Origin of the sequence: Xanthomonas sp. LF02-5 (assembly GCF_034105325.1) — a bacterium.
In the GTDB taxonomy this organism is placed as follows: domain Bacteria; phylum Pseudomonadota; class Gammaproteobacteria; order Xanthomonadales; family Xanthomonadaceae; genus Xanthomonas_A; species Xanthomonas_A sontii.
In genome coordinates this window covers 230687-287733 of sequence record NZ_JAXGGF010000005.1, presented here as the reverse complement: position 1 = coordinate 287733, position 57047 = coordinate 230687, and the positions used below count along the sequence as shown (strand labels likewise).

General features: G+C 68.8%; 46 protein-coding genes (2 of these 46 running past the window's edge). 27 read left to right on the top strand and 19 right to left on the bottom strand.

The window, feature by feature from the left end; all coding sequences use genetic code 11:
• Positions 1 to 362 carry the final stretch of a phospholipase C, phosphocholine-specific gene (locus SLW52_RS14955; RefSeq protein WP_267122122.1) on the top strand. Its footprint begins 1687 nt before the window's first position, so only the last 362 of its 2049 coding nucleotides appear in the window; its start codon lies beyond the left edge, outside the window; the stop codon is at positions 360 to 362.
• Positions 363 to 763: 401 nt separating this feature from the next.
• Here SLW52_RS14955 and SLW52_RS14950 read toward each other — a convergent pair whose 3' ends face one another.
• Positions 764 to 3073, bottom strand: coding sequence for a TonB-dependent receptor (locus SLW52_RS14950; RefSeq protein ID WP_295976365.1), 2310 nt, complete (start codon positions 3071 to 3073; stop codon positions 764 to 766).
• Between the two features lie 275 nt (positions 3074 to 3348).
• Between SLW52_RS14950 and rimK the strand changes: the two genes are divergently transcribed.
• The 4 genes from rimK (at position 3349) to SLW52_RS14930 (ending at position 6970) form a co-directional block, all read left to right on the top strand.
• A complete protein-coding gene (rimK, locus tag SLW52_RS14945) occupies positions 3349 to 4242 on the top strand; it encodes a 30S ribosomal protein S6--L-glutamate ligase (RefSeq protein WP_267116427.1) in 894 nt (297 codons plus the stop codon).
• A gap of 262 nt (positions 4243 to 4504) precedes the next feature.
• Positions 4505 to 4951, top strand: coding sequence for a hypothetical protein (locus SLW52_RS14940; RefSeq protein WP_267098124.1), 447 nt, complete (start codon positions 4505 to 4507; stop codon positions 4949 to 4951).
• A 14-nt stretch (positions 4952 to 4965) separates the two neighbouring features.
• The gene (locus SLW52_RS14935) at positions 4966 to 5643 is read left to right on the top strand and encodes a response regulator transcription factor (RefSeq protein ID WP_010340533.1); all 678 of its coding nucleotides are present in this window, start codon (positions 4966 to 4968) and stop codon (positions 5641 to 5643) included.
• A complete protein-coding gene (locus SLW52_RS14930) occupies positions 5636 to 6970 on the top strand; it encodes a HAMP domain-containing sensor histidine kinase (protein ID WP_152236199.1) in 1335 nt (444 codons plus the stop codon). The genes SLW52_RS14935 and SLW52_RS14930 overlap by 8 nt, the downstream gene beginning before the upstream one ends.
• 109 nt (positions 6971 to 7079) lie before the next feature.
• On the opposite strand, the gene coaE is transcribed toward SLW52_RS14930, so the two are convergent.
• Genes coaE through SLW52_RS14915 form a run of 3 tightly spaced genes read right to left on the bottom strand, consistent with a single transcriptional unit; the run spans position 7080 to position 9852 of the window.
• Positions 7080 to 7709 (bottom strand): dephospho-CoA kinase, encoded by a 630-nt coding sequence (coaE, locus tag SLW52_RS14925; protein WP_320740571.1) that lies wholly within the window; start codon positions 7707 to 7709, stop codon positions 7080 to 7082.
• Positions 7710 to 7722: 13 nt separating this feature from the next.
• Entirely contained in the window at positions 7723 to 8586 is an 864-nt protein-coding gene (locus SLW52_RS14920; protein WP_017910397.1) for an A24 family peptidase, read from the bottom strand.
• A 6-nt stretch (positions 8587 to 8592) separates the two neighbouring features.
• Complete coding sequence (locus SLW52_RS14915; RefSeq protein WP_320740647.1) at positions 8593 to 9852, bottom strand: type II secretion system F family protein; 1260 nt, start codon at positions 9850 to 9852, stop codon at positions 8593 to 8595.
• A gap of 360 nt (positions 9853 to 10212) precedes the next feature.
• On the opposite strand from SLW52_RS14915, the gene SLW52_RS14910 reads away from it, so the two are divergent.
• From SLW52_RS14910 to pilB, 3 genes are all read left to right on the top strand, one after another.
• Positions 10213 to 10620, top strand: a complete 408-nt coding sequence (locus tag SLW52_RS14910) for a pilin (RefSeq protein ID WP_320740572.1) — start codon at positions 10213 to 10215, stop codon at positions 10618 to 10620.
• A gap of 82 nt (positions 10621 to 10702) precedes the next feature.
• Positions 10703 to 11113 carry a pilin gene (locus SLW52_RS14905; protein ID WP_320740573.1) on the top strand — a complete coding sequence of 137 codons (411 nt, stop codon included), beginning with the start codon at positions 10703 to 10705 and terminating at the stop codon, positions 11111 to 11113.
• 37 nt (positions 11114 to 11150) lie between these two features.
• Complete coding sequence (gene pilB, locus SLW52_RS14900; RefSeq protein ID WP_320740574.1) at positions 11151 to 12884, top strand: type IV-A pilus assembly ATPase PilB; 1734 nt, start codon at positions 11151 to 11153, stop codon at positions 12882 to 12884.
• Between the two features lie 230 nt (positions 12885 to 13114).
• On the opposite strand, the gene SLW52_RS14895 is transcribed toward pilB, so the two are convergent.
• Together SLW52_RS14895 and SLW52_RS14890 are read right to left on the bottom strand one after the other, a co-directional pair.
• A complete protein-coding gene (locus SLW52_RS14895; RefSeq protein ID WP_043095008.1) occupies positions 13115 to 14503 on the bottom strand; it encodes a sigma-54 dependent transcriptional regulator in 1389 nt (462 codons plus the stop codon).
• An 82-nt stretch (positions 14504 to 14585) separates the two neighbouring features.
• Positions 14586 to 16199, bottom strand: a complete 1614-nt coding sequence (locus SLW52_RS14890) for an ATP-binding protein (protein ID WP_295913481.1) — start codon at positions 16197 to 16199, stop codon at positions 14586 to 14588.
• Between the two features lie 391 nt (positions 16200 to 16590).
• On the opposite strand from SLW52_RS14890, the gene sucC reads away from it, so the two are divergent.
• The 4 genes from sucC to SLW52_RS14870 all read left to right on the top strand — a co-directional run bounded on the left by sucC (position 16591) and on the right by SLW52_RS14870 (position 23190).
• Positions 16591 to 17760: an ADP-forming succinate--CoA ligase subunit beta gene (gene sucC / locus SLW52_RS14885; protein WP_010342227.1), complete on the top strand. Its 1170-nt coding sequence runs from the start codon at positions 16591 to 16593 to the stop codon at positions 17758 to 17760.
• Between the two features lie 22 nt (positions 17761 to 17782).
• Positions 17783 to 18658 (top strand): succinate--CoA ligase subunit alpha, encoded by an 876-nt coding sequence (gene sucD / locus SLW52_RS14880; protein ID WP_010342226.1) that lies wholly within the window; start codon positions 17783 to 17785, stop codon positions 18656 to 18658.
• A 378-nt stretch (positions 18659 to 19036) separates the two neighbouring features.
• Positions 19037 to 21094 carry a pyrroloquinoline quinone-dependent dehydrogenase gene (locus SLW52_RS14875; RefSeq protein ID WP_320740575.1) on the top strand — a complete coding sequence of 686 codons (2058 nt, stop codon included), beginning with the start codon at positions 19037 to 19039 and terminating at the stop codon, positions 21092 to 21094.
• Positions 21095 to 21552: 458 nt separating this feature from the next.
• Positions 21553 to 23190 carry an NAD+ synthase gene (locus tag SLW52_RS14870; protein WP_320740576.1) on the top strand — a complete coding sequence of 546 codons (1638 nt, stop codon included), beginning with the start codon at positions 21553 to 21555 and terminating at the stop codon, positions 23188 to 23190.
• Between the two features lie 205 nt (positions 23191 to 23395).
• Here the strand turns inward: SLW52_RS14870 and egtD are convergent, their stop codons facing one another.
• Both egtD and egtB read right to left on the bottom strand, forming a co-directional pair.
• Positions 23396 to 24415, bottom strand: coding sequence for an L-histidine N(alpha)-methyltransferase (egtD, locus tag SLW52_RS14865; RefSeq protein ID WP_295938307.1), 1020 nt, complete (start codon positions 24413 to 24415; stop codon positions 23396 to 23398).
• Entirely contained in the window at positions 24412 to 25701 is a 1290-nt protein-coding gene (gene egtB, locus SLW52_RS14860; protein ID WP_320740577.1) for an ergothioneine biosynthesis protein EgtB, read from the bottom strand. Before egtB ends, egtD begins: the two co-directional genes overlap by 4 nt.
• 70 nt (positions 25702 to 25771) lie before the next feature.
• Here egtB and SLW52_RS14855 point away from each other — a divergent pair, with 70 nt between their 5' ends.
• Complete coding sequence (locus tag SLW52_RS14855; protein WP_320740578.1) at positions 25772 to 26980, top strand: aminotransferase class V-fold PLP-dependent enzyme; 1209 nt, start codon at positions 25772 to 25774, stop codon at positions 26978 to 26980.
• Positions 26981 to 27230: 250 nt separating this feature from the next.
• Here SLW52_RS14855 and SLW52_RS14850 read toward each other — a convergent pair whose 3' ends face one another.
• The 4 genes from SLW52_RS14850 to SLW52_RS14835 form a co-directional block, all read right to left on the bottom strand.
• Positions 27231 to 28697, bottom strand: coding sequence for a glycine betaine ABC transporter substrate-binding protein (locus SLW52_RS14850; protein WP_295910534.1), 1467 nt, complete (start codon positions 28695 to 28697; stop codon positions 27231 to 27233).
• Between the two features lie 32 nt (positions 28698 to 28729).
• Positions 28730 to 29467 (bottom strand): ATP-binding cassette domain-containing protein, encoded by a 738-nt coding sequence (locus SLW52_RS14845; RefSeq protein WP_267083715.1) that lies wholly within the window; start codon positions 29465 to 29467, stop codon positions 28730 to 28732.
• A 52-nt stretch (positions 29468 to 29519) separates the two neighbouring features.
• The gene (locus tag SLW52_RS14840) at positions 29520 to 30470 is read right to left on the bottom strand and encodes a hypothetical protein (RefSeq protein ID WP_295923811.1); all 951 of its coding nucleotides are present in this window, start codon (positions 30468 to 30470) and stop codon (positions 29520 to 29522) included.
• A gap of 335 nt (positions 30471 to 30805) precedes the next feature.
• Positions 30806 to 31681: an outer membrane protein assembly factor BamD gene (locus SLW52_RS14835; protein ID WP_017910377.1), complete on the bottom strand. Its 876-nt coding sequence runs from the start codon at positions 31679 to 31681 to the stop codon at positions 30806 to 30808.
• 116 nt (positions 31682 to 31797) lie between these two features.
• On the opposite strand from SLW52_RS14835, the gene rluD reads away from it, so the two are divergent.
• The 5 genes from rluD (at position 31798) to SLW52_RS14810 (ending at position 35641) form a co-directional block, all read left to right on the top strand.
• A complete protein-coding gene (gene rluD, locus SLW52_RS14830) occupies positions 31798 to 32805 on the top strand; it encodes a 23S rRNA pseudouridine(1911/1915/1917) synthase RluD (protein WP_152239062.1) in 1008 nt (335 codons plus the stop codon).
• Positions 32806 to 32917: 112 nt separating this feature from the next.
• Positions 32918 to 33691: a peptidoglycan editing factor PgeF gene (pgeF, locus tag SLW52_RS14825; RefSeq protein ID WP_267107608.1), complete on the top strand. Its 774-nt coding sequence runs from the start codon at positions 32918 to 32920 to the stop codon at positions 33689 to 33691.
• A complete protein-coding gene (locus SLW52_RS14820; RefSeq protein WP_148828985.1) occupies positions 33676 to 34218 on the top strand; it encodes a DUF4166 domain-containing protein in 543 nt (180 codons plus the stop codon). Before pgeF ends, SLW52_RS14820 begins: the two co-directional genes overlap by 16 nt.
• A gap of 28 nt (positions 34219 to 34246) precedes the next feature.
• Positions 34247 to 34639 (top strand): thiol-disulfide oxidoreductase DCC family protein, encoded by a 393-nt coding sequence (locus SLW52_RS14815; protein ID WP_052250900.1) that lies wholly within the window; start codon positions 34247 to 34249, stop codon positions 34637 to 34639.
• 249 nt (positions 34640 to 34888) lie between these two features.
• On the top strand, positions 34889 to 35641 hold the full coding sequence (locus tag SLW52_RS14810) for a hypothetical protein (protein WP_043091756.1): 753 nt from the start codon (positions 34889 to 34891) through the stop codon (positions 35639 to 35641).
• 36 nt (positions 35642 to 35677) lie between these two features.
• On the opposite strand, the gene SLW52_RS14805 is transcribed toward SLW52_RS14810, so the two are convergent.
• From SLW52_RS14805 to SLW52_RS14785, 5 genes are all read right to left on the bottom strand, one after another.
• On the bottom strand, positions 35678 to 37531 hold the full coding sequence (locus SLW52_RS14805; RefSeq protein WP_150409753.1) for a methyl-accepting chemotaxis protein: 1854 nt from the start codon (positions 37529 to 37531) through the stop codon (positions 35678 to 35680).
• Between the two features lie 460 nt (positions 37532 to 37991).
• The gene (gene otsA, locus SLW52_RS14800) at positions 37992 to 39362 is read right to left on the bottom strand and encodes an alpha,alpha-trehalose-phosphate synthase (UDP-forming) (RefSeq protein WP_017916188.1); all 1371 of its coding nucleotides are present in this window, start codon (positions 39360 to 39362) and stop codon (positions 37992 to 37994) included.
• Positions 39359 to 41140: a glycoside hydrolase family 15 protein gene (locus SLW52_RS14795; RefSeq protein WP_295923798.1), complete on the bottom strand. Its 1782-nt coding sequence runs from the start codon at positions 41138 to 41140 to the stop codon at positions 39359 to 39361. The genes otsA and SLW52_RS14795 overlap by 4 nt, the downstream gene beginning before the upstream one ends.
• A 76-nt stretch (positions 41141 to 41216) precedes the next feature.
• The gene (gene otsB / locus SLW52_RS14790) at positions 41217 to 41969 is read right to left on the bottom strand and encodes a trehalose-phosphatase (RefSeq protein ID WP_320740579.1); all 753 of its coding nucleotides are present in this window, start codon (positions 41967 to 41969) and stop codon (positions 41217 to 41219) included.
• 159 nt (positions 41970 to 42128) lie between these two features.
• Positions 42129 to 44567 carry a TonB-dependent receptor gene (locus tag SLW52_RS14785; RefSeq protein WP_320740580.1) on the bottom strand — a complete coding sequence of 813 codons (2439 nt, stop codon included), beginning with the start codon at positions 44565 to 44567 and terminating at the stop codon, positions 42129 to 42131.
• A 242-nt stretch (positions 44568 to 44809) separates the two neighbouring features.
• Between SLW52_RS14785 and SLW52_RS14780 the strand changes: the two genes are divergently transcribed.
• The 5 genes from SLW52_RS14780 (at position 44810) to SLW52_RS14760 (ending at position 49773) form a co-directional block, all read left to right on the top strand.
• Positions 44810 to 45289 carry a DUF3574 domain-containing protein gene (locus SLW52_RS14780; protein ID WP_152180688.1) on the top strand — a complete coding sequence of 160 codons (480 nt, stop codon included), beginning with the start codon at positions 44810 to 44812 and terminating at the stop codon, positions 45287 to 45289.
• 127 nt (positions 45290 to 45416) lie between these two features.
• On the top strand, positions 45417 to 45836 hold the full coding sequence (locus tag SLW52_RS14775) for a GNAT family N-acetyltransferase (protein ID WP_226980455.1): 420 nt from the start codon (positions 45417 to 45419) through the stop codon (positions 45834 to 45836).
• A gap of 105 nt (positions 45837 to 45941) precedes the next feature.
• Positions 45942 to 47540 (top strand): hypothetical protein, encoded by a 1599-nt coding sequence (locus SLW52_RS14770; protein WP_152237164.1) that lies wholly within the window; start codon positions 45942 to 45944, stop codon positions 47538 to 47540.
• 54 nt (positions 47541 to 47594) lie between these two features.
• Positions 47595 to 48800, top strand: a complete 1206-nt coding sequence (locus SLW52_RS14765; protein ID WP_267092659.1) for a lysozyme inhibitor LprI family protein — start codon at positions 47595 to 47597, stop codon at positions 48798 to 48800.
• Between the two features lie 139 nt (positions 48801 to 48939).
• Positions 48940 to 49773: a DUF3014 domain-containing protein gene (locus SLW52_RS14760; RefSeq protein ID WP_152237163.1), complete on the top strand. Its 834-nt coding sequence runs from the start codon at positions 48940 to 48942 to the stop codon at positions 49771 to 49773.
• 221 nt (positions 49774 to 49994) lie between these two features.
• Here SLW52_RS14760 and SLW52_RS14755 read toward each other — a convergent pair whose 3' ends face one another.
• A complete protein-coding gene (locus tag SLW52_RS14755; RefSeq protein WP_284468476.1) occupies positions 49995 to 50699 on the bottom strand; it encodes a glutathione S-transferase in 705 nt (234 codons plus the stop codon).
• 218 nt (positions 50700 to 50917) lie between these two features.
• Here SLW52_RS14755 and clpB point away from each other — a divergent pair, with 218 nt between their 5' ends.
• From clpB to SLW52_RS14740, 3 genes are all read left to right on the top strand, one after another.
• Positions 50918 to 53503, top strand: coding sequence for an ATP-dependent chaperone ClpB (gene clpB, locus SLW52_RS14750; protein WP_320740581.1), 2586 nt, complete (start codon positions 50918 to 50920; stop codon positions 53501 to 53503).
• Positions 53503 to 54153 carry an HAD-IA family hydrolase gene (locus tag SLW52_RS14745; protein ID WP_320740582.1) on the top strand — a complete coding sequence of 217 codons (651 nt, stop codon included), beginning with the start codon at positions 53503 to 53505 and terminating at the stop codon, positions 54151 to 54153. Before clpB ends, SLW52_RS14745 begins: the two co-directional genes overlap by 1 nt.
• A 130-nt stretch (positions 54154 to 54283) precedes the next feature.
• Positions 54284 to 55570 carry an O-acetylhomoserine aminocarboxypropyltransferase/cysteine synthase family protein gene (locus tag SLW52_RS14740; protein ID WP_017917425.1) on the top strand — a complete coding sequence of 429 codons (1287 nt, stop codon included), beginning with the start codon at positions 54284 to 54286 and terminating at the stop codon, positions 55568 to 55570.
• A gap of 25 nt (positions 55571 to 55595) precedes the next feature.
• Here SLW52_RS14740 and SLW52_RS14735 read toward each other — a convergent pair whose 3' ends face one another.
• The gene (locus SLW52_RS14735) at positions 55596 to 56363 is read right to left on the bottom strand and encodes a helix-turn-helix transcriptional regulator (protein WP_279363143.1); all 768 of its coding nucleotides are present in this window, start codon (positions 56361 to 56363) and stop codon (positions 55596 to 55598) included.
• A gap of 93 nt (positions 56364 to 56456) precedes the next feature.
• Here SLW52_RS14735 and SLW52_RS14730 point away from each other — a divergent pair, with 93 nt between their 5' ends.
• Positions 56457 to 57047: the start of an MFS transporter gene (locus SLW52_RS14730; RefSeq protein WP_320740584.1), read on the top strand. The gene runs 648 nt beyond the window's last position; 591 of the gene's 1239 nt are visible here — the first part of the coding sequence; it begins with the start codon at positions 56457 to 56459; its stop codon lies off the right edge, out of view.

Below are 57047 nucleotides of genomic sequence, written 5' to 3'. Positions count from 1 at the left end.
GCCCCAACGGTTTCCTGCGCGAGTTCCATGGCGACGGGATCGGCGATGCCGGTCTGCAGGCCGAGGCCGACTACGATGCCGCCGCGCAATGCTTGCTGCTGACGCTGGTCAATGCCGGTGAGCAGCCCTGCGCGTTGCGCGTGCGCGACGGGTATCGCGGCGATGGTGGCGAGCAGGCGATCACGCTCGCTGCCGGTGATCGCACCGTCCTGCGTCTGCCGCTGCAGGCACAGCACCACTGGTATGACCTGACCATCGACAGCGCGACTTTGCCGCAGTGGCGGCGGCGCCTGGCCGGACACATCGAGACCGGCCTGCCGAGCATGAGCGATCCGGCGATCGGCCGCGCGGTCGACGCGTAGTGGCTGCACTGGCGCTCTGATGCGTGGCCAGTTTCTGGCTGAGCACGGATGTTGCTGGAGCAGGACCTATAGGTAATGTGGCCGCTGCAGGAGCCGCTGTGATCCGGGTTCGCCAAGCGAGGCCGTCGGCGCTTTGACCTTGCTGCAGTCGGGACTGAAGTCCCTCCCACAAGGATGGGGACGGCCTTCGACGTCGCCGCCAGCAGCTGCGCATGACACCTGGCGATGCGCCGGCGCTGGCGGCAGATTCAGTCGCGATCCTTTCGAGCGCATGCGATTCTGAAACGATGGCCAATGCTGCATGGCCATCCCCGCGCCTGTATGTTCGCCCAAAACGCAAACGCCGCCGCTGCAAGAGCAGCGGCGGCGCGTGATGCCTTCCCTGGCAGTGTCGCGTCGGCTCAGAACTTGCCGCTGAAGGTGACGAAGAACTGGCGCGGCGCACCGGCCATCAGCGTCTGGTTGTAGCCGTTGGGGTCGGAGACGACGTAGCCGTTGGTGCCGACGGTGGCGAAGTAGCGCTTGTCGAACAGGTTGGTGACGTTCGCGCTCAGGCCCAGGTTCTGGAACATGCCGACCTGGCCGAAGTCGTAGCCGGCGCTGAGGTCGAAGCGCCAGTAGCTGGGCACCGACGAGTCGTTGAGGTAGCTGATGTAGCGGCGGCCGGTGTACTTGCCGTCCAGCGATGCGTGCCAGCCGGCGTTTTCGTAGGCCAGGCTGCTGGAGAACATCCACTCGGGGATGCCGACCACGCGCTTGCCGGAGGTCGCCACCACGCCGCCGTTGAGGTAGTCGTCCTGGTAGGTCGAGTCGTCGTAGGACAGCGAGTTCAGCCAGCGCAGCTGTTCGATCGGACGCCAGATCACCGCCAGGTCGGCGCCCTGGCTGCGCACCGAACCGACGTTGTTGAGCGTGGCCGAGCAGGTCTGGATCGCGCTGCACGGCGAGGTCACCAGCAGGCGGTCGTCGAAGATGGTGTGGTATAGCGCCAGCGACGCTTCCACGCCGGCGCTGCGCACGCGGTAACCCAGTTCGTAGGTCTGCGCGGTCTCCGGCTCCAGCGAGCCCTTGATCGCATTGAACGCGGCCTGCGATTCCTGGAACGGGGTGAAGCCGAAGCCGGCCATGTTCTTGTTGTAGGAGGCGTAGACCTCCTGGTGATCGTCGATCTTGTAGTTGATGCCGACCTGCGGCAGCAGGTCCGAATCGGCCTTGATCTCGCCGGCGGCATTGGACGCGGACGGCACCTGCGACTGCGCGGTGGTGTCGACGATCAGCTTCTTGGCGCCGAAGTTCAGGGTCAGGCGCTCGTCCATCAGGCGCAGCGTGTCCTGCGCGTAGACCATGGTCGTGTCGGTATCGTAGTGCTGGGCGAAGCCGCGCGCGAACAGGGTGCCGTTCTTGTTGAAGTAGTACAGATCGGTGAACGGGCCGTCGAGCAGGAAGTAGTTGCGCTCCTGCACGGTCTTGGCGTTCTGGTACCAGCCGCCGATCTCGATCTCGTTGCCGGCCACGGTGAAATTCAGCGAGCCGGTGACGCCATGGCGGTTGAGGCGGTAGTCGGTGGTGCGCATCGACAGCGGCACGCTGGGCGAGGACGCGACGTACGGCGTGGTCCACTGGCCTTCGCCGTTGTTGTCGTGGTAGTAGCCGGTCAGGTTCAGCGTGGCGCTGCCGCCGAGGTTGAACGTGCCGCTGAGCGCGGCCAGGTTGTCGCGGCGCAGGCCGGCGCCGGAGTAGTAGGACGCGTCGGCCTTGTCGTAGTCGGCCGGCAGGCCGTTGAGGCTGGCCGGGTAGCTGCCCTTGCCGTTGAGCGCGTTGGCGATCTGCACCGCGCTGTTCCAGTCCGGCATCAGGTAGTCCCAGTCCCAGCCGAGGACCCGCTGCGAGGTCAGCGACAGGTCCATGATGTCGTATTCCTTGCGGTGCGAGCTGTCCAGGTACAGGCTGACCCGGTTGCCGTCGCCCCACTGGTACAGCGCCTTGGCGTTGGCCTGGTTGTACTCGTTGTTGCCGTAGCCCTTCCACTTGTCCATTTCGCCGTGCACCAGCGAGGTGTACAGCGAGAAGCCGTGGATGTCGCCGGTGTCGCCGCGCAGGTAGGTGCGGCGGGTGCTGTCGGAGCCGAGGGTCTGGCTGAAGCGGAAGCCGGCGTCGGCATCCGGATCGGCGGAGTAGTAGCGCACGGTGCCGCCGAGGTTGCTGCTCGACGGCGTGCCCAGGCCGCCGGCGCCCTGCGCCAGCTCCACCGAGGCCACGTTCTCGGAAATGATCGCGCGGGTCACCTGCAGGCCATCGGTGACGCCGTAGCTCATGTTGCCCAGCGGCACGCCGTCCAGGGTGAAGCCGAGGCGGCTCTGGTCGAACCCGTGCAGGCTGATCGCGGTGGACCATTCGTAGGCGCCGAACGGGTCGGCCGACTGGAACTGCACGCCGGGCAGCTTGTCCAGGACCTTCAGCGCGCTGGTGCCGGGGGCGGCGATTCCGATGTCCTCACGGGTGATGCGCTGCACCTGGCGGGTGGTGCCGCTGGACACGACGGTGATCGCGTCGAGCATGGTGGCATCGTTGCCGCTCGCACTGGCCGCCGCATCGGCGGTTGCGGTGGCGGCGGCCGGCGCGGTCTCGGCCAGCGCGGCGAAGGCCGGCAGGGCGGACACGATGGCGAGCACCAGCGCGTGCGGGCGCAAGGATCTGGAAGTGGGGGTCATCGAAAGTCACCAATCAAGAGGGGGAGACGTTCCGGTCCTGCCGCGCGGGGCGCGGGCAGCCGGCACCGGGCCGGTACGCGGCCCGCCCGCCACGATGCAACGGTTTTGTGAACGTTTCGGGGCGGTCCGATGTCGGCTGTGGGACAGCACGCGGAACGTGGGTGATGGCGATCACCGCCGATCCCGGCCTTGCCGCGCGGGCGGCGGCGACGCGCGGCATCGCGGCGCCGGTGGCGCGACGTATGATGCCGGGCCTGCCACCTCCGCCGCCTTCGATGAAGCTCGCCATCCTGTCCCGCAATACCAAGCTGTACTCGACCCGGCGCCTGGTCGAGGCCGGCCGCGAACGCGGGCACACGGTGCGCGTGCTCGACCCGCTGCGCTGCTACATGCGCATCGCCGCCGGCGCTTTCACCATGCATTACAAGGGCAAGCCGATCACCGGCTACGACGCGGTGATCCCGCGCATCGGCAATTCGGTGACCCGCTACGGCACCGCGGTGCTGCGGCAACTGGAGATGATGGGCGTCTGCACGCCCAACCCGTCCGACGCGATCCTGCGCGCCCGCGACAAGCTGCGCGCGCACCAACTGCTGGCGGCCAAGGGCATCGACATGCCGATGACCGTGTTCGGCGACAACCCGGACGACACCGGCGATCTGCTGTCCATGCTCGGCCCGCCGCCGCACGTGGTGAAGTTGAACGAGGGCACCCAGGGCACCGGGGTGATCCTGACCGAGAAGGCCAGCGCCTCGCGCGGCGTGGTCGAGGCGCTGCGCGGGCTGTATGCCAATTTCCTGGTGCAGGAGTTCATCGGCGAGGCAGAGGGCGCCGACCTGCGCTGCTTCGTGGTCGGCAACCAGGTGGTGGCGGCGATGCGCCGCACCGCGCCGGAGGGCGACTTCCGCTCCAACCTGCATCTGGGCGGCACCGCCGAGAAGACCGCGGCCAGCCGTGGCGAGCAGGAGGTCGCGGTACGCTCGGCCAAGGCGCTGGGCCTGGGTGTGGCCGGCGTCGATCTGATTCGCTCCAAGCGCGGGCCGCTGGTGCTGGAGGTCAACTCCACCCCGGGCCTGGAAGGCATCGAGACGGTCTGCGGACTGGATATCGCCGGCAAGGTCATCGAGCACCTCGAAGCTTGCCTGAGACGAAAGAAATCAGGGGCTTAGTCGCATTACTGGCCGTGCGTTCTGGCTTAACACCGGTTTAATTCCGCCCTGCGTAAGCTTCTCCGGACCGCAGCTCTGCCCTCCTCAGCAGGAACGGTAATCGGGATAGAAAAACTTTCGGCCCAGGCAGCCTCGCTGCCTGGGTCTTTTTCTTGGGCAATCGCCCACCTGGCCGTTCTCGCGGCCCGCTTGCCGCGGCGTTTCAGCGGGGGCTACATTGCAGGGTGGGTCCAATCTGCGAGGGAAGGGGATGAAACGATCGATGGCCTTGGTGCTGGGCATGCTCCTGGCGTGCACGGCGATGGCGGCGCCAAAAGGTGAGGCGCCCATGAACGTGAAGAAAGCGTTCGCGCAGCAACTCAGTACAATCCGGCAGCAATTGAACGACGGCAAGACCTATTCCGAAATCAATGCTGACGATCGCAGCAAGGTCGAAGCTGCATTGACGCGGATGGCTGCGATACTCGACGCCCACCAGGACGTGGAGACCTTGAAGGAAGAGCAGAAGGTCGCATTGTTCAACGATCAGGAAACGGTGAATACGCTGCTGACGAAAGCGGCAGCGGACAGCCGGATGGTGTGCAGGCGCGAGGCCGTGACCGGCTCGTTGCGCACGACCACGCAATGCAGGACCGTGGCGGAACGCCGCCGCGACAACGAGGATGCGCAGGAACTGATGCGGCGCAATCCAACTGGCAAGTACGACTGACGGGGTAAATGTTGGTGCGAATTCTAGTGATCGAAGACAACAGCGACATCGCTGCCAATCTCGGCGACTACCTCGAGGATCGCGGTCATACCGTCGATTTCGCCGCCGATGGCGTCACCGGTCTGCACCTGGCGGTGGTGCACGAGTTCGATGCGATCGTGCTCGATCTCAATCTGCCCGGCATGGACGGCATCGAGGTCTGCCGCAAGCTGCGCAACGAAGCGCGCAAGCAGACGCCGGTACTGATGCTCACGGCGCGCGATTCGCTGGACAACAAGCTCGCCGGCTTCGATTCCGGCGCCGACGACTACCTGATCAAGCCGTTCGCGCTGCAGGAAGTGGAAGTGCGGCTCAACGCGCTGTCGCGCCGCGGCAAGGGCGTGCACACCCGGGTGCTGGAGACCGGCGATCTGGAATACAACCTGGATACGCTGGAAGTGCGTCGCCAGGGCAAGCTGCTGCAGCTCAATCCCACCGCGCTGAAGATCCTGCAGGCGCTGATGGAAGCCGCGCCGGCGGTGGTGACCCGGCAGGAACTGGAAACCCGCGTCTGGGGCGAGGAACTGCCCGATTCCGATTCCCTGCGCGTGCATATCCATGGCCTGCGCGCGGTGGTGGACAAGCCGTTCGACGTGCCGATGATCCAGACCCGCCACGGCATCGGCTACCGCATCGCCGCACCCGATGCCTGAAGCGCCTGCGTTGCCGCGTGTGGTGCGGCGGCGCGGACGCTACCGCCGCCGCCTCCGCAGCCGCATCATCCTCTCGTTCGTGCTGTTGGGCTTCGGCCTGACCGCACTGTTCGCGTTCGCCACCAACTGGGCGCGGGCACGCGTGGAGAACCAACTGGTCGAGGATGTGATGAACAGGAACCTGGAAGCGTCCTGGCGCAGCTACGTGGCCAGCGGTGGGCGCAACCTGGCGATTCCGGTCCAGCAGATGAAGGGCTTCGTCTATCGCCCCGACAAGCTTGATGGCCTGCGTCGCGATTTCCCGGAGTGGGAGCGTCTGAGCGACGGCATCCACATGATGTCGGGCACCGACGCGGACGGCAAACCGTTCGCCTACAAGGTCGGCGTGCGCAAGACCCCGGACGCCTGGTTCTTCATGGCCTACGACCTGACCCAGACCATGCAGGGCGAGGTGCAGCTCAAGCGCACCCTGATCCTGTCGGTGCTGGTGTTCAGCGCGTTGTCGCTGGTGATCGGTTGGTGGTCGGCGTCGCGGGTGATGCGGCCGGTGTCGGACCTGGCCGCACGCCTGCGCGCCTATCGCGGCAGCAGCGATCCCAAGCCGCTGGCGCCGCACTTCCCCGACGACGAGGTCGGCCAGCTGGCCGAGGCGCTGGACGACTATTCGGCGCGCCTGACCGAAGTGGTGCAGCGCGACCGCGAGTTCAATGCCGACGTCAGCCATGAACTGCGCACGCCGCTGGCGGTGATCCGCGGCGCCACCGAGCTGCTGCTGACCCGGCCCAATCTCGACGAGAAAGTGCTGCAGCGCCTGCAGCGCATCCAGCGCGCCGAACAGCAGTGCAGCGACTTGATCGGGTCGCTGCTGCTGCTGTCGCGCAACGAGCGCGGGCAGGGACACAGCAACGTCGCCAAGGTGGCCGAGCAGTTGATCGAGTCGCATCGCGCGCAACTGGGCGGCAAGCCGCTGCAGTTGCTGCTGGAAGGCGAGCGCAACCTCACCATCGATGCACCGGAAGCGGCGCTGTCGGTGGCGCTGGGCAATCTGATCGGCAATGCCGTCAAGTACACCCAGGAAGGGCAGGTGGTGGTGCGCGTGCTGAGCGACGCGGTGCAGGTGATCGATTCCGGCCCGGGTCTGAGCGAGGAGGACGCGGCCAAGCTGTTCCAGCGCGGCTACCGCGGCACCCACGCGGGCCATTCGCAGGGCGGCGGCATCGGCCTGTCGATCGTCAGTCGCCTCTGCGATCTCTATGGTTGGCAGGTCAACGTGCGTCCGGGCGCCACCAAGGGCGTGGTGGCGACACTGTGGTTCAAGCCTGCCTGAGGCTGGCGACGGCGCTTCGTCCATCGCGTAGGAGCGGCTTCAGCCGCGACCGGGCATTCCCCCGGTGAAGATGATCGCGGCTGATCCCAGCGGGAACAAGGGCGCCTACCTACAAGGACGCTGACGCCTTGGTCGCAGCCAGCGCACGGTACTGCTTGTCCAGCTTCTCCACCGCTTCCTGCAGTGCCGTCGCGGCGCCGTCGTTGACCACCACATCGTCGGCGATGGCCAGGCGCTCTGCGCGGGTGGCCTGGGCCGCCAGCATGCGCTGCGCCAGGTCGGCGGTGATGCCGTCGCGTTGCATCAGGCGGGCGTGCTGCAGCGCCTCGGGGGCGTCGATCACCAGGATCCGGTGGAGCCAGGGATAGACGGTGCGTGCACCGACCTCGGTCAACAAGGGGATGGCGGCGATCGCGTATGGTCCGGCGGCCGCGCGACACTGTTCCTGCAGCAACCGGCGAATGGCCGGATGGGTGATCGCTTCCAGGTCGCGGCGTGCCGTTGCGTCCTCGAAGATCCGCTGGCGCAAGGCGGCGCGGTCGAGTTGCCCATCGTCCTGCAGGATCTGCGGCCCGAACCGGGCCACGATCTGTGCCAGGGCCGGGTGGCCGGGCGCGACCACCGCACGCGCGGCGAGGTCGGCATCGGCGACGACGATGCCCTTGGCCTCGAAGCGGCGGCTCAGTTCGCTCTTGCCGGAGGCCACGCCTCCGGTCAGGCCGACGACGAAATCAGTCAAGCCTTGGGCTCCGTCAGCGCAGTCCCGACCAGCGCATGTAGGTCTCCACGATCTCCGTGCCCCAGAAGAAGGTGATCCAGCCGGCGATCGCCAGATAGGGGCCGAACGGGATCGGCGTGGCGCGGTCGCGGCCCTTGGCCGCCAGCCACAGCGAGCCGAGGATCGCACCGACCAGCGAGGAGATCAGGATGGTCGGCAGGATGCCCTTCAGGCCGCACCAGGCGCCGATCGCGGCCAGCAGCTTGAAATCGCCATGGCCCATGCCTTCCTTGCCGGTGATCTGCTTGAACAGCCACCACACCGACCACAGCGAGAAGTAGCCGACCGCGGCGCCGAGCAGAGCGGGTTTGGCCGGCATGTACAGGTTGTCCATGCTGCCGATCAGGCCGAGCCACATCAGCGGCAGGGTCAACTGGTCCGGCAGCAGGCGCGTGCGCAGGTCGATGCCGGACAATGCCACCAGGAAACAACTGAACACGATCGCGCCGAAGCCCTGCCAGCCGAAACCGAAGCGCCACACGCTGGCGACCACCAGCAGGCTGGTGAGCAGCTCCACCAGCGGGTACTGCGGCGAGATCGGCGCATGGCAGTAGCGGCACTTGCCGCGCAGCGCCAGCCAGCTGAACAGCGGGATGTTCTCGAACCAGGCCAGCTTGTGCTTGCAGTGCGGGCAGTGCGACGGCTCCACCACGATGCCGGGCGGCGGCGGATCGTAGATGTCCGGCAGCTCCAGGATCTCGCGCGAATCGCGCTTCCACTGCCATTCCATGCGCCTGGGCATGCGCAGGATGACCACGTTGAGGAAGCTGCCCACCAGCAGGCCGAGCCCGGCCGCGGCCGGGAAGCCGAGGCCGGGGTGTTGATCGAGAAATGCCATTAATGCTTATCCAACGACGGAGGCCAGCTTGAAGATCGGCAGGTACATGCCGATGACCATGCCGCCGACGATGGTGCCGATGAACACCATGATCAACGGTTCGATCAGGCTGCTCAAGGCATCGACCGCATTGTTCACTTCCTGCTCGAAGTACTCGGCGACCTTGAACAGCATCGCGTCCAGCGCACCGGCCTCTTCGCCGATCGCGGTCATCTGGATGACCATGTGCGGGAACAGGTTGGTTTGCTTCATCGCTATGTTGACCGGATAGCCAACCGCGACGTCGTCGCGCATGCGCAGTACAGCCGTCTCGTAGACGCTATTTCCGGTGGCGCCTGCGACGATATCCAGCGCTTCCACCAGCGGTACACCGGCGCGGAAGGTCACCGCCAAGGTGCGCGAGAAGCGCGCGACCGAGCTGTTGTGCATGATCTGGCCGATGATCGGCACCTTGAGCACCAGTCGGTCCATTCCGTGCTGCATCGCAGGCGAACGTTTGTAGGCGAAGATGAAGCCGCCAATGGTGCCGATCAGCAAGAGCAACACCATCCACCAGTAAGACACCATGAAGCGAGAGGCGGCAACGATCATCTGCGTGAAGGCCGGCAGTTCTGCGCCAAAGCCCTTGAACACGTCCTCGAACTGCGGAACGACCCAGACCAGCAGGATCGAGGTGACGATCAGGGCAACCGCCATCACCATGGCGGGGTAGAACAAGGCCTTCTTGATCTTGCCCTTCAGTGCTTCGATATTCTCTTTGTAGGTGGCAACCGTTTCCAGCACGGTCTCAAGCACGCCGGCCCCCTCGCCGGCCTTGACCAGATTGCGGTACAACTCGTCGAACTGCACCGGATGCTTGCTGATCGCCTCATACAGGGATGAGCCGCCCTCGATATCGGTGCGTATCTGGTCCACCATCTTCTTCATGCGCGGGTTCTTGTGTCCGCTGGCGATGATCTCCAGCGAACCGACGATCGGCACGCCCGACTTCATCATCGTCGCCATCTGGCGGCTGAAGAAGGCGATATCCTTTGGGCTGATCTTCTTGCCAGTGGCGCCAAACAACGGCTTGGGCTTGGGCTTGACCACCGAGGGGGTGATGCCCTGGCGACGCAGCTCTGCGCGCAACTGGTTGGCATTCTTGGCGACTTGCTCGCCCTTCATCTTGATGCCGCGCTTGTCGGTGCCCTCCCAAACGAAGGGCACCTGCTGACTGGTGCTGCGTGCGACCGGCTCTTTCTTGACTGCGCTGCGCGTTGCGGACATCAGGTCGTCTCCCCCATCCGGCCATCCCCGGGCGGACATGCCGAGCATGGTATCGGTTTCCTGGGCGTCTGGCACCCGAAGTGACCATCATCCAGCTAGATCGCGCCACATGGGGTGACGTGGAGCGTCACTTTCTGCCCTGCATAGGCGGATGGCCCATCCTGTCGCAAATTCCTGATTTGCCTTCATCTTGGCCCTCTGGCTGAGGCATGATGTGCGCCGGTAGGGAATTGGACATGCGCGGGAAGTTGGCACGCAGTCTGCTTCGCTTACCCGTACGTGGCACTCAGCCGCGGCGCTCGGGGAGTAAGATCCGCGGGCGAGTGCCCACCACTTACATTCCATCTCTAGGGGTTTGTTATGAAGAAGCAACAGGGCTTTACCCTGATCGAACTGATGATCGTGGTCGCGATCATCGCGATCCTTGCTGCCATCGCGCTGCCGGCGTACCAGAATTACGTGGCCAAGTCGCAGGTGGCCGCTGGTCTCGCTGAAATCACTCCCGGCAAGACGCAGTTCGAAGTCATGGTCAACGACGGTAAGGTTACTACCATTACTCCTGCCGCTATTGGCCTGAAGGATTCCAGCCGCTGCACCGTTTCGACCAATCCCGTTGAGGCTGGTTCTATCACTTGCACGCTCATTAACTCCAGCCCCAAGGTGAATGGCGCGACCATCGTTTGGACGCGTGCTGCTGATGGCACCTGGGCATGCAGCACCACTGTTTCTGACAAGCCAAAGTGGGCTCCGGCAACCTGCCAGAACTAAGTTCAGCATCAGCCAAAAAAGCCCCGCAATCGCGGGGCTTTTTTTTGGCGCGCAACTTGTACGCTAGCTGTGCAGGGGGTAAGTGCCCACAAGGGGCTTCACATTGGTCGAGGTAATGATCGTTTTGGCGATCACGGCTGTTTTGGCTGCCACGGCAATCCCCATCTATCAGAACTTTGTGGCCAAGTCGCAACTCACCACAGCGCTCGCGGAAATTGAGTCAGGTCGCTCAATGGTCGAAACTGCTCTGGCAGATGCTGCTGGCTCGACGCTGGTGACTGCTGCATATGTTGGACTGTCAACCACTACGGTGCGATGTGAGAACGTCCAAGTTTCCTTGAATTCAAATGGGCGGGCCGCACTGACTTGCGATGTGATTGGTGGAAGCGTAGTGAATGGGAGAACTCTCTCCCTTCAGCGCACAGCCGCCGATGTTTGGGAGTGCGACGCTTTCGCTTTTGACGCAAGATATCGCCCCAATGGTTGCGAATGAAGCTACTCTAGTTAAGCCTTTCTAAGGGTTTTTTGCGATGAATGTAGCGACTTCTGCAAACCTTGTCGGCATCACCGGGATCGCCCGCCGCCTCGTGCAGGATGGTGCGCTGGAGGAAGCTGCGGCGCGGACCGCCATGGCCCAGGCGGCCGAGGCCAAAGTGCCGCTGCCGCAGTGGTTCTCCGAGAAGAAGCTGGTCACCGCCGCGCAGCTGGCCGCCGCCAATGCGGTGGAGTTCGGCATGCCGTTGATGGATGTCTCGGTCTTCGATGCCAGCCAGAACGCGATGAAGCTGGTCAGCGAGGAGTTGCTGCAGAAGTACCAGGTGCTGCCGCTGTTCAAGCGCGGCGGCCGCCTGTTCGTCGGCATCAGCAACCCGACCCAGACCCGGGCGCTGGACGACATCAAGTTCCACACCAATCTGACGGTGGAGCCGATCCTGGTCGACGAGGACCAGATCCGCCGGACCCTGGAGCAGTGGCAGGCCAGCAACGATTCCCTCGGCAGCGCCTTGGGCGACGACGAGGGCATGGACAACCTCGATGTCGGCGGCGGCGACGAGGACATGGGCGGCGGTGGCGACACCGGCATCGACGCCAAGGGGGAGGACACCCCGGTCGTCAAGTTCGTGAACAAGGTGCTGGTGGATGCGATCCGCCGCGGCGCGTCCGACATCCACTTCGAGCCCTACGAGGACGACTACCGGGTGCGCCTGCGCATCGACGGCCTGCTCAAGAGCGTGGCCAAGGCGCCGGTCAAGCTCAACCAGCGCATCGCCGCGCGCCTGAAGGTGATGGCGCAGCTGGACATCGCCGAGAAGCGGGTCCCGCAGGACGGCCGCATCAAGCTCAATCTGTCCAAGAACAAGCAGATCGATTTCCGCGTCAGCACGCTGCCGACGCTTTTCGGCGAGAAGATCGTGCTGCGTATCCTCGATGGCAGCGCGGCCAAGCTGGGCATCGACAAGCTCGGCTACGAGCCGGAGCAGCAGAAGCTGTTCCTGGACGCGATCCACAAGCCGTACGGCATGGTCCTGGTCACCGGCCCCACCGGCTCGGGCAAGACGGTGTCGCTGTACACCGCGCTGGGCATCCTCAACGACGATACCCGCAACATCTCCACCGCCGAGGATCCGGTCGAAATCCGCCTGCCCGGGGTCAACCAGGTGCAGCAGAACAACAAGCGCGGCATGACCTTCGCGGCGGCGCTGCGCTCGTTCCTGCGCCAGGATCCGGACATCATCATGGTCGGCGAAATCCGCGACCTGGAGACCGCCGAGATCGCGATCAAGGCCGCGCAGACCGGTCACATGGTGCTGTCCACCCTGCATACCAACGACGCGCCGCAGACCATCGCGCGCCTGATGAACATGGGCATCGCGCCCTACAACATCACCAGTTCGGTGACCCTGGTCATCGCCCAGCGGCTGGCGCGGCGCCTGTGCAACAACTGCAAGCGCCCGGTCCAGTTGCCGGAAAAGGCCTTGCTGGCCGAAGGCTTCACCGAGGCGGAGATCGCCGCCGGCGTCCAGCTGTACGAGGCGGTCGGCTGCGACGAGTGCACCGAGGGCTACAAGGGCCGCACCGGCATCTACCAGGTGATGCCGATGAACGACGAGATCGCGGCGATCGTGCTGCAGGGCGGCAACGCCATGGACATCGCCAGCGCCGCGCAGAAGATCGGCGTCAAGGACCTGCGCCAGTCGGCCTTGCTCAAGGCCCGCAACGGCATCACCAGCCTGGCCGAGATCAATCGGGTGACGAAGGATTGAAGAGCCGGGAATGGGGAATCGGGAGTGGGGAATCGGAAAGGCGGCTTTCCCGTCCCTGTTGGTCTCCCGGTAGTCCAAGCCTTGTTCCCGGGCTTCTCGACGCTTGGCGCGCGCGGACAATGCCGGCTGCGCCCAACCGCATTACCCCACTCAATCGGGCGAAGGGCTAAGAGCAGCCAGGAGATCGGCTCTTCCCATTCCCCAATCCCGATTCCCCATTCCCGGCCCTCCTACTCCATCCCCAGCTTCTTCAGCTTGTAGCGCAGCGCCCGAAAGGTGATGCCCAGTTGCGCGGCGGTGCGGGTCTTGTTCCAGCGGTTCTCTTCCAGCGCTTTCTGGATCGCGGCGCGTTCGAGTTGCTCGATGTAGGACGGCAGGGCGGAGGAGCTGGGGTCGATGTCGACCACGCCGCGCGGCAGGGCCGGGGCGGCTTCGGCGGCGCTGCGGGCGTGGTTGCCGGGTTGCGGCAGGCGCAGGTCGGTGGCGCTGATCTGGTCGTCCTCGGCCATTGCCAGGGCGCGCTCGAGGATGTTTTCCAGTTCGCGCACGTTGCCGGGGAAGGCGTAGCTGCTCAGTGCGTCCAGGGCGGAGGGCGACAGCAGCGGGGTGGGGCGGCCGTGGCTCTTGGCCAGCCGCGCCAGGATCGCTGCGGCCAGTTGCGGCAGGTCGCCGCCGCGCTCGCGCAGCGGCGGCACGCGCAGTTCGATCACGTTGATGCGGTAGTACAGGTCGTGGCGGAAGCGGCCCTCGGCGACCAGGTCGGCCAGGTCCTTGTGCGTAGCCGAGAGGATGCGCACGTCCACCGGCACCTCGGTGGCGGCGCCGACCGGGCGGACCGATTTTTCCTGGATCGCGCGCAGCAGCTTGACCTGCATCGGCAGCGGCAGTTCGGCGACCTCGTCGAGGAACAGGGTGCCGCCGTGCGCGGCCTGGAACAGGCCGGCCTGGTCGGCGTGGGCGCCGGTGAAGCTGCCCTTCTTGTGGCCGAAGAACTCGCTTTCCATCAGTTCGGCCGGGATCGCGCCGCAGTTCACCGGGACGAAGGGGCCGGCGGAGCGGGCGCCCTGTTCGTGGATGGTGCGCGCGACCAGTTCCTTGCCCACGCCGGATTCGCCGAGGATGTAGACCGGCGCCTGGTTGCGCGCGACCTTGGCGATGGTGCTGCGCAGGGCGTCCATCGCCGCCGAGGCGCCGAGCAGCCGGCTGGCCTGCTCCGGGGCAGGCTGCGGCGGCGCGGCGCGGCTTTCGTTGTTGAGTTCCAGCGCATGCTTGACCAGGCCGCGCAGCACCTGGATGTCCACCGGCTTGCTGACGAAGTCGAACGCGCCGGCCTTCAGCGCTTCCACCGCCAGGTCCATGCTGCCGAAGGCGGTGATCATCGCCACCGGCGTGCGCGGGTAGTGCTTGGCGATCTCGCTGACCAGCTCGATGCCGTTGCCGTCGGGCAGGCGCATGTCGGTGATGCACAGATCGTAGGGATTGCTCGCCAGCAGTTCGCGCGCTTCGGCGAGGTTGGCGGCGGTGCTGATGCGCAGCCCCATCCGGCCCAGGGTCAGGACCAGCAACTCGCGGATGTCGCGCTCGTCATCGACGACCAGGGCGCTTCGGGTTTCGTTCATGTGCAGGGAAGATAGCGTAGGAACCGGGACATGCGCCAATTTACCGGCGCCGGTCGCGCGCTGGCGGAGCGATTCTCACCTCTCAGCCGCTGAGCATGGCGTGCGGGCCGGGCAGGGCGACGCGGAAGCAGGCGCCGCCGGCCGGCACCGGCACGTACTCCAGACGCGCCTGGTTGGCCCGGCACAGCTCGCGGGCGATGTACAGGCCCAGCCCGGTGCCGTGCTCGGAGGTGGTGAAGAACGGCCGGAACAGCTGCGCCGCCACCGCCTCGGGAATGCCAGGGCCACGGTCCATGACGTCGACGATGGCGTTGCGCTCCTGCAGCGCCACGCGCAGGCGCACCCGCGCCGGCTCCTCCATCACCCGCCCGTACTTGAGCGCGTTGTGCACCAGCGCGCTGAGGATCTGGTGCAGGTGTTTGGGATCGACCAGCGCGTGCACCGGCTGCGGGGCGAGGATCGCTTCGAGGCTGTCGGTCTCGATCGACAGGGTCTGCCGGTACTCCAGGACGAAGCGGCGCACGAACGCGCCCAGGTCCAGGTTCTCCGGATTGGAGCGCTCGCGCCGGGCCAGGCCGAGCACGCTCTCGACGATGCCGTTGGTGCGCTGGCACTGCTGGTGGATGATCTGCAGCAGGCGGCGGTCGGCATCGCCGATCGCCGGCGATTCCTCCAGCAGCTGCGAGGCATAGTTGATCGCGGCCAGCGGGTTGCGGATCTCGTGGGCCAGGCTGGCCGAGAAGCGGCCCAGCGCCGACAGCGTCAGCGATTCGGCGCGCCGCGACACCACCGTGGCGTCGTCGAGGAACACCAGGGTCAGGTCGCCTTCGGCCAGCAGCCGGGCGAAGCGCGGTTGCACCTCCGGCTGGTCCGGCGACAGCTGCAGCGGGCTTTCGTCCTGGTTCCAGCCGTTGCGCCAGCGCTGCAGGCGTCGGGCCAGTTCCGGCGCGGCGCTGGCCAGATCCAGCCGGCCGCTGCCGCTGTTGCCGTCGGTATCGCCGAGCAGGGTCGACGCGGCCTCGTTGGCCAGCGTCACCCGGTTCTGCGCGTCCACCACCACCACCCCGGTGCGCATGCGGCGGATGATCAGTTCGTTGATTTCGTAGAGATTGGCCACCTCGGCGCCACGGCGCTCGGCCAGGTGCTGGCTGGTGCGCGCACGCTGGCCGATGCGGTTGCAGATGTAGGCCACCGCCAGGTAGCTGGTGGCGAACATCGCCAGTTCGGCCAGGCTGCGGGTGTTGTCGGCGCCGTCCAGCACGCTCCAGACGTATTCGGCCAGCGTCGCCGCCGAGGCGGTCAGGGCGATGGCGATGCCGCCGCGCAGGCGCAGCAGCATTGCCGCGGCTGCGACGTTGAACAGCAGCATCATCGCGATGCCGGCGCTGGCCGCGGGCAGGGCATGCGCGGCCAGGGTCGCGGCGACGATGTCGGCCAAGGCGCTGAAACCGACGATCGGCGCCAGGTGCGCCTCGTTGCGCCCCCACATCAGCAACGCCAGCGCCACCGCCAGGTAGGCGGTGGACAAGGTGGCGGCCAGTTGCGGGTAGCGCGGTTCGCCCACCAGCACGCTGAGCGGGCTGAACACCAGGGCGGCGATCAGCCCGGCCACCAGCACCCGGTACAGCGCGAAGAAGTACAGCTCGCGGCGCGGAATGGACTCGATGCGATCGATGAGCGAGGCGCTGGTGGGCAAGCCGGACTCCGGGCGGACAGCGGACGGCGCGAGTATAGGGGCGGCGCCGTCTACGCGGAGGGCGACCGGGGCGGTGGCGACCTGCCTGGGCCGTCACCGCCCTCGACGGGGAAACCGCGATTGCCGTCGCCGGCGGCCCGGCGCCGGATCGGGGCAAGGGCCAAGGACGACGTCGCGGGGTGAGGGCAGCAAGGCGTGGGCGGCCGAGTGCCCGCTCCACCCGGTGGTGCCACCGCGGACCTCGCCGGAGGCCTCGGCCGGGCCAGGGCGCCGGCGCTTTTGCGCCGCCGCCCTCGGTCGGCGACAATAGGCGTCCCGTCCGTACCGCTCCCGGCCGCCACTCAGGGCCCGGATCGCTGCGGGACGGCCGTTCCTTTTCCCACGGTGACGCATGAATTTCCACGAATATCAGGCAAAACAACTGCTTGCCGAGTACGGCATCCCGGTCCCGGCCGGCAAGGTCGCGGCGACTCCGGAAGAAGCGGTTGAAGCCGCCAAGTCGCTTGGCGCTGGCCCTTGGATGGTCAAGGCGCAGATCCACGCAGGTGGCCGCGGCAAGGCCGGCGGCGTCAAGTTCTGCAAGACCACCGACGATGTGAAGGCCGTTGCCGAGAAGCTGCTCGGCACCAAGATGGCCACCTACCAGACCGCCGGCGTCGAGCTGCCGATCAACCTGGTGCTGGTGACCACCGCTGGTGAGATCGTCAAGGAGCTGTACCTGTCGGTGCTGGTCGACCGCGGCACCCGCACCATCAGCTACATCGCATCGAGCGAAGGCGGCATGGAGATCGAACAGGTCGCCGCCGAGACCCCGGACAAGATCCACACCCTCAACGTCGACTTCGTCGAGGGCGTGCAGGGTTACCACGGCCGCGACATCGGCTTCAAGATGGGCCTGACCGCCAAGCAGGCCGGCCAGTTCGCCAGCATCATGGTCAACCTGTACCGCATCTTCAACGAGAAGGATCTGGCGCTGGTGGAGATCAATCCGCTGGCCATCCTCGACGACGGCAACCTCTACGCGCTGGACGGCAAGTTCAACAGCGACGACAACGCCAACTTCCGCCACAAGGAACTGGTCGCCATGCGCGACAAGTCCCAGGAAGACGAGACCGAAGTGACCGCTTCGGAGCTGGACATCAACTACGTCACCATGGACGGCAACATCGGCTGCATGGTCAACGGTGCCGGTCTGGCCATGGCGACCATGGACGTGATCAAGCTCAACGGCGGCGAGCCGGCGAACTTCCTGGACGTGGGCGGCGGCGCCAACAAGCAGCGCGTGATCGAGGCGTTCAAGCTGATCCTGTCCTCGGACAAGGTCGAGGGCATCTTCGTCAACATCTTCGGCGGCATCGTCCGCTGCGACATGATTGCCGAGGGCATCATCGCGGCGGTCAAGGAAGTGGGCGTCAAGGTGCCGGTCGTGGTGCGCCTGGAAGGCACCAACGTGGAAGAAGGCAAGCAGCTGCTGCGCGACAGCGGCATGGCCATCATCCCGGCCGACAACATCAACGACGGCGCCAAGAAGGTCGTTGAAGCTGTCAAGAACGCTGCCTGATCCACGACACCAAGGAACTCCAATGTCTGTTTTGATCAACAAGAACACCAAGGTGATCGTGCAGGGCTTCACCGGCCAGCAGGGCACCTTCCACGCCACTCAGATGATCGAGTACGGCACCCAGGTCGTCGGCGGCGTCACGCCGGGCAAGGGCGGCACCACCCACATCGACCTGCCGGTGTTCAACACCGTGGCCGATGCCGTGCAGAGCACGGGCGCCGACGCTTCGGTGATCTACGTGCCGCCGCCGTTCGCGGCCGACGCGATCCTGGAAGCGGCCGCGGCCGGCATCAAGGTCATCGTCTGCATCACCGAAGGCATCCCGGTGCTGGACATGCTTCGCGTCAAGAACGTGCTGACCCGCTCGCATCCGGACACCGTGCTGATCGGGCCGAACTGCCCCGGCGTGATCACCCCAGGCGAGTGCAAGATCGGCATCATGCCGGGCCACATCCACAAGCCGGGCAAGATCGGCATCGTCTCGCGTTCGGGCACGCTGACCTATGAAGCGGTCAAGCAGACCACCGAAGTCGGTCTGGGCCAGTCCACCTGCATCGGCATCGGCGGCGACCCGATCAACGGCCTGAACTTCGTCGACTGCCTCAAGCTGTTCAACGAAGATCCGCAGACCGAAGGCATCATCATGGTCGGCGAAATCGGCGGCGACGCCGAGGAAGCCGGTGCCGAGTACATCGCCAAGCACGTCAAGAAGCCGGTCGTCGGCTTCATCGCCGGTGCTTCGGCCCCGGCCGGCAAGCGCATGGGCCACGCCGGTGCGATCGCCTCGGGCGGCAAGGGCACGGCCGAAGGCAAGTTCGCGGCGATGGAAGCCGCTGGCGTCAAGACCGTCCGTTCGCCGGGCGACCTGGGTGCGGCGATCGCCTCGCTGGTGAAGTAAGCCGTCAGCGCTGCGGCAGCGACCCGCCTTCGGGTTGTCGCTGTCGCCGCCGCTGTCCGGAAAGGCCTCGCGCAAGCGGGGCCTTTTTCGTTCCGGTTGGCCGGTGTGCGGCATCGTTGCGGCGTGCCCGGCGCGACGGGCCGGGTGCGGACGGCCACGCGATGCAGCCGACCAGCCCCTGCGCAATCAAGCGTTTGCGCCATCCCCAGGGGCGCCACTCGTCCCTGTCGACCCGCCATTGGTCCCCAGGCCTGGGGTTGCCGTCCCTGCTGCGCTGACAGGGCCCGGCACGACTTCGACACTGCCGCCACTTTCTTCGGCAGCGACAGGAGCGGATGCGTGATCAGGCGATGGCGGACAGCGGTATGCGGGGCGGGCATGGCGATGGGTATCGGCGGCATCTGCGCGGCGGCGCCAGGCGACTGGGCCAGTTATGCCGGCGCGCCCGGCGGCGGGCAGTACGCGCCGCTGACCCAGATCACCCCGGACAACATCGGCCGGCTGCGTATCGCTTGGTCGTTCCGCACCGGCGAACTCGGCGCGGGCCTGCCCGATCCGGAGCGGCGCCGCTTCGAGGCCAATCCGCTGGTGCTGGGTGGGCGCATGTATCTCACCACCGGGACCGGCATCGCCTTCGCCCTGGATGCGACCAGCGGCCGCGAACTGTGGTCGTTCGATGCCAAGGTCGCGCGCAACAAGCACTACAGCGACCCGGCCTCGCGCGGGGTGAGTTTCTGGCGCGACACACAGGCGACGGCGGGCGCGTGCCGCGAGCGCATCGTGTACGGCACTCTGGATGCGCGGCTGATCGCGCTGGATGCCGCCGACGGCAAGCCCTGCGCCGGATTCGGCAAGGACGGCACGATCGACCTGCATGCCGGCATCGACGTGCACGACAACGCCAGCGATCCCTGGGCCAACTACGCGGTGACCTCGCCGCCGGTGGTGGCCGGCGACGTGCTGGTGGTCGGCAGCTCGATCGGCGACAACCGCGGGCATGCGCTGGAGCAGGGCGTGGTGCGTGGCTACGACGCGCGCAGCGGCCGCGAACTGTGGCGCTGGGATCCGGTGCCGCGCGATCCGGCCAAAGCGGCTGCGGCCGGCTGGCAGCCGGAGCAGGCGGCCACGGTCGGCGGCGGCAATGCCTGGGCGCCGCTGTCGGTGGATGCGGCGCTGGGCCTGGTCTACGTACCGACCGGCTCGGCCAGCCCCGACTATTACGGCGGCGAGCGCCTGGGCGACAACCGCGACACCGACTCGCTGGTGGCGCTGGACCTGCGCAGCGGGCGCCGGGTGTGGGCGCAGCAGTTGGTGCATCACGATCTGTGGGACTACGACCTGGCCTCGCAGCCGGTGCTGACCACGGTGCAGACTGCGCAGGGACCGCGCGCGGCCGTCTTGCAGGCGACCAAGACCGGCTTCCTGTTCGCCTTCGACCGTCGCGACGGCACGCCGCTGTTCCCGATCAGCGAGGTGCCGGTACCGGCCTCCGACGTGCCGGGCGAACGCGCCTCGCCGACCCAGCCGATGCCCGAACCGGGGCTGCGCCTGGCGCGGCACACGCCGCTGACTGCCGCCGACGCCTGGGGGGCGACGCCCGGCGCGCGCCGCGAATGCGCAGCGCTGATCGCCGGGCTGCGCTCGGAAGGCCTGTTCACCCCGCCCAGCGTGCGCGGCACGATCGCGCTGCCGGGCTGGGCCGGCGGCGTGAACTGGGGCGGCATCGCGGTGGATCCGCAGCGCCAGCTGGCGATCATGCCGGTGTCGGACCTGCCGATGCAGGTGGCGCTGATCCCGCGCGACCAGTTCAGCAAGGCCGAGCATGCGCGCCATCCGGACCAGCAGTTCAACGACATGGAAGGCACGCCGTACTACATGCGCCGCGGCATGTTGAGCTCGTCCGGTGGCATTCCCTGCGTCAAGCCGCCGTGGGGGCGACTGGTGGCGGTGGATCTGCGCACGCGCAAGATCGCCTGGGAGCGCCCGCTCGGTACCCTGGAAGAGAAGCTGCCGTGGCTGCCGCTGGAGGTGGGCACGCCGCTGCTCGGCGGCGCGGTGACCACGGCCAGTGGTCTGACCTTCATTGCCGCGGCGGCCGATGCGCGCCTGCGCGCGCTCGACAGCGCCACCGGCAGGACCCTGTGGGAGGCCAAGCTGCCGGCCGGCGGCCAGGCCACGCCCTCGGTCTATGCGGTGGGGGGCAAGCAGTACGTGGTGATCGCGGCCGGCGGGCGCGAAGGCATGGGCACGATGGGCGACTACGTGGTCGCCTATACGCTCGACGGCACGGGCAAGGAGGTGGTGTTCCAGCACGGCGTCGGCGTGCGTATGGCGGTACTGGGCCTCGCTACGCTGAGTTTGTGTGCGGGAGTGGTGATGTTGCTGCGGCGCTGGCGCCGGCGGCGCCGTGCACGGGCTGGTGGTGGGGCACGCTGAAGCGGAGCGCGGTGGCTGGTCGGCGTTTCGGGGGTGATGCAGTCGGGACTGAAGTCCCTCCCACAGTGACGCCTCTGCACGTGCTGTCCCTGGAGTGAGCGCGGCTTCGGTGGCGACGCGCGGCGCATGCACCAGCGATTTCTATTGGTCGTGCATGTTGCTCGATTGTGGGAGCGACTTCAGTCGCGACGCGGGTGCCTGACTAAGCGGCTTTCTCGGGCGCGCGCAGCAGAGCGAGCGCCCTGCGGCAGCGCCGCGGCTGCCGCCATGTGCGCACCAAGCTGCGGCCTGCCCGGGCTACATGCCTACATTCCAACGTGGCGGCACGCGCATCATCGGCCGCAACCCGGCACAGCGCTACACTGCGCATGGCGCCGTGCGATGCAACGGCGCCGCGGCAGGTGCGATGCGCTCGTGTGGCGCCTGACGGTCTTCCATTCGTTCCTGCAAGGTTGCCTATGTCCGCTTCCCTCCGCCTCGCCATGGCCCAGTTCGATTTCCCGGTCGGCGCCGTGACCCAGAACACCGACCGGATCATTGCGTTGATCGAGGAGGCGCGCGACGAGTACGGCGCCGACGTGGTGCTGTTCCCGGAACTGGCGGTCAGCGGCTATCCGCCGGAAGACCTGCTATTGCGGCCGGGCTTCCTGGCCGACTGCGAGCGCGCGGTGCAGCGCATCGCCGCACAGGTGCACGGCATCGTCGCGGTGGTCGGCTGGCCGCAGAGCGCCGGCAGCGTGGTCTACAACGCCGCCAGCGTGCTGCGCGGCGGCCGCATCGAACGCACCTACCGCAAGCGCGAACTTCCCAATTACGCGGTGTTCGACGAGCGCCGCTATTTCGATGTCGACCCGGACGGCGAGAACTGCGTGTTCGAGGTCAAGGGCACGCCAGTCGGCCTGGTGATCTGCGAGGACCTGTGGTTCCCGGAGCCGCTGGCGGCGACCGTGCGGGCGGGCGCGGAACTGGTGCTGGTGCCCAACGCCTCGCCCTACGAGCGCGGCAAGCATGCGCAGCGCGATGCCTTGCTGGCCGAACGCAGCCGCGAGAGCGGCGCGGCGCTGGCCTATCTCAACGTGGTCGGCGGCCAGGACGCGCTGGTATTCGACGGCGCCTCGGTGGTGGCCGACGGCGACGGCACCGTGCATCCGGCCGCGGCCGCCTTCACCGACCAGTGGCTGGTGGTCGAGTACGACACCGCCGCACGCCGCTTCGCGCCGCTGCGCTGGACCGACGACGGCGACGAGAGCATGGATGCGCTGGCCTGGCGCGCGGTGGTACGCGGGCTGCAGGACTATTGCGCAAAGAATCGCTTTTCCAAGGTGTGGCTGGGCCTGTCCGGCGGCATCGATTCGGCGCTGGTGCTGGCGATGGCGGTGGACGCGCTGGGCGCGGACAACGTCACCGCGGTGCGCCTGCCGTCGCGCTACACCGCCGACCTGTCCAACGACCTGGCCGCGGATCAATGCCGCACCTTGGGCGTGAAGCTGGAGACGGTGGCGATCGAGCCGGCGTTCGAGGGCCTGCTGAGCGCGCTCGGCCCGCTGTTCGCCGGCACCGAGCCCGACGTCACCGAGGAGAACCTGCAGTCGCGCAGCCGCGGCGTGATCCTGATGGCGCTGGCCAACAAGTTCGGCGGCCTGCTGCTGACCACCGGCAACAAGAGCGAGTACGCGGTGGGCTACGCCACCATCTACGGCGACATGTGCGGCGGCTACGCGCCGCTGAAGGACCTGTACAAGACCGAGGTGTTCGGCCTGGCGAAGTGGCGCAACACGGTGGGCGGTGCGCCGGTGATCCCGCCGGCGGTGATCGCGCGGCCGCCCTCGGCGGAACTGCGCGCCAACCAGACCGACCAGGATTCGCTGCCGCCGTACGACGTGCTCGACGGCATCCTGTACCGCTACGTCGACCAGGAGGAATCGCGCGACGAGATCGTCGCCGCCGGCTATGCCGCCGAGGTGGTCGACCGGGTGGTGCGGCTGGTGCGCATCAGCGAATGGAAGCGCCACCAGGCCGCACCGGGACCGAAGGTGTCGCGCCGCGCGTTCGGGCGCGAGCGGCGCTATCCGATCAGCAACGGGTATCAGGCCTGAGGGAACTCGGAAAAGCCGGAACCCGGGACCTGGGACCCGCGATTTTTCCGCGAGTGCAAGGCGGTTGCGATTGCACTGTGGGAGGGACTTCAGTCCCGACGGGCGTTACCGGGAAAGCCTGTCGGGGCTGAAGCCCCTCCCACAAAAAATCGCTTGATAGCGATTTTGCCGCGGACACCATCATAGCGTCCCGCATCTTGCAGGATTACGGCTTTTCCGGGTCCCGGGCCCCGGGCCCTGGGTCCCCGCTCTGCAACAACCGCAACCCAAACGCATCGTCCTGCGCATTCCAGCCGTGGCTGACGCGCAGGCCGGCCTCGGCGGCCATCGCCGCAAAGCTCTGGTCGGTGTACTTGTGGCTGTACTCGACCTGCATCGCTTCGCCTTCGGCAAAATCGAAGCGGCGCCCGGCCACGGTCACCTGCTGCGCGCACTGGCTGACCAGGAAGGTCTCGATGCGCTCGCGCGCTTCCGAATAAACGGCATGATGGCGGAACTGCGCCAGGTCGAAGTCGCTGCCGATCTCGCGGTTGAGCCGGCGCAGCAGGTTCAGGGTGAATTCGGCCGTGACCCCGGCGGCGTCGTTGTAGGCCGCCTCCAGCAGTGCCGTGTCCTTCACCAGGTCGATGCCGACCAGGGCGCAGCCGTCCGCGCCCATGGTCTGGCGCATCGAGCGCAGCAGGGCAATGCCGTCCTCGCGGGTGAAGTTGCCCAGGGTCGAGCCGGGGAAGAACACCAGGGTGCGGCGCGCGCCGCGCTGCGGTGCCGGCAGCGCCACCGGCGCGGTGAAGTCGGCGCATACCGGCAACATCTGGATGTGCGGGAAGCGTTCGGCCAGCCGCGTGGTGCTGGACATCAGCATGTCGCGGGAAATCTCGATCGGCGTGTAGGCCACCGGCATGCGCAGGCCGTCCAGCAGCAACTGGGTCTTGCGGCCGCTGCCGCTGCCCAGTTCCACCACGTGCGCGCCGGTGCCCACCGCCTGCGCGATTGAGGGCATGCGCGCTTCCAGCAGGTCCAGCTCGGTGCGGGTCAGGTAGTACTCGGGCTGGCGGGTGATCGCCTCGAACAGGCGCGAGCCTTCGGCGTCGTAGAAATACTTGGACGGCAACTGCTTGGGGCTGCACGACAGACCGGCGATCGCATCGGCGGTGATGTCGTCCGGCTGCGGATGCAGGTCGGTCAGGGCGGCCTCGGTCAAAGCACGGGCGGTTGCGGCATTCATGCGGAATCCTTGGCCAGGCGCACGCCGGCGAACTGCCATCGCGCATCGGAGGGGAAGAAGTTGCGGTAGCTGGCGCGGATGTGGTCGCGCGGCGTGGCGCAGCTGCCGCCGCGCAACACCCACTGCGCGTTCATGAACTTGCCGTTGTATTCGCCCAGCGTGCCCGACCACGGGCGGAAGCCGGGGTAGGGCAGGTAGGCGCTGCCGGTCCATTCCCAGACATCGCCGAACAACTGCTGCAGGCCGGTATCGGCCGGCGCCGTCGACTGCGGATGCAGTGCATCGGTGTCGACGAAGTTGCCGACGATGGCGACACCGGCGGCAGCCTGTTCCCACTCCGCCTCGGTCGGCAGGCGCGCGCCGGCCCAGCGCGCGAAGGCATCGGCCTCGAACAGGCTGAGATGGCACACCGGCGCATGCGGATCGCGTTCGCGCCAGCCGCCTAGGGTGAATTCGCGCGCGCCGTCGGCATGCCAGTACAGCGGGCGCTGCCAATCCTCGGCGCACCGCCGCGCCCAGCCGTCGCTGAGCCATAGCCCGACCGTGGCATAGCCGCCGTCGGCGATGAACTCGGCGTACTCGGCATTGCTCACCGGGCGGCTGGCCAGCGCATGCGCCGGCACCAGCACGCGATGCCGCGGCGATTCGTTGTCGTAGGCGAAGCCGGCATGCGCAGGCCACGGTGCGGCACCGATCTCGCCGATCTGTTCGTCGCGCTGCAGCCAGCGCAGCGGGGACGCCGGCGCGTGCTGTGTCGCCAGATCGGCGCGATAGGCCGGGCCCAGTGGATTGCGCCAGAACGCATGCTTGATGTCGGTGAGCAGCAGTTCCTGGTGTTGTTGTTCGTGCTGCAGGCCCAGTTCCAGGATCTGCAGCGTCTGCGGCTCCAGCGTGCCGGCCTGCAACTGCGCCAGTACGCGGGTTTCGATCTCGCTGCGGTAGTCCCGCACCTGCGTCAGCGATGGCCGCGACAGCAGGCCGCGATGCGGCCGCGCATGCGCCGGACCGATGCTCTGGTAGTAGCTGTTGAACAGGTAGTCCCACTGCGGATCGTGGGGGCGGTACGCCGGATCGGCGCCGAGCACGAACCGCTCGAAGAACCAGGTGGTGTGCGCCAGATGCCATTTGGCCGGGCTGGCGTCGTCCATGCTCTGCACCATCGCGTCTTCTTCGCTCAATGGTGCGGCGAGATGACGGCTGCGTGCGCGCACGCGGCGCAGGCGGTCCGCCAGCGTCGCGACGGATGCGATGGGCGAGGGCGGTGACGCCGGAGAGATCGCTTGCATCGATGCAGTCTTAGCGCAGCGGCGTGAACGGACCGTCACGCGTCGCGGACCGTGGCGTTACCCTAGGCACATGTCTACGATCGCCTTGCGCCACGCAGCCGTTCTGGCGTCCACCGGACAATTGGTCGACCTCGATACCGCGGCGGAGGCGTTCGCGCTGCCGCCCGGCGTGCGCTACCTGGACACCGCCAGCAAGGGGCCGCGCCTGCACCGTGCACTGGTCGCGGGGCAGGCGGCGCTGGCCGAGTCGATCGCGCCGTGGACGTTGTCCTTCGATGCCTGGCGCGCGCAGATCGAAGACCTGCGCGCGCTGGCGGCAGCCACGGTGTTCTCGGGCGACAGCGAGGGCGTGGCGATGGTGCCGTCGGCCGCCTATGGCCTGGCCATCGCGGCGCGGCAGGTGCCGTTGGCGCCTGGCGATGCGGTCCTGCTGCTCGATGGCCAGTTTCCGTCCAATCTACTGGCGTGGCAGCAACGCTGCGCCGAGAGCGGTGCGCACCTCGCTGTGGTGCGGCGGGCGCCCGGACAGGACTGGACTGATGCGGTGCTGGCCACGCTCGACGCGCAGCCGTGCGTGCGTGTGGCGACATTGCCGAATGCGTATTGGCGCGACGGCGGTCTGCTGGATCTGGATCGGATCGCGCCGCGCGTGCATGCGGCCGGCGCGATGCTGGTGCTGGACCTGAGCCAGAGCGTAGGCGTGCTGCCGGTGCGGTTGGATGCCTGGCGGCCGGACTTCGTGGTCTCGATCGGACACAAATGGCTGCTCGGACCGATGGGGCTGGCATGGCTGTGGGCCTCGCCGCACTGGCGCGCGCACGGCGTGCCGTTCGAGCAGCACTGGCAGGCGCGCGACCCGGGGGCGGATTGGCAGTTCCCGGCCGAGGCGCCGCCCCCGTACCGCAGCGGCGCGCGTCGCTTCGATGCCGGCGGCGTCGCCGACCCGCTGCGCCTGGCGATGGCCAGTGCGGCGCTGCAGCAGGTGCAGCAGTGGCAGCCGGCGCGCATCGCGCAGCGGCTTGGCGCAATTGGTGCGGCATTCGACGCGGAGTTGCACGCGTTGGGCGCGGGCGACTGGACCGTGCCTGGGCATGCGCCGCACCTGTACGCGCTGCGCCCACCAGCATCGTCGATGCCGGCCTTGCTGCCATGGCTGCAGCACGCGCAAGTCATCTGCACCCATCGCCATGGCGCCCTGCGCATCGCGCCCTATCTGCAGTTGACGCCGGAGGCGATGCGTGGCCTGGCGCAAGAGATTGTGGCTGCGGCGCGTGCTTGAGCGCGCGTGCGTGCGATCGTTAGTCTGTCTTCGGTTTCGATGGGGAAAGCCACCGACTACCGGTCCGGATCATCGATCCTGTTGGGTGCATGGCTTCGTTGGTCGCGGCTGAAGGCGCTCCTACGAGAGAAGCGGCAGGTACGCCGTAGGCGCGGCTTAGCCGCGATCCGATGCCGCTGTGATGCGTTTAGCGCAGGTGCGGGTTGCCGAAGGCCGGCCACATCGCTGATGCCCGCGGTGCTGGCTTGACCTACCGCCGCGTCGCCAGGCGCAATCCACGCGGGGTCAGCACCCGTTCCAGCAGCTCGAACAGGCCCTGGACCAGCAGCGCCAGCAGCGCGGCCGGCACCGCGCCTTCCAGGATCAGGCCGAGGTCGTCCAGGCGGATGCCGGTGAGGATCGGCTGGCCGTAGCCGCCGGCGCCGATCAGCGCGCCCAGGGTCGCGGTGCCGACGTTGATCACCGCGGCGGTCTTGATGCCGGCGAGGAGGGTGCGCAGCGCCAGCGGCAGTTCGATCCGCCACAGCCGCGTGCCCGGCGGCAGGCCCAGCGCGGCGGCAGTCTCGCGCAGCTCGCGCGGGATGCCGGTGATGCCGGCATGCATGTTGCGCACGATCGGCAGCAGGCTGTACAGGAACAGCGCGGCGATCGCCGGTTTCGCGCCGATGCCGAACAGCGGGATCATGAACACGAACACCGCCAGCGACGGCAGCGTCTGCAGCACACCGGTCAGGGCCAGCACCGCCTGGCCGAGCCGTGGCCGATGCGCGGCCAGGATGCCCAGCGGCAGCGCCACCAGCAGGGCCAGGCCCAGCGACAGCCCGACCAGCGCCAGGTGCTCGCGGGTGCGTTGCAGCAGCCGTTGCAGGCGTCCGTCCTCGGCCGGCGCGGCGATGCCCAGCCAGTGTGCGGCGATGACGCTTTCGGCACGCTTGTCGAGCTTGGCCTCGGCGTTGAGCCGCTGCATGGTCGCCGCGTCGATGCGCCCGCCCAGCCCCTGCAGCGCCTGCACGAAGCGCGGCGCGCGCTGCGCGAGGTCGGCGCGGTACAGGAACACCGCGGCGTAGCGCGGGAAGTAATGCCTGTCGTCCTGCAGCACCAGCAGGTCGTGCGCGGGAATCTCGGCGTCGGTGCTGTACAGGTCGGTGAGGTCGATCGCGCCGCTGTCCAGCGCGCGGTAGGCGAGGTCGTGGTCCAGGCCGGTGGGCACCTGCGGCAGGCCGTAGGCGTCGCGCACGCCGGGCCAGCCGTCGGCGCGCGAGACGAATTCGTTGCTCAGTCCGAACTTCAGCGTCGGATGCGCGGCCAGGTCGGACAGGCGCGCGATGCCCAGCGCCTGCGCGCGTTGCCGGCGCATGCCTAACGCATAGGTGTTGTCGAAGCCCAGCGGCGCGCTCATCGCCAGGCCGCGCTGCGCCAGCGCCTTGCGCAGCGCGTCGTCGTCGGCGCCCGGCAGTTGCAGCAGTTCGGCGGCCAGCGTGCCGGTGTACTCGGCATAGGCGTCGATCGAACCCCGCTCCAACGCACGCCACAGGATGCGGGTGCCGCCGAGCTGGCGTCGATGTTCGACCTTGACCCCGGCCTGGCGCCCGGCGCCGGCGGCGATCTCGCCCAGCACCACCGCTTCGGTGAAGTTTTTCGAGCCGACCACGACCTTGGCATCGGCGGCGGCCGTCGGCAGGCTCAGCAAACTGGCTGCTGCACCGAAGGCGAGCAGCGCGACCGCGCGCCAGTGCGCGCCTCGCGAGGTCATCGCGCATCCTCCAGGGTGCGCTGCGCCTGCAGGAACTGGCTCACGAACGGATCGGCCGGCGCCTCCAGCAAAGTGCGTGCACTGCCTTCCTGCAGCACGCGGCCGCCGCGCATCAGGACCAGGGTATCGCCCAGGTAGGCGGCCTCGGCGACGTCGTGGGTCACCAGCACCGCGGTCTTGCCGAGCAGCGCGAACAGGTCGCGCATCTGCGTCTGAAGTTCGTGGCGCACGATCGGGTCGAGCGCGCCCAGCGGTTCGTCCAGCAGCAATACCGGCGGGTCCAGCAACAGGGCGCGGATCAATCCGACGCGCTGGCGCTGGCCACCGGACAACTCGGCTGGATAACGCGCCAGCAGCGCTTCCGGCAGGCGGCACAACGCAGCGAGCTCGTGCAAGCGCGCCTCGATGCGCGGCCGCGTCCAGCCCAGCGTGCGCGCCAGCAGGGCGGCGTTGTCGCGGGCGCTCAGGTGCGGGAACAGGCCGCCTTCCTGGATCACGTAGCCGATGCGCCGGCGCTGCGCCAACAGGGTGGCGCGACGCAGTGGCTCGCCCTGGAAGCGCACCTCGCCGCTATCCGGCCACTCCAGCCCCAGCAGCAGGCGCAGCACGCTGGACTTGCCGGCGCCGCTGGGACCGATCAACGCGGTGGTGCGGCCCGGGGCGATGCGAAGATCGACCTGGTCCAGCGCCAGCATGTCGCCGTAGCGGCGGGTGACCCGATGCAGTTCGAACATCGCCGCAGCATAGCCGCAGGCGGCGACCACGCCGTGCGAAGACGCCGCGGCCTCAGCGGGCGGCGTCGGTCAGCAGGTCCAGCGTCGGTTTCGGCCGGCCCAGGTCGTACATCAGGCCGAAATGCGCCTCCGCGCCCTGCTGGTCCGGCTGGTCGAGCAGTTCGTAGAGATTGATCTCGGCGACCACGTCGGCATAGTCGCTGCGCAACGTCTGCAGTAACTCCGCCACGCTGTCGTAGCAGGCGCCGTCGCCGGGATGGCCGCCATCGGTGTTGCCCGTGTAGATCTCGGCGCAGTTGAGCTCGTTGACGTACACCTTGGTGCCGTATTTCTGCGCGGCGGCGCGCAGCTGTCCGAGATACAGGTCCATCCAGTAGCCGCGTTCGCCGTGGAAGGCGTAGTAGTGGAAGCTGATCCGGTCGAAGTCGAAACCGGCGGCCTTGGCCTGATCGAGGAACCACAGCGAGCCGTTGCGGTCGCCGGGGCAGCGCGCGCTGGCCGAATGGTCGTCGCTGTTGCAGGCGGTGATGTTGATGGTGAATTGCAGGCCGGCGCCCAGTTCGTCGGAGGCCTGCTTCATGCCGCGGTACATCGTGGTCATCGCAGCGATCCGCGCCGGGGCGGCGGCACGGTCCAGGTCCTGCTCGTTGCCGATCTCCCAGACCTTGATGTCGTTGGCATAGCGGCGCGCCAGCGCGTAGCCGATCTCGCGCGACATCGGGTACACCATCGGTCGCAGCGCGATGTTGTACTGGCGCGAGAGCTGCACCAGCCGGTCGAGCACGGCGAAGTTGCGCGGGTCCACGTCGAACCGGTAGCTGCGCAGGTTGCGCTGATCGAGCAGGCGGAACACCGCCTCGCTCCGGCTGAGCGGGTAGGCCGGGCGGCCGTCGTGGCCGTTGACCCCGTACACGATGGCCGGTGCCGCGGTGGCAGGTGCGGCAGCGACGGCGAGGAGGGCAGCGAACAGGCGCAGCAGCGGGCGCAGCAGGGACAGAGACATGGCGTTCCCGGCGGAAGCGGCCCGGGGCGGGCACGGGACCAGCCTAGCAAGCCCGGCCACGGGCATCGGCGCCAATTCCCGGGACTGCGGTGCGGGTCGCACTCCGCCGGGATCGGCCTGGAGGCGCGCCATGCCGGGCGTCCAGTGACCGGGACTGGCGCTGCCTGGCGACGCGCGCAGCTGCCTCGCCTTGGGTGCCCGCTGGTGTCGTCATGGCCGCCTGCAGCCGCCGCGCGCAGGTGCCCGGGTGGACCGCGGGGGCCGATCGGCGCTGCCCGGAAACGCGACAGGGGCCTTGCGGCCCCTGTCGGTGTGCATCGTGTCGGCGCGGTGGATCAGCGCTGCATCTGCGAATTCGACTGTCCGGTGGCGGCGGACTTCTCGCCGGCGAACGGGTTGAGCTTGCGGATCATCCACGGGTACTTCGGCCAGTTGCCGGTCAGCCACGGGTGCTGCGGGTCGTTGAGTTCGAGCACGCGGCGCGCGTCGGCGGCCAGGGTCTTGTTGCCCAGGTGGGTGTAGGCATCGGCCAGCACCGCCACCGCATCGTTCTGGTAGGCGCTCTGCGGGTAGGTCTCGAGCAGGTAGGTGGCGCGCGAGGCGGCCGACACCCAGGCGTCGCGGCGCAGGTAGTACAGCGCGTTGTCCAGCTCGTGCTGGGCGAACACGTTGCGCAGGGCGATCATGCGCGCACGCGCGTCGGCGGCGTAGCGGCTGTTCGGGTAGCGCTCGGCGACGGTGTTGAAGTCGGCGTAGGCCTGCTGCGGGGTGGACAGGTCGCGGCGGCTGGGATCCAGCGACCACACCCGGCGCAGGAACACCGTGTCGCGGTTGGAGTTGGACAGCCCGCGCAGGTAGTACATGTAGGCGATGTTGCGCTGGGTCGGGTAGGTGCGGATGAAGCGGTCGATGGTCGACACCGCGTCGTCGTGCTTGCCGGCCTTGTACTGGGCGTAGGCGCTTTCGATCATCGCCTGCTCGGTGTAGTTGCCGTACGGGTACTGCGCGATCAGCCGCTTGAAGCTGCTCTCGGCGCCGGCCCAGTTGCCGCTCTCCATCTGCGCATGCGCCTTCTGGTAGAGCTGCTCCACCGGCATCCCTTCTTCGGGGTTCTTCTTCTGACGGTGGCAACCCGTCGCCACGACCAGCGTGACCAGCAGCAGGGCGATGAAGCGGACGTGCGCGGACAGCGGGACGGAGCGTCGGATCATGGGTTCGGGCGCGGCAGGGCAGGAATACGAAGGGGCGATGATAGCCTAGTGGCCTGTCCTGCGACTGACTATGGCCGCCGCGACCCCCTTTTTCCGACCCAAGCCGTGCCCCTGCCATGCCTCATACCCCCCCGGATCTGCCCGAGGACGCCGTCAGCGACGGCCCGCGCCAGGCGCGCGTCCCCGATCACGCCGCCGGCCGCCGCTTCGACGCGGTGCTGGCCGAACTGTTCCCCGAATACTCGCGCTCGCGCCTGGCCGAATGGATCAAATCCGGCGACGCCCTGCTCGACGGCGCCCCGGCGCGGCCGCGCGATGCGCTGCGCGGCGGCGAGATCGCCAGCCTGCATGCGGTGCTGGACACCCAGACCCACGCCCTGCCCGAGGACATCCCGCTGGAGGTGCTGTACGAGGACGACCAGGTCATCGTGCTGAACAAGCCGGCCGGGCTGGTGGTGCACCCGGGCGCCGGCAACCCCAGCGGCACCCTGGTCAATGCCTTGCTGTACCGCGACCCGGGGCTGTCGGCGCTGCCGCGCGCCGGCATCGTGCACCGCCTGGACAAGGACACCAGCGGCGCCATGGTGGTGGCGCGGACCCTGCAGGCGCATACCTCGCTGGTGGCGCAGCTGTCCGCGCGCGACGTGCACCGGCAGTATCTGGCGGTGGTGGTCGGGGCCCTGGTCTCCGGCGGCACCGCCAACGCGCCGATCGACCGCCATCCGCGCGACCGCCTGCGCATGGCGGTGCGCGAGGACGGCCGCGACGCCGTCACCCACTACCGGCTGCGCGAGCGCTTCCGCGCCCACACCGCCCTGGAATGCCGCCTGGAGACCGGCCGCACCCACCAGATCCGCGTGCACATGGCGCACCTGAAGCACCCCATCGTCGGCGACCCGCTGTACGGCGGCCCGCTGAAGCTGCCCAAGGGCGCCAGCGAGGAACTGATCGCCGAACTGCGCGGCTTCAAGCGCCAGGCGCTGCATGCCGAGACCCTGGAGTTCAAGCATCCGCTGAGCGGCGAGCCGGTCCGCGCCACCGCGGCGGTGCCGGCCGACCTGCAGCAGCTGATGGCCGCCCTGCGCGTGGATGCGCAGGCGGCCGCCGAGCGGGCGCGGCGCTGAGCATGGCCGGGAGCCCGGTTTCCCACGCCCTCGCGCGCGACTGTATTTCGTGCGGCGGCCGGCGGCGCCAGGCTGGTGGCATGTCGGCCGATGTCGGGCGAGGGCGCGGCCAATGAGCGACTTCGCCTTGTCGGCCGACTGGCCGGCACCGCCGCGGGTCCACGCCCTGACGACCCTGCGCACCGGCGCCGGCACCTCGCAGCCGCCGTTCGACCGTTTCAACCTCGGCAATCGCAGTGCTGCCGACGGCGACGACCCGGCCACGGTGCAGCGCAACCGCGACGAGTTGGCCGCGCGACTGGCGCTGCCGACGCCGCCGCACTGGCTGCGGCAGGTGCACGGCGTGCAGGTGCTGCGTTTCGACGGGCCGCCGCAGGGCGCCGGCATCGACGCCGAGCCGACCGCCGATGCCGCCGTCACCGCCGAACCGGGCGTGGTGCTGGCAATCCTGACCGCCGACTGCCTGCCGGTGGTGTTCGCCGCCCGCGACGGCAGCGAGGTCGGCGCCGCGCACGCCGGCTGGCAGGGGCTGGCCGGCGGCGTGCTGGAAGCCACCGTGGCCGCGCTGCGTACGCCGCCCACGCAACTGCAGGCCTGGCTGGGGCCGGCGGCCGGACCGCAGCACTACGAGATCGGCGCCGAGGTGCGCGAGGCGTTCCTGCGCCACGATCCGGCCGCCGCGGCCGCATTCGTGGACACCCGGCCCGGGCACTGGCGGGTGGACCTGTACGCACTGGCGCGGCAACGCCTGGTCGCGGCTGGCCTGGCCCCGGAGCAGATCCACGGTGGTGGGCTGTGCACCATCGCCGATGCGCAGCGCTTCTACTCCTATCGGCGCGACCGCCGCAGCGGGCGCATGGCGACCCTGGCGTGGATCGCGCCCTGACGCCGCCGCTGTTCGCGCAGGTGCTGGGGCCGGCGTTCGCGCAATTGCCGCCAGTGCTGCGCGCGCTGCACACGCCCTCGTCGCAGTCGCGCTATGTCGGTCAGGCCGTGGTCCAGCGTGGCCGCCACCCGCTGTTGCCGCTGTGCGCGTGGCTGGTGCGGTTGCCGCGCACCGGGCCGGCGACGCCGGTGGAAGTGGTGTTTCGCGCCGATGCCCACGGCGAGCGCTGGGAACGCCGCTTCGGCACGCATGCCATGCCCTCGCGGCTGTGGCTGCACCGCGGCCGCCTGCGCGAGCGGCTGGGTGCGGTGGTGTTCGAATTCGCCCTGCGGATCGACGGCGCCGGCATCGAATGGCGCGCGGCGCGGGCCTGGGCCTTCGGCGTGGTGCCGCTGCCGCGACGCTGGCTGGCCGGCGTGCACTGCCGCGAAGACCAGCGCGACGGGCGCTACGCGTTCTTGATCGCGGTGAGCCTGCCGTGGATCGGCCCGTTCATCCGCTACGAGGGCTGGCTTGCGCCGGCCTGAGCCGCCGGCGCCCGCGGCGTCGGAGGACATGGCCATCGTCGTGTTCGACGGGGTCTGCGCGCTGTGCAGCCGCTGGGTGCGGTTCCTGCTGCGCCATGACCGCCGCGGCCGCTACCGGTTTGCGGCGATGCAGTCGCCGCGCGGCAGCGCGCTGTTGCGCGAGCACGGCCTGGATCCAGCCGATCCGCTGTCGTTCCTGCTGCTGACACGGCACGGTGCCTTGACCGATTCGGACGCGGCGATCGCGGTGATCGCCGGGCTCGGCGGCGTGTGGCGCAGCGTCGCGTTGCTGCGCCTGCTGCCGCGCCGCTGGCGCGATGCCGGCTACCGGGTGCTGGCGCGCAACCGCCATCGCTGGTTCGGTACCACGGCGCAATGTTTCCTGCCGGAGCCGCAACAGCGTTCGCGCTTTCTGGAGTGAGCACGACACGCGCGGCGCGTCTGATCGGCTGTTTCCTCGCGCGAGCCCATCGCCGCGGGTTCACAAGTGCCTGCGGTGGCCGTTCTTGACGGACGGGCCACCCACGCGATCGGACCGGCAACGATGGAGATTCCTCTGCTGCTTCTGCTGGCAAGCCGCTGGCAGCGGCGTCCGTCAGCCTCCTTGGCAGATAGCACCGTGGTGCCCCCCGTTTCCACGCTCCCACACCCGCCCGAGAGGAGTTTCGCTATGCCCAGTCCTACGCCTGCGCGGCTGATCGATCCAAGCAATCGCGTGTTCGGCACGATCGATATCAAGAACTACAGATTCGTCGGCGAGCAGCTGCCCAGTACCTACTACATGAGCGGAACGGGCCCGTTCATCCGCTTGCGTCCATTGCATCGATCCGGTTTCGCCATCTACGAAAGGCCGACGCGCGTGGTGGGGCTCTATGCGGGCGACTGGGACCGGGACGACACCTTCGCGCAGAACATCCAGAATGTGGCGCTGTATCGCGAACTCGGCGCAAGCGCGGCCGACATCGCCGCCAGCATCGAACGCCTTAAACTGGTCGCGCGTCGCACCGACGAGATCATCCAGCAGAATACCGCCCAGCCGCTGGAGTTGAACGACGCCGTCGTCTTCGTCAACGAGGGCGCCTTGGCCGGAACAGTGTGGGGCGGCGACAAGCAAAAGACCGGCAACGTGTACAAGCCGTTGAAGGTGGTCGATGCGACCGGCCCCAGCAGGAAGGCCCATGCCGGTCATGCCTTCGCCACGCGCGAGGCGGTGGAGCGGTTCTATGCCGATTACTACCCGCACGTGCTGGGGCAATTGATGCTGCTCGGGCAGGCCCAGCAATCCTTCGTTTCGCAAGCGCCCAATGGCGATGACGTCGTGACGGTGATCAATACCGACACCGGGTACTTTCCTCAGAGCGAGTTTCCCACCCGCGCCAGCCAGTTGCAGTTCCTGCTCCAGCAATTCATGCGCTTTGCCTGATCCTGGGCGGGGCGGGCGGTCGTCGCGTGCGTCGCCTCAGTAGGTACGGCGCAGCAGTGGGGTGACATTGCTGCCGCCCGGCCGCCCTTGTCCCGTCTCGATCCGGAACACCGCGACCGCCGCAGCCAGGCCGCCGGCCTGCTCCTCCATGCTGCGCGCGGCGGCGGTGGCTTCCTCGACCAGGGCGGCGTTGCGTTGGGTCACCTCGTCCAGTTGCGCCACGGTGCGGTTGACCTGTTCGATGCCGCTGGACTGCTCGCCGCTGGCGGCGCTGATCTCGCCGATCAGGCCGGTCACCCGCTGCACCGAACCGACGATCTCGTGCATGGTGGCGCCGGCGCGGTTGACCAGCGCGGCGCCTTCGCCGACGGTGCGCGTGGACGCTTCGATCAGGTCCTTGATCTCCTTGGCCGCATCGGCCGAGCGCTGCGCCAGCGACCGAACCTCCGAGGCGACCACGGCGAACCCGCGGCCCTGTTCGCCGGCGCGTGCCGCTTCCACCGCGGCGTTGAGCGCCAGGATGTTGGTCTGGAAGGCGATGCCGTCGATCACGCCGATGATCTCGCCGATGCGCTGCGAGGACGTGCTGATCGCGCGCATCGTCGCCACCACCTCGTCCATCACCTGGCCGCCGGAACGGGCGACCTCGCCGGTGTTCTGCACCAGGCCGTTGGCCTGCTGCGCGTTGTCGGCGTTCTGCTTCACCGCCGAGGTCAACTCTTCCATCGAGCTGGCGGTCTCCTCCAGGCTCGCCGCCTGCTGTTCGGTGCGGTCGGACAGGTCGGTATTGCCTGCGGCGATCTCCGAGGCGGCGCGGCGGATCGTGTCGGCCGACTCCTGGATCCCGACGATGATTTCGGTGAGCTTGGCGACGGTGCGGTTGGTGTCCTCGCGCAAGCGCGCGAACACGCCCTGCGCCTGGCCGTCGACGCGGTGGGTGAGGTCGCCTTCGGCCAGCGCCGCCAGCGCTCCGGCCAGTTGCGCCAGGTTGCTCTCCACCCCATCGGAAATGCGGTTGACGCCCTCGGCCAGCGACTTGAGGACGCCGTCCATCGCCGCGGTCTCGATGCGCTGGCTGAAATCGCCGTGCGCGGCCGCCTCGATCACCGTGGCCAGCGCCTGTTCGGCGTTGACCTGCGCGGTCACCTCTTCCCATTGCGCGATGGTGCCCAGGCGGCGGCCGTCGGCATCGTCGATCGGGCTGTACACGAAATCGATCTGGCGGCCGAAGAACGGCGCGCGCACGCGCTTGGAGCCGGTCAGCGCGCGCATGCGATCGATCGCCGCCTGGCTGTCCGGATAGATGTCGCCGATGCTGCCGCCGACGAACTGTTCGGCGCGGAATTCGGGGCGGAAGCGCTGCACGTCCGGTTCGATGGTCTTCAACATCTGCAGCAGCTTGCGGTTGGCGAAATGCACGCGGCCATCGTCGTCGGCGATGCGCACCATGGTGTCGAGATCGTCCAGCGCCTGGATCACGAAACGGCCGTGGCGCAGTTCCGCCTCGGTCTGCGCCTGGCGCGCCGCCAGCGCCTGTTGTGCGTTCTGCAGCGCACGCAGCAGCGCCACCTCGGCCGTGTCCCCGAGCACCTCCACACGCTGCTCGAAGCGGCCTTCGCCCAGCGCCTGCAGCGCCTGCGTGGCCTGCTCCAGGGCGCGCGGTGCGCTGCGTCTGCCGAGCCAGACCAGTGCCGCGGCTGCGGCCACGGCGACCAGCAGCGCCGGCAGCAACCGCGGCAATGCCGATCCGTTGGCTCCCACCGTGCGGCCGACGTGCAACGCATAGCCGGCCAGCGCCAGCAGGACCAGGACATGGGACAGGGCAAGCAGCGCCGAACGCGGGCGCAGCCAGGAGGCGGTGGGGCGGAGAACGGCAGTTGGCGAGGGCATGGTCTGCACCGGCTGGGAAACAACGGGCAACGCCGCGAGGGCGGTGCGATCGCGTGGGGGTCGATCCAGTATCGGCATATCACCGCGCCGGCTTGATCGCCTTCACCTGCCGTTCGTCGGAAACTTTATATGGACTGAACGCCTACGGCGGAGCGCCGAAGGCGTGATGATGTGCTGCGGTGCAGCAGGCGATCGACTCAGGGCCGCGCCTGGGACGCGGCGCGGGCGGCCGCAAGCGCGGCGTGCATCGCGAAGCAGCGACCGCGCTGCGCTGGCCCCGGCAAGCAGATCAGCCGGCGCGGCGCGTGGCGGCTATGTTAGGCAAGGCAGGTAGTCGGGCCGCGACGGGACACGGAACACCGCGTCATGCCGCGCCATGGCGGATGGCGCATGGCATGCAAGGCAGGATCGCACGGTGCGCAGGCGCAGCGCGCCGCGTGGTGCAACGCGTGTGCCGCCGCTAGCGCACGCTCTCCAGCGCCTGCAGATAGCGCTGGCGCCATGCGTTGATGTCGTGCTTGCGCAGGTGGTCCATCATCGCCTGCCAGCGTTCGATGCGCTTGGCCTTGGGCAGCGACGCGCCGGTGGCGATGGCGTCGGCGACGCCGTCCAGGTCGTGCGGATTGACCAGCAGCGCTTCCTTCAGTTCGTCGGCGGCGCCGGCCAGCAGCGACAGCACCAGCACGCCGGGATTCTCCGGATCCTGCGCGGCCACGTACTCCTTGGCCACCAAGTTCATGCCGTCGCGCAGCGGCGTCACCAGGCCGACCTGTGCGGCGCGATAGAAGCCGGTCAGGGTGGCGTGGGTGAAGTTGCGGTTGACGTAGCGCAGCGGCGTCCAGTCCGGCTCGGCATGGCCGCCGTTGATGTGACCGGCGATCTGCTCGAGCTGGTTGCGCAACTGCTTGTACTCGGTGACGTCGCCGCGCGAGACCGGCGCGATCTGCAGGTAGGTGAGGCTGCCGCGCTGGTCGGCATGCCGTTCCAGGTAGCGCTCGAAGCCGAGGAAGCGTTCCGGCAGACCCTTGGAGTAGTCCAGCCGGTCCACGCCGATCGCCAGCTGGCGATCGCGCAGGCTGCTGCGCAGATCGCGCACCGCCGGCTTGGACATCGCCGCGCGCGCCTGCTGCGCGATCAGTTCGGTGTCGATGCCGATCGGGAACATGGCCGCGCGGAAGCGGCGCCCGCCCGGCGCCTCCAGCACGCCGTCCTTGATCACCTTGCCGCCGCCGAACAGGCGCACGTAGGCCTGGAAGCGGTCGACGTCGCGGCGGGTCTGGAAGCCGATCAGGTCGTAGGCGTAGAAGCCGGAGAACAGCCGTGCGTGGTCCGGCAGCGCCTGGATCAGGTCGGCAGAGGGGAACGGCACGTGCAGGAAGAAACCGATGCGGCAGCCGATGCCGCGCTCGCGCAGCAGCGAGGCCAGCGGAATCAGGTGATAGTCGTGGATCCATACCGTGTCGTCCTCGCGCAGCAGCGGCGCGAGCTTGTCGGCGAACATGGCGTTGACCCGGCGGTAGCCCTCGCGGGTGGCGCGGTCGTAGTCGACCAGGTCCAGGCGGAAGTGCAGCAGCGGCCACAGCGTGCGGTTGGCGAAGCCGTTGTAGTACGCGTCCAGGTCGGCGCGATTCAGGTCCATGGTGACGAAGCGGATATCGCCCTGGGTCTGTTCGTGCATCGCGCCGCTGTCGCCGCGCACGGTCTTGCCGCTCCAGCCGAACCACACGCCGCCGCGCTCCTTCAGCGCCGCCAGCAAGCCGACCGCGAGGCCGCCGGCGCGGTTCTCGCCGGGCAAGGCCACGCGGTTGGATACCACCACCAATCTGCTCATGACGCCTCCTGCCAACTGCGCGACAAGCGCATGGCGGCGATGATCAGGCCGACATGCGAATAGGTCTGCGGGAAATTGCCCCAGGCTTCGCCGTTGTCGAAGGCCAGATCCTCCGACAGCAGGCCCAGGTGATTGCGCCGGGCGAGGATGCGCTCGAACAGCTCGCGCGCCTCCTCCTTGCGGCCGATCGCGGCCAGGGCGTCGATGTACCAGAACGTGCAGATGGTGAAGCTGGTCTCCGGTTCGCCGAAATCGTCCGGCGCCACGTAGCGGTACAGCGCATCGCCATGCTTGAGATCGCGGCCGATCGCCTCGACCGTGGCGATGAAGCGCGCATCGTCCGGGGCGATGAAACCGATGTCGGCCAGCAACAGCAGCGAGGCGTCCAGCCGGTGGCCGTTGAAGGTGTCGGTGAAGTGGCCCAGCTCCGTGCTCCAGGCCTCGGCCAGCACGCGTGCGTGGATGCGCTCGGCGCGCTCGCGCCAATACGCCACGCGGTCTTCCAGGCCCAGCCGCGCGGCGATCTTGGCCAGGCGGTCGCAGGCGGCCCAGCACATTGCGCTCGTATAGGTGTGCACCTCGGCGCGGCCGCGGAATTCCCACAGGCCGGCGTCGGGCACGTCGTGCAGTTCGAACGCGCGCTCGCCCAGCGGCTCCAGGCGCAGGAAGGTGTGGGTGTCGCCGGGATCCTTCAGGCGCAGGTCGAAGAACAGCTGGGTGGAGGCCAGCACCACGCTGCCGTACACGTCGTGCTGCTTCTGGATCCAGGCCAGGTTGCCGCGCCGCACCGGGCCCATGCCGCGGTAGCCGGCCAGCGATTCGACCTCGTGTTCCTCCAGCGCCGCCTCGAAGCCGATGCCGTACAGCGGCTGCAGGCTGCCGTCGGTGGTGGCGATGTTGAAGATGTAGCCGAGGAACTGCTCCATGGTGCGGGTGGCGCCGAGCCGGTTCAGCGCGCGCACCACGAAGGCGGCGTCGCGCAGCCAGCAGTAGCGGTAGTCCCAGTTGCGCGGGGTGTCCGGCGCTTCCGGAATCGAGGTGGTCATCGCCGCGATGATCGCGCCGCTGTCCTCGTACTGGCACAGCTTCAGGGTGATCGCGCTGCGGATCACCGCCTCCTGCCAGTCCAGCGGCACCGACAGATAGCGCACCCACTCGCGCCAGTATTCCTCGGTGCGTTCCTGCGCTTCCTGGATGTAGCCGGTCAGCGAGCGGGTCAGCGATTCGTCCACGCCCAGCATCAGGTTGACCGGGTGGTTGAGCACGAACGGCAGTTCGTCGCGGATGAAGCGCACCGGCACGTCGGTGGTCAGGCGCAGGGTGAAGTCCGGCAGTAGCCAGCGCACGTGGTTGCTGCCCCAGGTGCTCTCCGGCTGGCGCGCGCCCCAGTCGGCCAGCGGCCTGGCCAGCACGCGGATGCGCGGGTTGCCGGCCAGCGGCCGCACCTGGCGGATGATGCTGACCGGGCGATAGAAGCGGCCATGGTTGCGCCAGCGCGGCGCGAAGTCGATCACCTCCACCGCGCCGCCGTGGGCGTCTCGCAGCACCGTGCGCAGGATCGCGGTGTTGGCCAGGTAGTGCTGGTCGCTGTCGACGAAGTCTTCCAGTTCGATGCTGAAATCGCCACCAGGATGCGCGCGCGGGGAGAGCAGGGCGCAGAACGCCGGGTCGCCGTCGAAGGCCGGCAGGCAGCTCCACACCACGCTGGCCCGTTTGTCGATCAGGGCGCCGAAGCTGCCGTTGCCGATGACGCCGAGGTCGAGATTGGGGGAACTCATGGAGCGGTCGGGTCCTTGTGCGGAAGCAGTGGGGGAAACGGCCACGGGGCGCGGACGGGCGGGCGTTGCGCTGGCCTCATCCGGCGTTATCGCGCAGCCAGGCGTGTACGCCGCGTGGATCGGGCAGCGCATAGGTGGCGACGCTGTCGGCGCGGGTGCCGACCAGCACGCTCCAGCCGCCGGCCTGGTTGGCCGCGGCGAAGCCGAATTCGTCGGTGAGATCGTCGCCGACGAACACCGGGCGGCGTCCGCGGAACGGCGGTTGCTGCAGCAGCGTGGTCAGCGCCACGCCCTTGTCGCTGCCTTCGGGTACGAACTCGACCACGTGGTCGCCGGGCTGCAGGCGGTAGCCGGGCAGGTCGGCGAGCTGTTCGCTGGCGAACGCCAGGACCGCCTCCGCGGCGCTCGGCGCGGCCCGCCAATGCAGGGCCACGCTGGCGCCCTTGTCTTCGACCAGCACGCCCGGATGCGCCTGGCGCAGATGCGCGGCGCGCGCATGCAGCGCATGGAGAAAGTCGGAGGTATCGGCGGGCATCGCCGCCTGCGCGTCGGCGTCGCTGCGCAGCTCGTGGCCGTGCAGGCCGGCGGCGGGCAACCGCAGTGGCGAGAACAAGGCATCCAGCTGCGTCAGCGGACGCCCGCTGACCAGTGCCACCGCGCCACCCAGGCGCTGGTGCAGGCGGCCGATCGCCTCACGCACCTCGGGCAGCAACTGCACCTGGTCGGGGCGTTCGGCAAAGGCGATGAGGGTGCCGTCCACGTCCAGGAACAATGCGCAGGCATCGTCCAGACGCGGCGGCGGCGGTCGGAGGGGGAGCGCGTCTGCCATCCCGCCATGATGGCGCAGCGGGCGTTAGCGTCAGGTGGATTGGGGGCCGGGAATCGGGAATGGGGAAACGGGAATGGGAAGAGCAAAAGCGGTGCCTGCGCGCGCTGCTGTTGCTTTTACCCATTCCCGATTCCCGTGTCCCCATTCCCAACACCTTCGTCAGAAGGTGTACCGCACCCGCCCATAGTAGTAAGCGCCATTGCTGCCGATCGGCGACAGCACGTCGTAGGGCAGGTTGCCGAAGTAGGCGATGTCCGGCTTGGAGCGGTCGGCGTAGGCGTCGGTGAGGTTCTGTCCGCCCACCGCCACGCTCCACTGCGGGGTGAGGTGGTATTCGACTTCGGCGTCGAGTTGCCACTTGGCGCTGTAGGTCTGCTCCGGGGCGAAGCCGCCGCCGAAGTCGAACACGCGGGTGGCGCTGCCGTAGCGGGTGACGCGGGTCTGCAGCGACCAGCGCGCGTCGCTCCAGTTCGCCGCCAGTTGCGCGCGGGTGCGCGGGGTCGCTTCGGTCAGGGTGTTGCGCTCTTCCACGCCGAACAGCACGTAGTCCGGATTCAGCGCCAGCAACTGCGCCGGCGTGGCCACCACGTTCTCCAGTTCGGTCTTGGCGTAGCTCCAGGTGCCGGTCAGCTGCAGTTGGCCCTGGCCCAGCGCCTGCCGCCAGTTGCTGACCAGTTCGGCACCGCGGGTGCGGGTGTCGGCGGCGTTGACGAAGAAGCTGGCGCTCTGCAGGCCGGTGATGCCGAAGCGCTGCGCGACGAAGTCGGTCAGGGCATCGCCGTCGATGCTTTCCGACAGCGCGATGCGCTTGTCGATATCGATCTGGAACAGGTCCAGCGACAGGTCGAAGTGGCTGCCGACGCGGCTGGTGAAGCCCAGGCTGTAGTTGCGCGACTTCTCCGGCTGCAGCGTGCGGGCGCCCAGCGCCTGCGCGATCGGGTTGTCGACCGAGAGCAGGCGGCCCTGCAGCAACTGTCCGTTGGCGTTGTAGCCGGTGGAGCTGGCCTCGTAGCCGATCTGGCTCAGCGACGGCGCGCGGAAGTTGTTGGAGATCGCGCCGCGCAGGGCGAATGCCTGGACGAACTCGTAGCGCGCGGCCAGCTTGCCGGTCAGTTCGCCGCCGAAGTCCTGGTAGTGCTCGTAGCGCGCGGCCAGGTCGGTGGAGAGCTTGTCGCCGAACTGGCTGGACACGCTGGCGTAGACGCTGGCGACGTTGCGCGACAGGTCGGCCGCATCCTGCGGGGTCAGGCCGCCGCCGGCCTGGGCGCCGGTGGGGCGGTCGGTGTAGGGGCCGGCGGCGTAGCTGGCCGGGTCGCCCGGACGGGTGCGGTAGTGCTCGCGGCGCAGTTCCACGCCGGTGCCCACGGTGTGGGTGGCGCCGGCGGCGTCGAAGCTGCGGCTCAGGTCGAGGTTGGCCACGCCTTGCGCGAACGCGTAGTCGCCGGTCTTGAAGCGGGTCGGGCTGCCCGGGCCCAGCGAGGCGTTGAGCGAGTGCTTGAGCCGGTAGGTGAAGTCATTGCGGCCGTAGTCGAGGCTGGCGTCGTAGGCCCATTCGCCCCATTGCCCGCGCGCGCCGAGCACCGCCTGCAGGTCGCGGTTCTCGCCCAGCGACACCGGGCGGTAGCCCTGCGGATACACCTGGGTCCAGTTGGCGGCGCCGTCGGGGTAGCGGAAGTAGTTGGCGCCCTGCGTGTCGCGCTGGTTATAGGTGCCGAAGGCATAGACCTCGCTGCCCTGGCCGAACGGCAGCTTGCCGTTGAGCCAGGCGTTGAGATCCTTGCTGGCGCCGTCGCCGAGTTCATAGTTGCGCTTGCCGGCCAGCGCCAGGTTGGCCGGGGTCTGTTCCTCGAACGGCGGGATCTGGTCGAAGCCGGCGCGGTTGGTGGCCTCGTGGTTCTTCAGCTCCAGGCCGACCTTGAAGAAGCCGCCGTCCTCGCCCAGGCGCGTGCCGACCTTGCCGCTGGCATAGCCGGTCTGACCGTCGGTGAGGGTGCGGTGGATCGGCTTGACGTCGGTGTGGTTGGCGCCGTAGCTGGCTTCCAGCGCGCCGCTGTCCGGGTCGTCGTCCAGGATCACGTTGATCACCCCGGCCACCGCGTCGGAGCCGTACTGCGCGCCGGCGCCGTCGCGCAGCACTTCGATGCGCTTGATCGCGCTGATCGGGATGGCGTTGAAGTCCACCGGGGTGGTGCCCTTGCCGATCTTGCTGTCGGTGTTGACCAGCGCCGAGGTGTGGCGGCGCTTGCCGTTGACCAGTACCAGCACCTGGTCGGGCGAGAGCCCGCGCAGCTGTGCGGCGCGCACGTGGTCGGCGCCGCCGGAGTTGGACTGGCGCGGGAAGTTGAAGGACGGCAGCAGCGCCTGCAGCGCACTGCCGAGTTCGCCATTGACCACGCCGGCCTTGCGGATGTCCTCGGCGCTGAGCACGTCCACCGGGGCGGTGGATTCGAGCACGGTGCGACCGCTGGCGCGGGTGCCGGTGACGATCACCGTATCGAGGTTGGTCGTGGTGGCCGGGGGGGCGTCCTGGGCGAGGGCGGGGGCCGCCAGGGCCAGGGCGATGGCCAGGCTCAGCGGCCTGACGAACGGGGACGACATGGGGTTCTCTCCTGAAACGATGACCATCGAGACCGGCCGCGCCGGCCATGGCGGCGACTGGGGTCGGCAAAGGTTGCTGCATCCATCCGGATGAAGCGATATATTAGCTCGACGTTAAGGCGATGTGCGAGCCGTGTGTTCGGTGCGCTCGGGCATGAGCTCATGCCCGGCGGTTATCCGGCCCGGTCCGTACCTGGCCTACGATCGTGTGTTGCCTGCCCCTTCCGACCGAGACCTTGCCGATGCTCTTGCGTGCCCCGTTGATCGCCGTCCTCCTGGCCCTGAGCGCCTGCGCCAGCGTCGCTCCGTCTGCGCCCACCGCGCCGAGCAAGGTCAGCGCGACCATGCAGGGCGATGCGGCGCGGCCGGCACAGGCCGGCGGCTGGGTGCGCAGCGAGCTGTACTTCGGTGTGGGCGAGGAGAGCGGCCCGGCCGACCGTCCGCAGGCCGAGCCGATCAGCGAGGCGCGCTGGCGCGCGTTCCTGGACAAGGAAGTGACGCCGCGCTTTCCCGACGGCCTGACCGTGTTCGATGCCTACGGCCAGTGGCTGTTCCGCGGCGCCAAGGAGCCGAACCGGCTCAACACCAAGGTGCTGGTGATCCTGCACGAGGACACCCCGCAGCGCCGCGCCGACATCGAGGCGATCCGGCTGGCGTGGAAGCAGGCCACCGGGCACCAGTCGGTGCTGTGGGCGCGGCAGGCGGTGGACGTGTCGTTTTGACCGCGGGGATTGGGGAGTGGGGATGACCAGCCGTTCGGCTGTGGAAAGCGGGGATTCGCAAAAGCGGACCGCTGCAGTGAGTGCGGGGCCGTTCGTGATTCGGCCTGGTGATCTTGACGATCCGGCGGTGCGTGGGTTGCTGGAGTACCACGTGCAGCAGATGCATGCGCAGTCGCCGCCGGAAAGCGTGTATGCGCTGGATGTTTCCGGTCTGCGGCGCACCGACGTGCGGGTGTGGAGCCTGTGGCGCGACGATGCGCTGGCCGCGGTCGGTGCGCTGCGGGTGCTTGGCGAGGGCGGTGGCGAACTGAAGTCGATGCGCACGCATCCGGCGTTCCTGCGCCAGGGCGCGGCCGCGGCGCTGCTCGACCATCTGATCGCGGTCGCCCGCGCCGAAGGCCTGCAGCGGCTGAGCCTGGAAACCGGCAGCGGCGCGGCGTTCGCGCCGGCGCTGGCGTTGTATCGCCGGCGCGGCTTCCGCAACGGGCCGGCGTTCGGCGATTACGTGCCGAGCGCGTTCAACCAGTTCCTGCATCTGCCGCTGTAGCGCCGCGGCGCGCCGTCGCCGGAAAACGGCATCCTGCGCGTGCACCGATCCGACGGTGCCGCTTGCCCTTACCATCCCTCGACCCCCAACGCCGCCACCTCCCGCATGTCCACTCCCGCTCCTGTCTCGCCGCGTCCGCGTTGGTTCGTCGCCGGCGACCTCAACGGCTTCTTCGGCCTGGTGGTCGACAACCTGTCGATCCTCGGCTTCATCACCCTGGCCCTGGTCGGCCTGTTCCAGTTCCCCGTCGAGGTCATCTACACCCGGATGATTCCCGGCACCGCCTTCGGCGTGCTGGTCGGCAACCTGCTCTACACCTGGATGGCGCGGCGGCTGGCCGCGCGCAGCGGGCGCAGCGACGTCACCGCGATGCCGCTGGGCCTGGATGCGCCGACCAGCATCGGCATGGCGCTGCTGGTGCTCGGCCCGGCCTTCGTGCGCTACAAGCAGCAGGGCCTGGACCCGCAGGCCGCGGCGCTGGCCACCTGGCACCTGGGCATGGCGTCACTGGTGGTGATGGGCGCGCTGAAGACCGTGCTGTCGTTCTTCGGCGATGCGGTCACCCGCGCCTTGCCGCGCGCCGCGCTGCTCGGCTCCATCGCCGGCATCGCCATCGTGTTGATGGGCTTCCTGCCGCTGCTGGAGACGCTGCGCACACCGCTGGTCGGGCTGGTGGTGTTGGGCCTGCTGCTGTACGTGCTGATCGCCAAGGGGCGGTTGCCGTGGCGCCTGCCGGGGGTGCCGCTGGCGCTGGCGTTGGGTACCGGCCTGTACTACTGGGCCAACGCCGCGGGGATCGGCATTCCCGGCCACCAGGCGCCGCCATGGAGCGCGCCGCAGCTGGTGTTGCCGTGGCCGAGCCTGGGGTTCGTCGCCGGCCTGGCCGACACGGTGCCGCTGCTGCCGTTGCTGCTGCCGTTCGGCCTGCTGATGGTGGTGGGCGGCATCAACGTCAGCGAAAGCGCACGTGCCGCCGGCGACGACTACCGCACCCGCGACATCCTGCTGGTCGAGGCCGGCGCGACCCTGATCGCCGGTGTCTGCGGCGGCGTCGCCCAGACCACGCCGTACATCGGCCAGCCGGCCTACAAGCACATGGGCGCGCGCAGCGGCTACACCTTGCTCACCGGCCTGTTCATCGGCCTGGGCGGCATGTTCGGGCTGGTCGCCGGCCTGGTGCAGTGGCTGCCGATGGCGGTGCTGGCGCCGATCATCGTCTACGTCGCCATCGACATCACCACCCAGGCCTTCCAGGCCACGCCCAAGCGCCACGCCGGGGCGATGGTGCTGGGCTTCCTGCCGTCGGTCGCGTACCTGCTGGCGATCAAGGCGCCGGGCTGGATCGCCCCGGAGCAGCTGGCGAAACTCACCACCACCCTGGACGGCCACGGCCTGCCCGAGCTGGCGGTGATCCTGACCCTGGGCAACGGCTTCATCATCACCGCGATGCTGTGGATCGCCGCAGTGGCGGCGATGGTGGACGGCCGCCTGCGCCGTGCCGCCGTGTTCCTGCTGGTGGCGGCCGGGCTGACCCTGTTCGGGCTGATCCACTCGGTGGACCCGCGCGGCGGCCTGTACCTGCCATGGACGCTGAGCGGCGTGCCCAAGCTGATCGCCTGGCAGTTCGTCGGCGGCTACCTGGTGCTGGCCGCGCTGCTCGGCCTGCTGTCGTTGCAGAAGCCGCGCGCGGTGCTGGTGGACTGACGGCGGCGCGACAAGCGGTGCCGGGATCGCAACGATGCACGAGAGGAGGATGGCATGAACGCTTGCCCTGGCCTGCGCATGCGTGCGCTGGCACTGCTGCTGGCACTGGGCTGGGTGCCCGAGGCCGGCGCGGTGTCGTTCGATTGCAGCAAGGCAACCACGGCGGTGGAGCGACTGTTGTGCACGGACAAGCGGTTGGACGCCACGGAGGAATGGCTGGCCCTGCGCTATGCGGCGCTGCGCGACGTGGTCCCCGCGGCGCAGCGGCCTGGCGTGCGCAACGCGCAGCGCGACTGGCTGGCGCAGCGCCAGAGCTGCCTGGCCGAGACCGATCCGGGGGCCTGCCTGAAACAGCGGATGGAGGCGCGGGTACGCGCGCTGGACGCCGAGTTCGCGCCGCAGGCGGCGCGCTTCGACCGCATCGTCGCCAGCATTCCCACCACGCCTGCCGCGGCGGCGGCGCAGCTGCGCGCCTACGATGGTGGTCTGGCCTCGGCCTGGCTGGTGTACCTGCATCGCTTCGTGCCGGCGGCCGGGGTGGCGGCGGCCGAAGCGCATGCCCGGTTCGCGTCCGCTAGCACCGCCCTGCGGCAGCAGGACGGGGTATCCGCCGGGCTGCTCGACACGTCCGAGCCGAGCAGCCGACAGGCCGGGGAAGCGCGCGACCTGACCCTGTTGCGGCTATGGATCGAACGCAGCGGCTATACGCCGGATGCGGCCACGCAGCCGAATCCGCGCCCCTACGTGCATTGTTTCGTGTTCGCCGCGCAGGGCGAGGCCGCCTACGACGCCATGGGCCCGCTGTATGGCTCCAGCCGCGATCTTTCCGCGCCGATCTGCCGGCCGTTGCCCGGCCTGTTCGATCAACCCGCATGGATGCGCTTGCAGCAGGCATTCGGCAGCCTGGTGGATCGCGTCTCCGACGACGCGGGCACCATGCGCTACGCGGATTTCGCCGCATGGCGGGTGCTGTCGCTGCAGGCCACGGTGTCGCCACTGCTATTGCTGAAACAACCCAAGGGCGCCGAGCCGCCCGGCGATCCGGCCGCCGCCATCGCCGCGTGGCACGACGCGAGCGTGTGGCCGCAGGCCGATCGCAAGGCGGCACTGGCGGCCTTGCAGCCGGCGCGCGCTGCCGCGGCGCAATGGATGATCGCGCACAAGGCAATGCCGGCGGCGCAGGCCGACCGCGTCGCGGCGGCGCTGGTCGCAGCCTGGGTCGGTGCGCGCATCGCCTTTGCCGCAGGCCCGCAGGGGTAATGGTCGCGTACGCGGCGCTGGTGGGGCGCTGGCGCCTCGCGCAAGGCGTGCATCTAGGCTGAACGCCGGCCGTCCCGCGCTGGAACCGGTGCGCATCGTGGCGGTCACACCTCCATTGTCCGATGGAGATGTGCATCCCATGCAGCCGCGTCACTCGTTCTGGCCGTGGATCCTGGTCGCCGTGCTGGTGGCCGCTGCCGCGGCCTGGTTGTTCCGCGACAACATCGCCGCGCTGTGGCCCGCCGCTGCGCCCTCACCTGCCGCGGTCGCGCCGCCGCCCGCCGCGGCCGCGCCGACAACGCCTGACACGCCTGCCGCGGCGGCAACGCCGCCGCCGATCCAGCACCCGATCGATGCCGCGGAAGCCGCCGACGCGGCGATTCCGGCGCTGGCCGCCAGCGACGATGCGGCCTGGTCTGCACTTAGCGCGCTGGCCGGCGGCGACGCACCGCTGGCGCTGCTGCTGCGCGACCACCTGATCCAGCGCCTGGTGACCATGGTCGACAACCTGACCCAGCGCCGCGTCACGGCCCGCTCCCTGGCGCTCAAGCAGGTGCCGGGCGAGTTGCAGGTGAGCACCGATGCCAGCGGCGCCAGCGTCATCGCCGACACCAATGCACAGCGCTATGCGCCCTACGTGGAGGCGTTCACCCGCGCCGATCCGGGCACGGCGGTGGCGGCCTATCGCCGCTTCTATCCGCTGTTCCAGCAGGCTTATGTGGAGTTGGGCTATCCACAGGGCTACTTCAACGATCGCTTGGTGCAGGTGATCGACCACCTGCTGCAGACCCCGACGCCGACCGCGCCGCTCGCGGTGGAGATGGATCCGGTGCGCGGCAAGTACCGCTTCGTGGATCCGGCGCTGGAATCGCTGTCGATCGGCCAGAAGGCGCTGTTGCGCATGGGCCCGACCCAGGCCGCCGCGGTCAAGGCGCAGTTGCGTGCGGTGCGCGAGGCGCTGACGCGGACCTGAGCCAGACGCGAGGCGCGTGCCGCGTCATGCGGGCTTTTTGTTTTTGGCAGGAGCGGCCCGAGGCCACCTCGAGCCACTCATGCGGGAAAGCGCCTATGGCCACGCCTGAAGCGCCCTTGTGGGAGGGACTTCAGTCCCGACGCGCTACACCATAGATCACCACGGCATGACGGCGGTTTTTCAACGGACGTGGCACGCCGATACCGGACGTCCAGCCTCGCTCAGCCATCCAACTCCGGGTAATGCCGGAAGATGCCGTTCTCGTTGAACGGCAGGCGCCGCGGCGAGGCCAGGTAGGCGGCGATGCCCGGGCGCTCGCACACGCGCTGCTGCAGCGCGCGCAGCCGTGGCAGCTTCGGCGAGAGTTTTTTCATCGCCTGCGGGAAGGCGTAGTCCAGCCCGCTCATCAGCTGGAACAGCGACAGGTCCACGTAGGAATGCTCGCGCAGCACGTGGCGCCCGCCGCCCTGGTCCAGCACCTGTTCGAAATAGCCCAGGAACTTCGGCAGCCGCTGCTTGCGCAGGTCTTCGGCGCGCCGCCGCGCTTCGGCTTGCTGGTCCTCGTAGTACAGCGCGCTGGCGATGGGGTGGTGGCTGTCGTGGACCTCGGCGACCAGGTCGGCAATGGTCAACTGCAATTGCAGGGCCTGCAGCCGCCGCGATTCGCTGTCCGGCACCAGGCCCAGCGGCGGGCCGAGGTAGTGCAGGATGTTGGCGACCTGGGCGATCACCAGCCGGCCGGCCTTGAGGAACGGCGGCGCGAACGGCCGCGCGCCGGCATGGGCGCCGTCGAGGAAGGGCTGCAGCGCCGCATCGCCCTGCTCGCGCGCTACGTCGCGATAGCCGGCGCCGGCATCCTCCAGCGCCAGCCGCACGAACTCGCCGCGGCCCTGGATGCCGGTCCAGTAGTAGAGCTCGTAGTGCATGGCGGGGCCTGTGCGTGGGGACGGGAGCGCCGAGGGTAGCCGCCGTTGCGGTAGCGGCGTGTGACTGCCCGGTGCCGGAGTGCGGCGGACGTCACGTCGCGTCGCCGCCGTCCCGCGAGGTGTATACAGACGTCGCGGACGGCCTTGAAACAGGGGTAAACAGCCGCATTTTGCTGGCATGCCGGCACGGCCGGCCCTTTCCTTCAGAGGACTTCCCGATGCGGATGGACAAGCTCACCTCGCGCTTCCAGCAGGCCCTGGCCGACGCGCAGTCGCTGGCCGTGGGCCGCGACCACACCATCATCGAGCCGGTGCACGTGTTCGTCGCGCTACTCGACCAGGCCGGCGGCAGCACCCGGCCGTTGCTGGCGCAGGCCGGCATCAACGTGCCGGTGCTGCGCGAGCGCCTGGGCGAGGCACTGGACAAGCTGCCCAAGGTCAGCGGCCAGCCCGGCAACGTGTCGATGGGCAACGACCTCAGTCGCCTGCTCAACCAGACCGACAAGCTGGCGCAGCAGCACAACGACCAGTTCATCGCCAGCGAGTGGTTCGTGCTGGCCGCGGCCGACGACAGCGGCCCGTTGGGCCTGGCGCTGCGCGCGGCCGGCGCCGACAAGAAGAAGCTCGAAGCCGCCATCGACAAGCTGCGCGGCGGCGAGACGGTGCAGTCGGAGAACGCCGAGGAGCAGCGCCAGGCGCTGGAGAAGTACACCATCGACCTCACCGCGCGCGCCGAGAGCGGCAAGCTCGATCCGGTGATCGGCCGCGACGAGGAAATCCGCCGCACCGTGCAGGTGCTGCAGCGGCGTACCAAGAACAACCCGGTGCTGATCGGCGAGCCCGGCGTCGGCAAGACCGCCATCGTCGAGGGCCTGGCCCAGCGCATCGTCAACGGCGAAGTGCCCGAAGGCCTGCGCGGCAAGCGCGTGCTGTCGCTGGACATGGGCGCGCTGATCGCCGGCGCCAAGTTCCGCGGCGAGTTCGAGGAGCGGCTCAAGGGCGTGCTCAACGATCTGTCCAAGAACGAGGGCCAGATCATCCTGTTCATCGACGAACTGCACACCATGGTCGGCGCCGGCAAGGCCGATGGCGCCATGGACGCGGGCAACATGCTCAAGCCGGCGCTGGCGCGCGGCGAACTGCACTGCATTGGCGCCACCACCCTCGACGAGTACCGCAAGTACATCGAGAAGGACGCAGCGCTGGAGCGGCGCTTCCAGAAGGTGTTCGTCGGCGAGCCGAGCGTGGAGGACACCATCGCCATCCTGCGCGGGCTCAAGGAGCGCTACGCGGTGCATCACGGCGTGGAGATCACCGACCCGGCGATCGTCGCCGCGGCCACCCTGTCCAACCGCTACATCACCGACCGCCAGCTGCCGGACAAGGCCATCGATCTGATGGACGAGGCGGCCAGCCGCATCCGCATGGAGATCGACTCCAAGCCGGAGGAACTGGACCGCCTGGAGCGGCGCCTGATCCAGCTCAAGATCCAGCGCGAGATGCTGAAGAAGGAGAAGGACGAGGCCTCGCGGCAGCGCCTGGCCGACCTGGAGAGCGACATCGACAAGCTCGAGCGCGAGTTCTCCGACCTGGACGAGGTGTGGAAGTCGGAGAAGGCGGCGCTGCAGGGCGCGACCAAGATCAAGGAGCAGATCGAGCAGGCGCGCGTGGAACTGGAGGCCGCGCAGCGGCGCCAGGACTACGCCAAGATGAGCGAGATCCAGTACGGCCTGCTGCCGAACCTGGAGAAGCAGCTGGCCGCGGCCAACGAAGCCGAACAGCACGACTTCAAGCTGGTGCAGGACCGCGTCACCGCCGAGGAAATCGCCGAGGTGGTGTCGCGCTGGACCGGCATCCCGGTCAACAAGATGCTCGAGGGCGAGCGCGACAAGCTGCTGCGCATGGAGGACGAACTGCACCAGCGCGTGGTCGGCCAGGAAGAAGCGATCAAGGTGGTGTCCGATGCGGTGCGCCGCTCGCGCGCCGGCCTGTCCGATCCGAACCGGCCCAGCGGCTCGTTCCTGTTCCTGGGCCCCACCGGCGTCGGCAAGACCGAGCTGTGCAAGGCGCTGGCCGAGTTCCTGTTCGACAGCAGCGACGCGATGATCCGCATCGACATGAGCGAGTTCATGGAGAAGCACTCGGTGGCGCGGCTGATCGGTGCGCCTCCGGGCTATGTTGGCTATGAGGAAGGCGGCTACCTGACGGAGGCGGTGCGGCGTCGGCCGTATTCGCTGATCCTGCTCGACGAAGTCGAGAAGGCGCACAGCGACGTGTTCAACATCCTGCTGCAGGTGCTCGACGACGGCCGCCTCACCGATGGCCAGGGGCGCACCGTGGACTTCCGCAACACCGTCATCGTGATGACCTCCAACCTGGGTTCGCATCAGATCCAGGAGCTGAGCGGCGACGGCAGCGCCGAGGCCTACACGCAGATGAAGGCGGCGGTGATGGGCGTGGTGCAGGCGCATTTCCGCCCGGAGTTCATCAACCGCCTGGACGACATCGTGGTGTTCCATCCGCTGGACAAGGCGCAGATCAAGTCGATCGCGCGCATCCAACTGCATGGTCTGGAGAAGCGCCTGGCCGAGCGCGGGCTGAAGATCGAGTTGGGCGACCGCGCGCTGGAGCTGCTCGGCAACGTCGGCTTCGACCCGGTGTACGGTGCGCGCCCGCTCAAGCGCGCGATCCAGGCGCAACTGGAGAACCCGCTGGCGCAGCAGATCCTGTCCGGCCAGTTCCTCAGCGGCGACACCATCAAGGTCGAGGCCGAGGGCGGCAAGCTGGTGTTCGAGAAGGCCTGATGGGGCCCGTCGCGCAGGCGCGTTCCGCTGTGTCGGCGGCGCGCGCCCTGCTGGTGGACATGGACGGCGTGCTGCGGCTGTGGCCCGACGACGACGCGACGCTGGAGCGCGCGCACGGCGTGCCGCCGGGCAGTCTGCGCGCGGTGGCGTTCGCGCCGGCGCTGCTGGAGCCAGCGATCCGTGGTGCCACCAGCGATGCGCAATGGCGCGCCGAGGTGGTCGCGCGTCTCGCCGCGCTGGCGCCCCAGGCCGACGTCGCGGCGCTGGTCGCTGCCTGGTCCGCGCCGACGGCAGCCCGCATCAACGCGTCGGTACTGGCGCTGCTGCGACAGGTGCGCCAGCGCCTGCCCGTGGTGTTGCTGAGCAACGCCACCTCGCGCCTGCCGCACGATCTGCGGGCGCTCGGCCTCGATGACGCGTTCGATGCCGTGGTGAATTCGAGCGAGGTCGGCGCGATCAAGCCGGAGCCGGCGATCTTCCTGCATGCGCTGGCCCAACTCGGGATGGCCGCGGACGAGGTGTTGTTCGTCGATGACACGGCGGTCCATGTCGAGGCGGCACGCGCCCTGGGCCTGCGTGCCGAGCGCTACGTCGGCATCGACGCGTTGCGTGCCTGGCTGTTCGCCCAGGGCGTGCTCGGCGACGACTGAGCCCGGCGGGCCGCCACGTTACCGGCCGCAGCGCTGACAACCCAGCGGCATGGCCTCATAACCGCAGGTTTGCATCTGCCGTCGTGCGCGGCGCTATCGTCTGCGCTCCCTCGTTGCCGAGACGCGCGCCATGTCCGACCCGAACTGGAAGCTGGAAACCATCGCCGTGCACGGCGGCTATCGTCCCGATCCCACCACCCGCGCGGTGGCGGTGCCGATCTATCAGACCGTGGCCTATGCCTTCGACGACACCCAGCACGGCGCCGACCTGTTCGACCTGAAAGTGCAGGGCAACATCTACAGCCGCATCATGAACCCCACCACCGACGTGCTGGAGCAGCGCATCGCCGCGCTGGAAGGCGGCATCGGCGCGCTGGCGGTGGCCTCCGGGCAGGCGGCGGTGACCTATGCCATCCAGACCATCGCCGAGGCCGGCGACAACATCGTTTCCTCCAGTGCGCTGTACGGCGGCACCTACAACCTGTTCGCGCATACGCTGCCGCTGTCCGGCATCCAGACCCGCTTCGCCGACTATCGCGATCCCGGTGCCTTCGCCGGACTGATCGACGAGCGCACCAAGGCCATCTTCGTCGAGTCGATCGGCAATCCGCGCGGCAACGTCACCGACCTGGAAGCGGTGGCCGCCATCGCCCACGCGCATGGCGTGCCGCTGATCGTCGACAACACCGTGCCCACGCCGTACCTGCTGCGGCCGTTCGACTTCGGCGCCGACATCGTGGTGCATTCGCTGACCAAGTACTTGGGCGGTCACGGCACCAGCCTGGGCGGGGCGATCGTCGATTCCGGGCGCTTCCCGTGGGCGGCGCACGCGCAGCGCTTCCGCCGCCTCAACGAGCCGGACGTGAGCTACCACGGCGTGGTCTACACCGAGGCGCTGGGCGAGGCCGCCTACATCGGCCGTGCGCGGGTGGTGCCGCTGCGCAACACCGGTGCGGCGCTGTCGCCGTTCAACGCGTTCCAGATCCTGCAGGGCATCGAGACGTTGCCGCTGCGCATGGACCGGATCAACCAGAACACGCTGGCGCTGGCGCGGCACCTGCAGGGCGAGGCCAAGGTGGAGTGGGTCAACTACGCCGGCCTACCGGACCATCCCGAGCACGCGCTGGCGCAAAAGTACCTGCGCGGCCACGGCTCCGGCGTGCTGACCTTCGGCCTGCGCGGCGGCCGCGCCGCCGGCGCGCGCTTCCTCGATGCGCTGCAACTGTTCACCCGCCTGGTCAACATCGGCGACGCCAAGTCGCTGGCCACGCATCCGGCGTCCACCACGCATCGCCAGCTCTCGCCCGAGGAATTGCAGCGCAGCGGCGTCAGCGAGGACACGGTGCGGCTGTCGGTGGGCATCGAGCACATCGACGACCTGCTCGCCGACCTGCAGCAGGCGCTGGCGCAGGCCTGAGCCACGCCGCGGGCTGCACGCGTGCTCAGCGGAAGAACTGGCTCGGCGGCTGCCCGAACTGGCGCTTGAACATGGCGGTGAACGCGCTGGGGCTGTCGTAGCCCAGCTCCACCGCCACGTCGATGATGCGGTCGCCGGCGGCCAGCCGTTCGAGCCCGCGCAGCAGGCGCAGTTGCTGGCGCCACTGGCCGAAGCGCATCTGCAGTTCGCGTTGGCACAGGCGCTGGATGGTCTTGACGTCCACACCCAGCGCCGCGGCCCAGGCGTGCAGCGTGGTGGGAGCGGCCGGGTCGGCGTCGAGCGCGGCGGCGATGCGCAGCAGGCGCGGATCGCGCGGCTGCGGCAGGTACAGCGGCAGCGCCGGCAGGGCATGCAGTTCGTCCAGGATCAGCCGCATCAGCCGCCCGTCGCGCGAGTCGGCGGCGTGGTCCCAGGGGATCTCCGCGGCGCTGCGGATCAGTGCTTCCAGCAGCGGCTCCACCGCCATCACCGTCGGCGTGTCTGGCATGCCGGCGATGGCGGCGGGGCGGATGTACAGGCTGCGCATGCGCAGGACGCCGATCCAGCGCACGCTGTGCTCGGTGCCGGCGGGGATCCACAGCGCGCGCGTGCTCGGCACCACCCAGTGGCCCTGGCCTGACCGCACCACCATCAGGCCGGACACCGCGTAGATCAACTGATGACGCGCATGCCGGTGCGGGGCGATGGCGCTGTCGGGCGGGTAGTCGACGGCCTTGCACACCACGTCGGCGGGCGCGTCGTCCGCATTGCGGCCGGCGCGCGGCACCAGCATGTCCTTTTTGCGATGGTTACTGGGCATGTCGCGCAAGAAGGTCGGGGCAGGGCAGCCTACCATGCACGCACTCCCGGCAATGCCCGTCCCGCCATGTCCACGCTGCGCCCTGCCGCGCCCGTCGCTGCCTCTCCCGCCGCTCCCGTCGCCCCGCGCAAGGTCGCGTCCGGCGTTCTGGCTGCGATCACCTCCTCGCACCTGATCAACGACATGATGCAGTCGCTGATCCTGGCGCTGTATCCGGTGCTGAAGGGCCAGTTCCAGCTCAGCTTCGCCCAGGTCGGCCTGATCACCCTCACGTACCAGATCACCGCCTCGCTGTTCCAGCCGCTGATCGGGCTGCGCACCGATCGCCGGCCGGCGCCGTATTCGCTGCCGATCGGCATGAGTTCCACGCTGTGCGGGCTGTTGCTGCTGGCCTATGCGCCCAGCTTCGGCATGGTGTTGCTGGCGGCGGCCTTGGTCGGGATCGGCTCGGCGATCTTCCATCCCGAATCCTCGCGCATCGCGCGGTTGGCCTCGGGCGGCCGCCATGGTCTGGCCCAGTCGGTGTTCCAGGTCGGCGGCAATACCGGCACCGCGCTGGGGCCGCTGATCGCCGCAGCGGTGATCGTGCCCAACGGCCGCCACAGCGTGGCCTGGTTCGGCGGCGCGGCGTTGCTCGGCATCGCCTTGTTGTCCTAC

What these genes read in the sequence shown, in the direction of transcription:
- SLW52_RS14735 (WP_279363143.1), bottom strand. Translation starts at nt 56,363, where the DNA reads ATGCTGGTGCCGCGCGCCGGCCGCAATGCGGACGACGCGCCCGCCGAC.
- SLW52_RS14845 (WP_267083715.1), bottom strand. Translation starts at nt 29,467, where the DNA reads ATGTTCGAACTGCATCGGGTCACCCGCCGCTACGGCGACATGCTGGCG.
- SLW52_RS14810 (WP_043091756.1), top strand. Translation starts at nt 34,889, where the DNA reads ATGCCCAGTCCTACGCCTGCGCGGCTGATCGATCCAAGCAATCGCGTG.
- otsA (WP_017916188.1), bottom strand. Translation starts at nt 39,362, where the DNA reads ATGAGCAGATTGGTGGTGGTATCCAACCGCGTGGCCTTGCCCGGCGAG.
- SLW52_RS14855 (WP_320740578.1), top strand. Translation starts at nt 25,772, where the DNA reads ATGTCTACGATCGCCTTGCGCCACGCAGCCGTTCTGGCGTCCACCGGA.
- SLW52_RS14785 (WP_320740580.1), bottom strand. Translation starts at nt 44,567, where the DNA reads ATGTCGTCCCCGTTCGTCAGGCCGCTGAGCCTGGCCATCGCCCTGGCC.
- SLW52_RS14760 (WP_152237163.1), top strand. Translation starts at nt 48,940, where the DNA reads ATGCAGCCGCGTCACTCGTTCTGGCCGTGGATCCTGGTCGCCGTGCTG.
- SLW52_RS14780 (WP_152180688.1), top strand. Translation starts at nt 44,810, where the DNA reads ATGCTCTTGCGTGCCCCGTTGATCGCCGTCCTCCTGGCCCTGAGCGCC.
- egtD (WP_295938307.1), bottom strand. Translation starts at nt 24,415, where the DNA reads ATGAATGCCGCAACCGCCCGTGCTTTGACCGAGGCCGCCCTGACCGAC.
- otsB (WP_320740579.1), bottom strand. Translation starts at nt 41,969, where the DNA reads ATGGCAGACGCGCTCCCCCTCCGACCGCCGCCGCCGCGTCTGGACGAT.
- SLW52_RS14930 (WP_152236199.1), top strand. Translation starts at nt 5,636, where the DNA reads ATGCCTGAAGCGCCTGCGTTGCCGCGTGTGGTGCGGCGGCGCGGACGC.
- SLW52_RS14910 (WP_320740572.1), top strand. Translation starts at nt 10,213, where the DNA reads ATGAAGAAGCAACAGGGCTTTACCCTGATCGAACTGATGATCGTGGTC.
- SLW52_RS14740 (WP_017917425.1), top strand. Translation starts at nt 54,284, where the DNA reads ATGTCCGACCCGAACTGGAAGCTGGAAACCATCGCCGTGCACGGCGGC.
- sucC (WP_010342227.1), top strand. Translation starts at nt 16,591, where the DNA reads ATGAATTTCCACGAATATCAGGCAAAACAACTGCTTGCCGAGTACGGC.
- SLW52_RS14835 (WP_017910377.1), bottom strand. Translation starts at nt 31,681, where the DNA reads ATGATCCGACGCTCCGTCCCGCTGTCCGCGCACGTCCGCTTCATCGCC.
- SLW52_RS14765 (WP_267092659.1), top strand. Translation starts at nt 47,595, where the DNA reads ATGAACGCTTGCCCTGGCCTGCGCATGCGTGCGCTGGCACTGCTGCTG.
- SLW52_RS14950 (WP_295976365.1), bottom strand. Translation starts at nt 3,073, where the DNA reads ATGACCCCCACTTCCAGATCCTTGCGCCCGCACGCGCTGGTGCTCGCC.
- SLW52_RS14920 (WP_017910397.1), bottom strand. Translation starts at nt 8,586, where the DNA reads ATGGCATTTCTCGATCAACACCCCGGCCTCGGCTTCCCGGCCGCGGCC.
- SLW52_RS14895 (WP_043095008.1), bottom strand. Translation starts at nt 14,503, where the DNA reads ATGAACGAAACCCGAAGCGCCCTGGTCGTCGATGACGAGCGCGACATC.
- rluD (WP_152239062.1), top strand. Translation starts at nt 31,798, where the DNA reads ATGCCTCATACCCCCCCGGATCTGCCCGAGGACGCCGTCAGCGACGGC.
- pgeF (WP_267107608.1), top strand. Translation starts at nt 32,918, where the DNA reads ATGAGCGACTTCGCCTTGTCGGCCGACTGGCCGGCACCGCCGCGGGTC.
- sucD (WP_010342226.1), top strand. Translation starts at nt 17,783, where the DNA reads ATGTCTGTTTTGATCAACAAGAACACCAAGGTGATCGTGCAGGGCTTC.
- clpB (WP_320740581.1), top strand. Translation starts at nt 50,918, where the DNA reads ATGCGGATGGACAAGCTCACCTCGCGCTTCCAGCAGGCCCTGGCCGAC.
- SLW52_RS14875 (WP_320740575.1), top strand. Translation starts at nt 19,037, where the DNA reads ATGGCGATGGGTATCGGCGGCATCTGCGCGGCGGCGCCAGGCGACTGG.
- SLW52_RS14840 (WP_295923811.1), bottom strand. Translation starts at nt 30,470, where the DNA reads ATGTCTCTGTCCCTGCTGCGCCCGCTGCTGCGCCTGTTCGCTGCCCTC.
- SLW52_RS14805 (WP_150409753.1), bottom strand. Translation starts at nt 37,531, where the DNA reads ATGCCCTCGCCAACTGCCGTTCTCCGCCCCACCGCCTCCTGGCTGCGC.
- SLW52_RS14795 (WP_295923798.1), bottom strand. Translation starts at nt 41,140, where the DNA reads ATGAGTTCCCCCAATCTCGACCTCGGCGTCATCGGCAACGGCAGCTTC.
- SLW52_RS14770 (WP_152237164.1), top strand. Translation starts at nt 45,942, where the DNA reads ATGTCCACTCCCGCTCCTGTCTCGCCGCGTCCGCGTTGGTTCGTCGCC.
- pilB (WP_320740574.1), top strand. Translation starts at nt 11,151, where the DNA reads ATGAATGTAGCGACTTCTGCAAACCTTGTCGGCATCACCGGGATCGCC.
- SLW52_RS14745 (WP_320740582.1), top strand. Translation starts at nt 53,503, where the DNA reads ATGGGGCCCGTCGCGCAGGCGCGTTCCGCTGTGTCGGCGGCGCGCGCC.
- SLW52_RS14755 (WP_284468476.1), bottom strand. Translation starts at nt 50,699, where the DNA reads ATGCACTACGAGCTCTACTACTGGACCGGCATCCAGGGCCGCGGCGAG.
- egtB (WP_320740577.1), bottom strand. Translation starts at nt 25,701, where the DNA reads ATGCAAGCGATCTCTCCGGCGTCACCGCCCTCGCCCATCGCATCCGTC.
- SLW52_RS14915 (WP_320740647.1), bottom strand. Translation starts at nt 9,852, where the DNA reads ATGTCCGCAACGCGCAGCGCAGTCAAGAAAGAGCCGGTCGCACGCAGC.
- SLW52_RS14870 (WP_320740576.1), top strand. Translation starts at nt 21,553, where the DNA reads ATGTCCGCTTCCCTCCGCCTCGCCATGGCCCAGTTCGATTTCCCGGTC.
- SLW52_RS14815 (WP_052250900.1), top strand. Translation starts at nt 34,247, where the DNA reads ATGGCCATCGTCGTGTTCGACGGGGTCTGCGCGCTGTGCAGCCGCTGG.
- rimK (WP_267116427.1), top strand. Translation starts at nt 3,349, where the DNA reads ATGAAGCTCGCCATCCTGTCCCGCAATACCAAGCTGTACTCGACCCGG.
- SLW52_RS14940 (WP_267098124.1), top strand. Translation starts at nt 4,505, where the DNA reads ATGGCCTTGGTGCTGGGCATGCTCCTGGCGTGCACGGCGATGGCGGCG.